The organism is Comamonas thiooxydans, assembly GCF_002157685.2.
GTDB lineage: Bacteria > Pseudomonadota > Gammaproteobacteria > Burkholderiales > Burkholderiaceae_C > Comamonas > Comamonas testosteroni_H.
In genome coordinates this window covers 2,571,186-2,627,243 of the sequence record NZ_AP026738.1, presented here as the reverse complement: position 1 = coordinate 2,627,243, position 56,058 = coordinate 2,571,186, and the positions used below count along the sequence as shown (strand labels likewise).

General features: G+C 59.2%; 54 protein-coding genes and 2 pseudogenes (2 of these 56 running past the window's edge). 17 read left to right on the top strand and 39 right to left on the bottom strand.

The annotated features are described in order from the left end of the window. Positions 1-492: the 3' portion of a histidine phosphatase family protein gene (locus CTR2_RS12100; protein ID WP_087083804.1), read on the top strand. It extends 126 nt beyond the left edge of the window; only the last 492 of its 618 coding nucleotides appear in the window; its start codon lies off the left edge, out of view; it ends in the stop codon at positions 490-492. A gap of 737 nt (positions 493-1,229) precedes the next feature. Here CTR2_RS12100 and CTR2_RS12095 read toward each other — a convergent pair. From CTR2_RS12095 to CTR2_RS12055, 9 genes are all read right to left on the bottom strand, one after another. Beyond that, entirely contained in the window at positions 1,230-2,180 is a 951-nt protein-coding gene (locus CTR2_RS12095; protein ID WP_087083806.1) for an ABC transporter substrate-binding protein, read from the bottom strand. 105 nt (positions 2,181-2,285) lie between these two features. Then, positions 2,286-3,287: a D-isomer specific 2-hydroxyacid dehydrogenase family protein gene (locus tag CTR2_RS12090; protein ID WP_254913369.1), complete on the bottom strand. Its 1,002-nt coding sequence runs from the start codon at positions 3,285-3,287 to the stop codon at positions 2,286-2,288. 2 nt (positions 3,288-3,289) lie between these two features. Beyond that, positions 3,290-4,435, bottom strand: coding sequence for an acyl-CoA dehydrogenase family protein (locus CTR2_RS12085; RefSeq protein ID WP_087083808.1), 1,146 nt, complete (start codon positions 4,433-4,435; stop codon positions 3,290-3,292). Further along, entirely contained in the window at positions 4,432-5,259 is an 828-nt protein-coding gene (locus CTR2_RS12080; protein ID WP_087083810.1) for a class II aldolase/adducin family protein, read from the bottom strand. The genes CTR2_RS12085 and CTR2_RS12080 overlap by 4 nt, the downstream gene beginning before the upstream one ends. A 28-nt stretch (positions 5,260-5,287) precedes the next feature. After that, positions 5,288-6,409 carry an LLM class flavin-dependent oxidoreductase gene (locus CTR2_RS12075; protein WP_087083812.1) on the bottom strand — a complete coding sequence of 374 codons (1,122 nt, stop codon included), beginning with the start codon at positions 6,407-6,409 and terminating at the stop codon, positions 5,288-5,290. Positions 6,410-6,525: 116 nt separating this feature from the next. Continuing rightward, entirely contained in the window at positions 6,526-7,653 is a 1,128-nt protein-coding gene (locus tag CTR2_RS12070) for a c-type cytochrome (RefSeq protein WP_087083814.1), read from the bottom strand. 43 nt (positions 7,654-7,696) lie between these two features. Beyond that, on the bottom strand, positions 7,697-8,503 hold the full coding sequence (locus tag CTR2_RS12065; RefSeq protein WP_087083816.1) for an ABC transporter ATP-binding protein: 807 nt from the start codon (positions 8,501-8,503) through the stop codon (positions 7,697-7,699). Beyond that, positions 8,497-9,540, bottom strand: a complete 1,044-nt coding sequence (locus CTR2_RS12060) for an ABC transporter permease (RefSeq protein ID WP_087083818.1) — start codon at positions 9,538-9,540, stop codon at positions 8,497-8,499. Before CTR2_RS12060 ends, CTR2_RS12065 begins: the two co-directional genes overlap by 7 nt. Before the next feature lie 10 nt (positions 9,541-9,550). Further along, the gene (locus CTR2_RS12055; protein WP_087083820.1) at positions 9,551-10,579 is read right to left on the bottom strand and encodes an ABC transporter substrate-binding protein; all 1,029 of its coding nucleotides are present in this window, start codon (positions 10,577-10,579) and stop codon (positions 9,551-9,553) included. Positions 10,580-10,735: 156 nt separating this feature from the next. On the opposite strand from CTR2_RS12055, the gene CTR2_RS12050 reads away from it, so the two are divergent. After that, positions 10,736-11,359 (top strand): cysteine dioxygenase family protein, encoded by a 624-nt coding sequence (locus CTR2_RS12050; RefSeq protein WP_087083822.1) that lies wholly within the window; start codon positions 10,736-10,738, stop codon positions 11,357-11,359. A gap of 28 nt (positions 11,360-11,387) precedes the next feature. Further along, on the top strand, positions 11,388-12,989 hold the full coding sequence (locus tag CTR2_RS12045; RefSeq protein ID WP_087083824.1) for a rhodanese homology domain-containing protein: 1,602 nt from the start codon (positions 11,388-11,390) through the stop codon (positions 12,987-12,989). 66 nt (positions 12,990-13,055) lie between these two features. On the opposite strand, the gene CTR2_RS12040 is transcribed toward CTR2_RS12045, so the two are convergent. Beyond that, the gene (locus CTR2_RS12040; protein ID WP_087083826.1) at positions 13,056-14,435 is read right to left on the bottom strand and encodes an LLM class flavin-dependent oxidoreductase; all 1,380 of its coding nucleotides are present in this window, start codon (positions 14,433-14,435) and stop codon (positions 13,056-13,058) included. 15 nt (positions 14,436-14,450) lie between these two features. After that, positions 14,451-15,410, bottom strand: a complete 960-nt coding sequence (locus CTR2_RS12035) for an ABC transporter substrate-binding protein (protein WP_087083828.1) — start codon at positions 15,408-15,410, stop codon at positions 14,451-14,453. Positions 15,411-16,061: 651 nt separating this feature from the next. Here CTR2_RS12035 and CTR2_RS12030 point away from each other — a divergent pair. Beyond that, positions 16,062-16,826: a hypothetical protein gene (locus CTR2_RS12030; RefSeq protein ID WP_176391663.1), complete on the top strand. Its 765-nt coding sequence runs from the start codon at positions 16,062-16,064 to the stop codon at positions 16,824-16,826. Between the two features lie 8 nt (positions 16,827-16,834). Here CTR2_RS12030 and CTR2_RS12025 read toward each other — a convergent pair whose 3' ends face one another. Both CTR2_RS12025 and CTR2_RS12020 read right to left on the bottom strand, forming a co-directional pair. Continuing rightward, entirely contained in the window at positions 16,835-17,569 is a 735-nt protein-coding gene (locus tag CTR2_RS12025; protein WP_087083830.1) for a CPBP family intramembrane glutamic endopeptidase, read from the bottom strand. 278 nt (positions 17,570-17,847) lie between these two features. After that, a pseudogene (locus CTR2_RS12020) lies at positions 17,848-18,080 on the bottom strand (IS30 family transposase); the annotation flags it as partial. Positions 18,081-18,493: 413 nt separating this feature from the next. Between CTR2_RS12020 and CTR2_RS12015 the strand changes: the two are divergent. The 6 genes from CTR2_RS12015 to CTR2_RS11990 are packed head-to-tail and all read left to right on the top strand — an operon-like array spanning position 18,494 to position 23,491. Further along, on the top strand, positions 18,494-19,375 hold the full coding sequence (locus CTR2_RS12015; protein WP_087083832.1) for a dioxygenase family protein: 882 nt from the start codon (positions 18,494-18,496) through the stop codon (positions 19,373-19,375). Between the two features lie 21 nt (positions 19,376-19,396). Further along, positions 19,397-20,161, top strand: coding sequence for an SDR family NAD(P)-dependent oxidoreductase (locus CTR2_RS12010; protein WP_087083834.1), 765 nt, complete (start codon positions 19,397-19,399; stop codon positions 20,159-20,161). 18 nt (positions 20,162-20,179) lie between these two features. Next, positions 20,180-21,079 (top strand): beta-keto acid cleavage family enzyme, encoded by a 900-nt coding sequence (locus CTR2_RS12005; RefSeq protein ID WP_087083836.1) that lies wholly within the window; start codon positions 20,180-20,182, stop codon positions 21,077-21,079. A 37-nt stretch (positions 21,080-21,116) separates the two neighbouring features. Continuing rightward, entirely contained in the window at positions 21,117-22,103 is a 987-nt protein-coding gene (locus tag CTR2_RS12000) for a quinone oxidoreductase family protein (protein WP_087083837.1), read from the top strand. Between the two features lie 13 nt (positions 22,104-22,116). Then, positions 22,117-22,467, top strand: a complete 351-nt coding sequence (locus CTR2_RS11995; protein ID WP_087083838.1) for a cupin domain-containing protein — start codon at positions 22,117-22,119, stop codon at positions 22,465-22,467. Between the two features lie 25 nt (positions 22,468-22,492). After that, positions 22,493-23,491, top strand: a complete 999-nt coding sequence (locus CTR2_RS11990; RefSeq protein ID WP_087083840.1) for a Bug family tripartite tricarboxylate transporter substrate binding protein — start codon at positions 22,493-22,495, stop codon at positions 23,489-23,491. A 46-nt stretch (positions 23,492-23,537) separates the two neighbouring features. Here CTR2_RS11990 and CTR2_RS11985 read toward each other — a convergent pair whose 3' ends face one another. From CTR2_RS11985 to CTR2_RS11940, 10 genes are all read right to left on the bottom strand, one after another. Continuing rightward, a complete protein-coding gene (locus CTR2_RS11985) occupies positions 23,538-24,554 on the bottom strand; it encodes a LacI family DNA-binding transcriptional regulator (RefSeq protein WP_087083842.1) in 1,017 nt (338 codons plus the stop codon). A 425-nt stretch (positions 24,555-24,979) separates the two neighbouring features. Continuing rightward, entirely contained in the window at positions 24,980-25,705 is a 726-nt protein-coding gene (locus tag CTR2_RS11980) for an LrgB family protein (RefSeq protein WP_087083844.1), read from the bottom strand. After that, positions 25,698-26,072, bottom strand: a complete 375-nt coding sequence (locus CTR2_RS11975; protein WP_087083846.1) for a CidA/LrgA family protein — start codon at positions 26,070-26,072, stop codon at positions 25,698-25,700. The genes CTR2_RS11980 and CTR2_RS11975 overlap by 8 nt, the downstream gene beginning before the upstream one ends. A gap of 111 nt (positions 26,073-26,183) precedes the next feature. Further along, a complete protein-coding gene (locus CTR2_RS11970) occupies positions 26,184-26,771 on the bottom strand; it encodes a TMEM175 family protein (RefSeq protein ID WP_254913370.1) in 588 nt (195 codons plus the stop codon). A 14-nt stretch (positions 26,772-26,785) separates the two neighbouring features. Beyond that, positions 26,786-27,499, bottom strand: a complete 714-nt coding sequence (locus tag CTR2_RS11965; protein WP_087083850.1) for a YoaK family protein — start codon at positions 27,497-27,499, stop codon at positions 26,786-26,788. After that, on the bottom strand, positions 27,496-27,906 hold the full coding sequence (locus CTR2_RS11960; protein WP_409021394.1) for a DoxX family protein: 411 nt from the start codon (positions 27,904-27,906) through the stop codon (positions 27,496-27,498). Before CTR2_RS11960 ends, CTR2_RS11965 begins: the two co-directional genes overlap by 4 nt. Positions 27,907-28,074: 168 nt before the next feature. After that, on the bottom strand, positions 28,075-29,973 hold the full coding sequence (locus CTR2_RS11955; protein WP_217896240.1) for an amidohydrolase: 1,899 nt from the start codon (positions 29,971-29,973) through the stop codon (positions 28,075-28,077). A 195-nt stretch (positions 29,974-30,168) separates the two neighbouring features. Then, on the bottom strand, positions 30,169-30,441 hold the full coding sequence (locus tag CTR2_RS11950) for a DUF1427 family protein (protein ID WP_087083856.1): 273 nt from the start codon (positions 30,439-30,441) through the stop codon (positions 30,169-30,171). A gap of 133 nt (positions 30,442-30,574) precedes the next feature. After that, a complete protein-coding gene (locus tag CTR2_RS11945) occupies positions 30,575-31,267 on the bottom strand; it encodes a hydrolase (protein WP_087083858.1) in 693 nt (230 codons plus the stop codon). Positions 31,268-31,417: 150 nt separating this feature from the next. Further along, on the bottom strand, positions 31,418-32,128 hold the full coding sequence (locus CTR2_RS11940; RefSeq protein ID WP_087084624.1) for a pirin family protein: 711 nt from the start codon (positions 32,126-32,128) through the stop codon (positions 31,418-31,420). A 253-nt stretch (positions 32,129-32,381) separates the two neighbouring features. On the opposite strand from CTR2_RS11940, the gene CTR2_RS11935 reads away from it, so the two are divergent. After that, positions 32,382-33,317, top strand: coding sequence for a LysR family transcriptional regulator (locus CTR2_RS11935; protein ID WP_087084625.1), 936 nt, complete (start codon positions 32,382-32,384; stop codon positions 33,315-33,317). Between the two features lie 224 nt (positions 33,318-33,541). Here the strand turns inward: CTR2_RS11935 and CTR2_RS11930 are convergent, their stop codons facing one another. Then, the gene (locus tag CTR2_RS11930) at positions 33,542-34,309 is read right to left on the bottom strand and encodes a GntR family transcriptional regulator (RefSeq protein ID WP_087083862.1); all 768 of its coding nucleotides are present in this window, start codon (positions 34,307-34,309) and stop codon (positions 33,542-33,544) included. Positions 34,310-34,653: 344 nt separating this feature from the next. On the opposite strand from CTR2_RS11930, the gene CTR2_RS11925 reads away from it, so the two are divergent. Both CTR2_RS11925 and CTR2_RS11920 read left to right on the top strand, forming a co-directional pair. Then, positions 34,654-35,634 (top strand): Bug family tripartite tricarboxylate transporter substrate binding protein, encoded by a 981-nt coding sequence (locus tag CTR2_RS11925; protein WP_087083864.1) that lies wholly within the window; start codon positions 34,654-34,656, stop codon positions 35,632-35,634. A 27-nt stretch (positions 35,635-35,661) separates the two neighbouring features. Further along, on the top strand, positions 35,662-36,864 hold the full coding sequence (locus CTR2_RS11920; protein WP_087083866.1) for an amidohydrolase family protein: 1,203 nt from the start codon (positions 35,662-35,664) through the stop codon (positions 36,862-36,864). Between the two features lie 93 nt (positions 36,865-36,957). On the opposite strand, the pseudogene CTR2_RS11915 reads toward CTR2_RS11920, so the two are convergent. The 6 genes and pseudogenes from CTR2_RS11915 to CTR2_RS11890 form a co-directional block, all read right to left on the bottom strand. Continuing rightward, positions 36,958-37,327: pseudogene (locus CTR2_RS11915) on the bottom strand (transposase); the annotation flags it as partial. Positions 37,328-37,661: 334 nt separating this feature from the next. Next, complete coding sequence (locus CTR2_RS11910; protein WP_087083868.1) at positions 37,662-38,657, bottom strand: tripartite tricarboxylate transporter substrate binding protein; 996 nt, start codon at positions 38,655-38,657, stop codon at positions 37,662-37,664. A 35-nt stretch (positions 38,658-38,692) separates the two neighbouring features. Next, a complete protein-coding gene (locus tag CTR2_RS11905) occupies positions 38,693-39,838 on the bottom strand; it encodes an alpha-hydroxy acid oxidase (RefSeq protein ID WP_087083870.1) in 1,146 nt (381 codons plus the stop codon). After that, positions 39,835-40,776 carry an NAD(P)-dependent oxidoreductase gene (locus tag CTR2_RS11900; protein WP_087083872.1) on the bottom strand — a complete coding sequence of 314 codons (942 nt, stop codon included), beginning with the start codon at positions 40,774-40,776 and terminating at the stop codon, positions 39,835-39,837. The genes CTR2_RS11905 and CTR2_RS11900 overlap by 4 nt, the downstream gene beginning before the upstream one ends. Positions 40,777-40,789: 13 nt before the next feature. Further along, positions 40,790-41,980, bottom strand: a complete 1,191-nt coding sequence (locus CTR2_RS11895) for a fumarylacetoacetate hydrolase family protein (protein WP_087084626.1) — start codon at positions 41,978-41,980, stop codon at positions 40,790-40,792. A gap of 11 nt (positions 41,981-41,991) precedes the next feature. Beyond that, positions 41,992-42,966: a Bug family tripartite tricarboxylate transporter substrate binding protein gene (locus CTR2_RS11890; protein ID WP_087083874.1), complete on the bottom strand. Its 975-nt coding sequence runs from the start codon at positions 42,964-42,966 to the stop codon at positions 41,992-41,994. Between the two features lie 272 nt (positions 42,967-43,238). Between CTR2_RS11890 and CTR2_RS11885 the strand changes: the two genes are divergently transcribed. Genes CTR2_RS11885 through CTR2_RS11875 form a run of 3 tightly spaced genes read left to right on the top strand, consistent with a single transcriptional unit; the run spans position 43,239 to position 46,253 of the window. Further along, positions 43,239-44,021, top strand: a complete 783-nt coding sequence (locus CTR2_RS11885) for an enoyl-CoA hydratase/isomerase family protein (RefSeq protein ID WP_087083876.1) — start codon at positions 43,239-43,241, stop codon at positions 44,019-44,021. 33 nt (positions 44,022-44,054) lie between these two features. Continuing rightward, complete coding sequence (locus tag CTR2_RS11880) at positions 44,055-45,275, top strand: CaiB/BaiF CoA transferase family protein (protein ID WP_087083878.1); 1,221 nt, start codon at positions 44,055-44,057, stop codon at positions 45,273-45,275. Between the two features lie 39 nt (positions 45,276-45,314). Then, the gene (locus CTR2_RS11875; RefSeq protein WP_087083880.1) at positions 45,315-46,253 is read left to right on the top strand and encodes an amidohydrolase family protein; all 939 of its coding nucleotides are present in this window, start codon (positions 45,315-45,317) and stop codon (positions 46,251-46,253) included. Here the strand turns inward: CTR2_RS11875 and CTR2_RS11870 are convergent. The 4 genes from CTR2_RS11870 to CTR2_RS11855 all read right to left on the bottom strand — a co-directional run bounded on the left by CTR2_RS11870 (position 46,250) and on the right by CTR2_RS11855 (position 51,460). After that, positions 46,250-47,167: a transcriptional regulator GcvA gene (locus CTR2_RS11870; RefSeq protein WP_217896241.1), complete on the bottom strand. Its 918-nt coding sequence runs from the start codon at positions 47,165-47,167 to the stop codon at positions 46,250-46,252. The two genes, CTR2_RS11875 and CTR2_RS11870, sit on opposite strands and share 4 nt — an antisense overlap. 99 nt (positions 47,168-47,266) lie before the next feature. Next, positions 47,267-48,853, bottom strand: coding sequence for an aldehyde dehydrogenase (NADP(+)) (locus CTR2_RS11865; RefSeq protein WP_087083884.1), 1,587 nt, complete (start codon positions 48,851-48,853; stop codon positions 47,267-47,269). A 47-nt stretch (positions 48,854-48,900) separates the two neighbouring features. Then, entirely contained in the window at positions 48,901-50,232 is a 1,332-nt protein-coding gene (locus CTR2_RS11860) for an MFS transporter (RefSeq protein WP_087083886.1), read from the bottom strand. 91 nt (positions 50,233-50,323) lie between these two features. Then, complete coding sequence (locus CTR2_RS11855; RefSeq protein WP_087083887.1) at positions 50,324-51,460, bottom strand: iron-containing alcohol dehydrogenase; 1,137 nt, start codon at positions 51,458-51,460, stop codon at positions 50,324-50,326. A gap of 131 nt (positions 51,461-51,591) precedes the next feature. Here CTR2_RS11855 and CTR2_RS11850 point away from each other — a divergent pair, with 131 nt between their 5' ends. Next, positions 51,592-51,900, top strand: coding sequence for a LysR family transcriptional regulator (locus tag CTR2_RS11850; RefSeq protein ID WP_087083889.1), 309 nt, complete (start codon positions 51,592-51,594; stop codon positions 51,898-51,900). Positions 51,901-52,303: 403 nt separating this feature from the next. On the opposite strand, the gene CTR2_RS11845 is transcribed toward CTR2_RS11850, so the two are convergent. From CTR2_RS11845 to CTR2_RS11825, 5 genes are all read right to left on the bottom strand, one after another. Then, on the bottom strand, positions 52,304-53,329 hold the full coding sequence (locus tag CTR2_RS11845; protein ID WP_087083891.1) for a TRAP transporter substrate-binding protein: 1,026 nt from the start codon (positions 53,327-53,329) through the stop codon (positions 52,304-52,306). 32 nt (positions 53,330-53,361) lie between these two features. Beyond that, positions 53,362-54,642 (bottom strand): TRAP transporter large permease subunit, encoded by a 1,281-nt coding sequence (locus tag CTR2_RS11840; RefSeq protein WP_012839031.1) that lies wholly within the window; start codon positions 54,640-54,642, stop codon positions 53,362-53,364. Between the two features lie 20 nt (positions 54,643-54,662). Continuing rightward, the gene (locus CTR2_RS11835) at positions 54,663-55,223 is read right to left on the bottom strand and encodes a TRAP transporter small permease (protein ID WP_087083893.1); all 561 of its coding nucleotides are present in this window, start codon (positions 55,221-55,223) and stop codon (positions 54,663-54,665) included. 102 nt (positions 55,224-55,325) lie between these two features. Beyond that, a complete protein-coding gene (locus CTR2_RS11830) occupies positions 55,326-55,640 on the bottom strand; it encodes an NIPSNAP family protein (protein WP_012839033.1) in 315 nt (104 codons plus the stop codon). A 25-nt stretch (positions 55,641-55,665) separates the two neighbouring features. After that, positions 55,666-56,058, bottom strand: the 3' end of a protein-coding gene (locus CTR2_RS11825; RefSeq protein ID WP_087083895.1) for an iron-containing alcohol dehydrogenase. Its footprint extends 771 nt past the window's final position; only the last 393 of its 1,164 coding nucleotides appear in the window; its start codon lies beyond the right edge, outside the window — the gene reads right to left on this strand; the stop codon is at positions 55,666-55,668.

Below are 56,058 nucleotides of genomic sequence, written 5' to 3'. Positions count from 1 at the left end.
CATATTGCATCTCGGTGGAAACCCACCGCCGTTTACACCAGCACGCTGTCACGTTGCGTGAACACTGGCGCTTTAGTGAGTGCAACGACTGGTGCACCGGCATTCAAGCTACCCGATTTGGTCGATACAGACTATGGGGCCTGGCAAGGCCTGACCCACGAAGAAGTCCATGGCCGCTGGCCGGAGCAGTTCTATGCTTGGTTCCGCACGCCAAGTATGGCAGCTATTCCTGGAGGCGAAACGCTCGCCCAGGTACTCGCTAGAAGCGTAAGCGCTCTGCAGCATGTCCTGGCCACGCATGCGAATGACACAATCGTGATGGTGGGCCATGACAGCATCAACCGTGTGATCTTGATGCATGCGTTGGGATTGCCGCTTTCGCGTTACTGGCGCATCAAGCAAGAGCCATGCTGTATCAACGAACTGGAGTTCGACGAGGGAGAAGCCACTCTTTTGAGGATCAACGAGACACAGCACCTGCTCGGAGCGTGAGTAAGTCACGCAATGTGATCTTGCCCCATTAAGGCATGTCATCCATTGATCCAGGCGACCATAGCGGCTGAACTATCCGCCCTTGGGCGTCATAGATTGTGTCGGACGAGCACCGTCCGGGCCGCTGTGTTCTTGCGCAGGACATTGACACCGTCCAAATCGGACCCATGCCCCAGTGTGAGGTAAAAGTCCGTCGGACTACCAAGCTGAACAGTATTTCTTCTTCAGACAGCCAATCCAGCAATAAGCGACAGAATTCAGGCAGGGCTTGGCAAGCATGTAACCCAGTCCTTTTGCTCGGCCAAAGCGCGCCAAGAAATGCCCGACCGCCACCCGATTCGCCCGAGTGGCCTGGAGTCGCTGGACTTCATGTTTACGATTTTAGAACTGCTGACCACTGCTCCGCCAACCTGCATGGATGCTAAGCCGTTGTCCGCTTATGGCCGATCTGCGACTGTCGCCGAACGACTGTGGATTCAACCCAGTGCAGACGCTGAGCAACATGGGCCGAGCGACGGCAATGCAGTGATTACGGCTGCTCACACTCACATCACGAATTTTCGCAAACCACCATATGGCAGTCATCCGAGCCATAAGGCAGGGAGCTTCTCAATGGCAGGTTTCTTTGAGTAGTCGGCTGCACCATTCGATAAAAGCTGGAAGTCCGTAGTCACCTTTCATGAAGGCGGTGCGATCCAGTTTCTGACATCAGATTTTTTGATAAATCCCAGCCCGATTCAAAGGAGCCTAAAGCTCTTGTCAAAGGTCGTCTCAACCTCCAGCTTTTGCTTGAGTAACCGTGCTTTCACATAAAAATCTGCGGTGCGCTGCTGGTCAGCAATGACTGCGGCATCAATATCTTGCCAACGCATGGCTCTACGCTCAAATTGCAGAGTTGCTGCAGCCACGGGAATGCCAATGATTTTGGCCAGCGATTGCCCATAAGCATCTGCATTTTTGTAAGACCAGATTTGTGCTCTGGCGACACGCTGTTTGAAGTCCTGCAGGGCTTCACGCTTTTCTTTTAGAGCTACATCGGTTGCAGCCAAAAAGCTCAGGCCACTCCACAACCCTCGTCCATTCACCAGTACGCGTGCATGCTGGCTAGTTTCCGCCAAAGCTGTATATGGCTCCCAAGTTGCCCACGCATCCACCGCGCCTTGTGTCAGCGCCAACTTGGCATCGGCTGGCGGAATGAATTTGAACTGCACGGAGTCCAGTGGCAGCCCTGCAGCATCCAAGGCTTTGAGCGCTACAAAATGTCCGATCGAGCCACGATTCGTGGCAATGCTTTTGCCCTTAAGGTCGTTGACGGATTTGAATGCCGAATCTGGGCGCACCAAAATGGCGGTGCCATAGGCATCAGAGCGCTGTGCGGCAAATGCCTTGGCAGCGCTGCCCGCCGCCAGACTGAACAACAAGGGTGCATCGCCAATAATGCCGAAATCAATGGCCCGGGCATTTAACGCCTCCGCCAAAGGTGCAGCTGCCGGGAACTCACTCCACTTGATGTCATAGGGCAAATCCTTGGTCTCACCTGCCGCATCCAGCAAGGCTTTCAACCCGCCTTTTTGATCGCCTGCGCGCAGTTGCACGCGATTGCCTTGCGCCCCCACACTTGAAGCGCCCAACAAGCTGGAACCCGCAAAAACAGCGCCCAGCACTTGATGGAATTGTCTTCTTTGCATAACCGTCCTCGTGATGTCTGAAATACAAGAACCATTGCAGCAGTCAAGTTGCTTTAGGTGAAGCGATTAATTCGCAGATGCTTATGCGAAAAACGGTGAGACAACTCAGTAGCCTTTGCTGAGATCCACCACATCAAACAGAGCTTGGGAGCTCCGATAACGCTGGAGATTCTCGGCAAACTTGTCCCGGGTCGCAGCTTGCACATCGCCTGCAGCCCAAGAAATATGCGGGGTGAGCCTGACCTTCTCGTGGCCGTAGAGCCAATGGTCTTCTGGCAGGGGTTCAGGCTCGGTCACATCCAGGCTGGCTGCGCCGAGCAGACCTGAATCCAGCGCAACCTTGAGTGCATCCTGGTCTACCAAGCCCCCACGAGCCACATTGATCAGATGCAGGCCCGGCTTGCAATACGCCAATGCATCGGCATTGATCAATCCCCTGCTCTGCGCTGTTAACGGCAAAGCCAACACCACATGGTCACTGCTAGCAAGCAATTGCGACAGGTCTTTGGCATAGGATGTTCCATCCTCAGTCAACTGCGCAGATCCTTTTCCATTGCGCAAAGCCTGCACCGTCATGCCAAATGCTTTTGCACGTTGGGCTACCGCCTTACCTATGGCACCGTAACCCACAATACCCAGTGTTTGCTCTGCAAGCAGCCTCATGGGTTGGGAGATCACCAAAGTCGATTGCCTTTCCCAATCCGCAGCGTTTTTCGCACGGCGCGCATTCAACGCCAAAGACTGCTCCAGCAGTACAGAAAACACGTAGTCGGCAATAGGCTCAGCCGCCACACCACGCGCACAACTGACTTGAACACCCTCAAACAACCAAGCGGGAAAATAATCGATGCCAACCGAAGCCAGATGCACCCAACGCAGGCGCCCAGGCCAGCCTGCCGGCTTTTCTTCAGGGGCATTGCGCCAGCCATTACGTGGAGCCGTCAGCAACACATCGGCCTCGTGACAACGCTCCCAGGCCAAATCTTGGCCCGCATCCAGAACCTGCACACCGGTAGATGCAGACAGAACCGCACTACCCAATTGATTAAGCACGGTGGCCTGGCGCAGCGAAGGTGCCAAGGCGGGTGCGTCTGTCATTGCGCCCATGATCAGATCCCCAGGGCCTTGCGCCCCGCAGCAATCCACACGCTATCGTCTTGTGGCGTGTGAATACGACCGCACAGCACGTCACGCCAATGGCGCTCCAAGGGGTTATGCCGTGTCAGCCCATGGTTGCTGGTCAGCGACTGGGCCAGCTCCACCGCCTGCACTGCATTATTGGTAGTCACGCTCTTGATCAGCCCTGCTTCGTTCGCGGATGGAAATACACCATCGTCCAGGCCTCTGGCCAGTCCAGCGATCAAGCGCTGATTTGTCAGCAACAGGCTTTCTATACGGCCAACGACTTCTTGGGCACGCGGCAAGGTCGCCAAAGAAGCCCCTAAAGAAGACGGTTTGCGTGCATGCAAGAAACCCAGCAACCAATCACGTGCGGCCTCGGCCACACCCGTATAAAGCGCAGAGATCAGCACGGCAATCTCTGCCTGCGCCTGGGGATCAGCACCAAGCCATTCGGCCGGAAGACGCAAATCCACTGCATTCTCGAAAGGCACCAGCACATCTTCAAACACGACATCATGACTACCACTGGCGCGCAATCCCAGGTGGTCCCAGGTCTCTTCAATACATGTACCGGCCAGCCCCGCTGGAACCAGCAAATAGCCTACTCTAGGCTCGGTCTCATCGGTGCGCACCCATAGTGCGTACCAGCTCAGAATCGGAGCACCTGTTGAGTACAGCTTGCGCCCCGAGACTCGCCACCCCTGCGGCGTCTGGCGTGCAATGGTGGCAGGCAGACCTCCACGCGCAGGAGACCCCAACTCAGGCTCCACACGCAAGGCGTTGATCAACGCACCTTTCTCAGCGGCCTCACGCACTACTTTTTGTGCCAAAGCCTTGGGCCAACGATTACCCACGCGCCCCAAACTGCGGTGCTGAGTGAACTGCATGATCAGCACCAGTGCCGTAGCAGGATCGCCCTTACCAATCGCTCCAATCACATCACTGAGCTGCGCCAGTGTGGCCCCCTGCCCACCAAGCGAGATGGGCGCAGCCAAGGTCAGCAAGCCCGCTTGATGCAGATCCGAGAAATTCTCAAAAGGAAAGCTCGCATCCCTATCATGCGCGGCCGCACGCTGCGCAAAATCAGCTGACAGACTGCGCACCAGCTCGGGTAATTTCAATGGCGCGTTCATTGCAGCACCTCCGGCTGCTCACGCACAATAACGGCTGCCAAATCGCGGAAGGTGTGATGAGCACCACCAGGGCCACCAACTTGCGAATGCGTCAATGCAGCAATCTCGTGCGGTATGGGTTGCGGTGTGCCTGCCGCTTCTGCAAGCAACTGTGTGTGGCAAACATTCTCTAGTGCGATATACCACCAAGCCGCAGCTTCGATCGATGGACCCGCTGTCAAGATACCGTGATTCTTGAGAATTACCGCCTTGCGCTCTCCCAGCACCTTGGCAATGCGTTCGCCCTCATCGGTCTCAAGCACCACCCCGGAATAATCGTCAAACAGCGCATGATCCTGGTAGAACGCGCATGAATCCTGCGTCAACGGGTCTAGCAAGCGCCCCAAGGTGGACCATGCCTTGCCATAGGTGGAATGGGTGTGCGCCGCAGCCACGATATTGGGGCGCGCCTCATGCAGGGCTGCATGAATCGCAAACGCTGCACGGTTCAGCGGCCCTTTGCCCACCACAATTTCTCCCGCAGAGTTGACTAACAATAAATCCGAAACACGGATTTGCGAGAAGTTGATGCCTAATGGATTGACCCAGAAATGGTCACTCCACTCAGGGTCACGGGCCGTAATATGGCCGGCCAGGCCTATATGCAAGCCGTGGCGTGCGAACAATCGAAAAGCAATTGCAAGTTGCTCACGACGATATTGACGTTCTTGCAGGATGCCGCGCTGCGGCGCAGGCTCTTCAAACCAGTCTTGTCGACGGGGGTGGGCGTTAATCTCCAGTCGCTGACTGAGCACTTGCTCGGACAAGGCAATAACAGTAGACATAGACAATTCGATTTCTTCAAAAAGAGTTTCAAGCCGCCAGGGCTTGCAAGGCTGGCGATGAATGGGTGACCGCAACGCTCACCCGTTTGCTGCTTGCAAGCTTGTCCTTCACCAGAGGCAGCAGCTCACGCCCATAGGCCAAGGTATCTGGCAAAGGATCAAAGCCTCGAATCAAGAAGGTGTGAATACCCAAGTCGTAGTACTTGATCAGCGCATCGGCCACTTGCTCGGCCGTGCCCACCAGCGATGTGGTGTTGGAGCGCCCACCTGTTTCACGGGCAATCGCCGTCCATAGGCGCTCATCCACACGGTCGCCGTTGGCGGCATCGGCCAACAAACGACGTGCGCCCTCGCTTTGCTGCGGGCCACCACGGGCATAGCTTTGTTCGGAACGCAAGTGCCTTGTAGTCTCAAGAATATGCTGTGCACGATCCCAGGCTTCGGCTTCCGTCGCGCCCAGAATAGGTCGGAACGAGATACTGAAATCGATCTCACGTTTGTGGAGCGCTGCAGCGGCTCTTACACGCTGCACCAGATCACCCGCCTGAGCCAAAGACTCGCCCCACAGTGCATAGAGATTGGCATGGCGACCTGCAACCTCCAGCGCAGGTGCTGAAGCTCCGCCAAAGTAGATCGGAATATGAGGTTGCTGCAAAGGCTTGACTTCAGACCACACACCCTTGGCGCGGTAGTAGCGCCCTTCGTGATCAAACGGTTTGTCTTCGCCCCAAACACGGCGCAGCAAACCCAGGTACTCATCGGTTCGCGCATAGCGCTCGTCATGACTCAAGAAGTCGCCATCACGCTGCTGGTCTTCATCGGAGCCGCCCGAGATGATGTGCACCGCAACCCGACCACCGGTGTAGTGGTCCAGAGTCGCCAACTGGCGAGCCGCCAACGTAGGTGCGACAAAGCCTGGGCGATGTGCCAGCAGAAAGTCAATATTTTTTGTTGCAGCTGCGGCATAGTTGACCGTCAGCAACGTATCTGGACTGCTGCCGCTGGCAGGCACCAGAATACGGTCAAAGCCCGCGTACTCGTGGGCCTGAGCAGATGCCCGAACATAAGCGGGATCTATGGCAGGACCGTGTCTGGCAATGATTTCCGATACTTCATGGGGCTGAATCATGCCGATGAACTGAGCGCTCATGTGTATTCCTTGTTAGTTGATCATTGACCTCCACCATAGGTCGAACGCCTAAATCAACCAACGAAGAAAAACGAGTTTTCACATTCGCTTTTCGCATGTGAAACCTGAGGCACAACTCAGTGAGAGAAGCCCGCAACCACCGCGCGAACGGGCTCGGCATCCATACGGCGTATCAGAGCCTGCAAGCCGTCAGCCTCGCTAGCAGGCTTGCTGATCTGGAGGGCATCCGCCGTGCGACACACCAGATCATCTTCACTCCAGCCGGAACTACCAGGCTTGGATTGCGCGCGCAGCCAACCTTGTCTATCCACCAGAATCTGATACCCGCCCAACTGGCCATCCTCCACACCCAGCAAGATGCTCAAAGCACGGCGCATCTCTGCACTATCGCTTGTGCAATCTATGCCTTGCGTCGCGCCCACCGACACCGTCACCATCCGCGGGTCTTCTCTGACCATGGTGTCCCCTGCAAAGACCAGGCGCACGGTCTGCCCGCGCAAGGCATCCAGGCGTTGACTGCTTGGACCACGCCCTGCACATCTCACGGCCTCATCTGGCAAAGCCACAGGAAACTCCCAAACGCCTTCACGCTTAAGAGACTGCCCCGCCGCTTGCACACGAACAAAGCCCAAGACCATCCAGATCTGCTCATCCGTCATTAATGCATCGGCAGCAGGCATGGTTGCAGCGCCATGCCTGTCTGTCATGCCATGGCGAACACTCCAGAACAGCTCACCCTCAAATCGTCGCCACAAGATGGATCGATTCAAAGTAGGTGGCCATATCGCTTGCTTATCGGCCTCCAATCCATCGCCGTCACCCAACGCACCATGGCAACGCAAGCAATGTGCTTGATAAAGCTGCCGCCCTTGCATCACTGCACTGGCGGTAAAAGGCACGGCGCTGGCGTGAAACGCGGTGGGGACGGTGGGCGTCAACAGCAAACGCCATATAGGCCATGGCGTGAGCAGAGCGATCAAGATCGCCAGAGCCCCAAGCACCAGCAGCCTGCGTGGCCTCTTTCGCCACCACAGTGCCACAGCCAGAATCAGCAGCAATGCAGCAATGACCAGTGCAGCCCACACCACGCGCGCAGCCTGACCGCGATCAAAAAGAAGCTGCTCTGCCGCCAACCTATGGCTGAATGGCCAAGAGCTGACCCCCAATATTTCCAGGAAAGCTGCCAGGCCAAGTTGGGCCTGGTGCAAGACCCATAAAAGGGTCTTGACTCCATCATCCGTCATACCAACCTATTCAAGCTCTGCTCGCCATTACCAAATTCTCAAGTTACCAGCTTGCATCCAGACCCAGCAGCTTGAGGGCTTCGTGACGCAGCTCCGTCAGTTTTGGATGGCTACGGTGGCGCGGATAGGGCAGATCGTTGTGCAAAACGGCTTTGACCCGTGCTGGTCGATCTGAAAGCACCACGATGCGCTGCGCAAGGAATAGCGCCTCTTCCACATCATGGGTTACCAGCAGCGCAGAGAAGCCTTTGCGCTGCCACAGCTGCACAATTTCCGTCTGCATACCGAGTCTCGTCAAGGAGTCAAGCTTGCCCAGCGGTTCATCGAGTATCAACAACTCAGGATCATTGACCAAGGCTCGTGCCAAAGCCGCACGCTGCGCCATACCGCCAGACAATTGATGCGGGAAAGCCTGCGCAAAATCCTGCAACCCCACCAAAGACAAAGCCTGATCAACCCTTGCGGCATGGGTCTTCTGCAACCTTCTGGCCTGCAAACCTAGCAATACGTTGTCACGCACAGTGCGCCAGGGGAACAACGTGGGATCTTGAAACACCAACAGGCGTGAAGGATCTGGATCTTCAATCTGCTGGCTGTTGTGACGTATCTCACCCGTCGTAGGCGTATCCAGGCCAGCCACCAAACGCAGCAGGCTCGATTTGCCGCAGCCGCTAGGGCCCAAGAGGGCCACAAACTCGCCAGGAGCAATATCTAAAGAAAAATCATCCAGCACCTGCAAGCGCTTGTCGCCGTCACCAAACCAGTGGTTGACCGCCTCGATTTGCACATGCGCGCCCGCTCGCACCGTGGATGCTTCGGCCTGCGTGACTTCTGCAACTCGCCCTACCATTTCACCACTCCTTTTTGCCAGCGCAGCACGCGGTCACGAACCAAAAATAGCAAGCTAATCAGGCCCGAGAACAGCAGTGCCATCACAATCAGCGCCCCATACATGTTGGGATAGGCTGCCCAGCCCTGCGCCCAGGTCAGATACCAACCCAAGCCCGACTTCACTCCCAGCATCTCAGCTGCAACCAAGGTGGAAAACGCTGCGCCCAACCCCATGAACAGGCCCACAAACACCTGAGGCAAGGCAGCAGGCACCGCCACACGCAAGATCAAAAACCACTGCGATGCCCCCATGGTTCGCGCCACGTCATAAAAATTCTTGTTCACACTGGCAATGCCAGACCATGTCAGCACAGCCACAGGGAAACCTGTTCCTAACGCGATCAAAAACACCGCAGTGGACCAACTGGATGGGAAGAAGAAAAACGAGACAGGAAGCAAAGCCGTGGTGGGGATGGGCCCCAGAACTCGCAGCACAGGGTGAATCCAGTAGCTGGCCTGACGCGACCAGCCAATCCATACCCCAACCAGAAAGCCCGTCCACGCACCGCACACAATTCCTGCGGACAACAGCACCAAAGAGTTGCCGGTACTGTCCAGCAGCTTGGCTGCGTCCGTTGTAAAAACTTCGATCAGGCTTTGAGGTGGTGCAAAAAATGGCGTTGGTAAGCTGGCCAATTTGGCGGTCACAATTTCCCACACAGTCAAACCTGCACCCAACGCCACCAACCAAGGCCCCAGTGCTTTAACCCGCTTTGTGACGGGAATACCAATCAAAGGGGTCATCGCTTGCAGCAACGCGACCAGCGCCACAACTGCAGCAGCACATCCAAACTCCGTGGTGTAGGCCCAATCGCTAAAGCCGACCTCTGCGTTGGACCAGAGCAAGGTCACTGCAGATAGAACTCCCCAGGACACCGCAGCCGACAACCCAACCAACCACAAAGCCTGGATTGATCTACGTGTTCGAGGCACTGACAACGGAGACTTAACCTCGAGAGAGTGCTCCAGCGTTGCAGAAATATTCACCGCACTCATAGCCTTCTCCTCAGGTCAGTACATCCACGTGAACATGGGTCGCAAAGCGAGCGGCATCCGTTGTGGGTTTCAGCACCCCAACGGTTTTGAAATCACGTGCGTAGAATTCAATTTCCTGGCGCAAAGCCTGGCCCTGCGGATGATGCTTGTGTGTCAATGTAGCCAGCACCGCACGCAAGTCAGCCTCTGACACCTTCGAATAGGCGCTGTAGATGCGAGCCGTTTCCGCAGGGTAATTGGCCACAAAATCAGATGCTTCGTTGATTGCTCTGACCAAAGAGGCGACCACCGGTTTTTCGTTTCGCACCAGCTTGCCTGTCACACCCACCACGCAGCAAGTCTTGGTCGCATATTCACCGCTCAAATTGGTCGCCAGCTCCACCAGGCCCTTGGTGCGACGCTCAATGATGGCGAGATTCGGGTCTCCGTCAGCAATTGCGTGGGCTTCACCTTTTTCCACCGCCACACCCAGCATGTCGCCGGGGAACTGACGCCAGTTCACATCCTTTTCAGGATCCAGCCCAGCCTTGAGAAGCAGAATCGAGAAGAAATTCTTACCGGGACTATTCAGGTCTGAAACAGCAATCGTCTTGCCCTTGAGCGCTTTGAGCGTGGTGACACCGGCAGGTTGAAATCCCACCAAGCGCACGCAGCCGCCATGGCTACTGCCGACCAGCTTGACATCAAAACCGGACTCCAAGGGCTTGAGCCAGCGATGAATCATGCCCAGGCCACCATCGGCCTTGCCTGTGGCAATGGATTCCAACAGCTGATCGGTAGATCCGCTGAAGTTAATCAGCTCAACATTCAGACCATGCTTTTCAAAAATACCGCGTTCTATGGCCACCGGCGCTGGCGAAAGACAAACCGCACCCATATTCCAGGCCAGTTTGAGGTTACGCGCGGGTGGAGCAGCCAAAACCTGGTTTGCCCCCAAGCCCACCAAGCCCAAAGCTCCCGCTGCAGACGCTGTGCGCAAAAATGCACGACGCCCCAAGCCATTACCCTCGCCCAGCTGTGCTGGATCCAATGCCACCATGACCAATCCCCTTATGTTGCCAAGCTTGCATTGAACCCAAGAGACCCCTGGTACGCCAACGAAGAAAAACGAAGATCCTTATGCGAAAGTATTCGGCCAGCAGGGCCACGCTTCTGCTGCAATCGGCTCAGACTTCACTTTTCGTAAACGAAAGCCATGACGACAAGCCACAACCCTGCAAGACTGCGCCGCTTTCTCGCGCAATTCACCCAGCTAGTCCACGAAGCTCCTGAAGAAACCTCGCTACTGAAGCGCGGCAAGGTGCTGCTGCACAACCTAGTGCAGCACGATGACTGGCTACCAGATGCCTATGCCCAGCCCTCACCAGAGCGTTACCAGCAGTACCTGCTGTATGCAGATCCGCTTGAGCGCTTTTCCGTTGTGAGCTTTGTATGGGGACCCGGTCAGAAAACGCCGGTGCACAACCATACGGTATGGGGTTTGATCGGCTTGCTGCGCGGCGGGGAGAAGTCCCAAGGCTTTGCGCAAAACACTGAAAGGCAATGGCAGCCTCAGGGTGCCGCTCATGTGCTTTCACAGGGCGACGTGGAAGCCGTTTCTCCCACCATCGGTGATGTGCACCAGGTCAGCAATCTCTTTGAAGACCAAACCTCCATCAGCATCCATGTCTATGGGGCCAATATCGGCGCAGTCCACCGTTCTGTCTTCACAGAAGATGGCAAGGAAAAAGCCTTTATCTCTGGCTACAGCAACACCACGCTGCCCAACATCTGGGACAGATCGCGCGAAACCGAATCGCACGCGGCCACCTCTCATTGATTTCACTGACTTTTCTTTCTCACGCTCCATGACTCAACCTATTTCCTACACCACGACCGCTCAAGTCCGTGAAGCTTTGCTTGCCAAGCGCGAAATCGCCTTGCTTGATGTGCGCGAAGAAGATCCGTTTGCGCAAGGCCACCCGCTGTTTGCCGCCAACCTTCCACTGGGCCGACTAGAGCTGGATGCGCGCTGGCGCATTCCCCGCCCCAATACCCAGATCGTGGTCTATGACAACGGTGAAGGGCTTGCTGAAATTGCTGCACAGCGTCTGCAAGCCCAAGGCTTTACCCAGGTCAGTCTGCTGCAAGGCGGATTGCAAGGTTGGCGCGATGCAGGCGGCGAAATCTTTATCGACGTCAACGTCCCCAGCAAGTCTTTTGGCGAACTGGTGGAGTCCGAGCGTCACACGCCCTCTTTGCCCGCCCCCGAAGTCAAGGCCTTGCTGGATCAAAAAGCCGATGTCGTGGTGCTGGATGCTCGCCGCTTTGACGAGTACCAAACCATGAACATCCCGGGCAGCAGCAGCGTGCCAGGTGCTGAACTGGTCTTGCGCGCCCGTGAACTGGCGCCCAACCCGACGACACGCATCATCGTGAACTGCGCGGGCCGCACGCGCAGCATTATTGGCACCCAGTCGCTCGTCAACGCAGGTCTGCCAAATCCTATTTCCGCTTTGCGCAATGGCACGATTGGCTGGACGCTGGCAGGCCAGACCCTGGAGCATGGTGCAGATCGCCGCGCACCAGCCACAGTCTCTGCAGAGCACAAAGCTGCTGCTGCCAAACAAGCCCGCGACGTGGCAGACAAAGCCGGCGTACAGCGCGCTGTGCCCAGCGATATTGCCAACTGGCAGAAAGAAGTGGATCGCACCACTTACCTGCTCGATGTCAGAAGCCCCGAGGAATTTACGGCAGGCCATCTCTCTGGCTTTCGCAGCGCGCCCGGTGGTCAACTGGTGCAAGAAACCGATGTCTCTGCACCGGTACGTGGCGCTCGCATCGTGCTGGCTGACGATGATGGCGTGCGTGCCAATATGACGGCCTCTTGGCTGGCCCAGATGGGCTGGAATGTGTATGTGCTTGACGGTCTGAGCAGTGCTGACTTTTCAGACAGCAGCCCGGTGGCGCATAATCTGCCAGCGCCCACGGCGCCCGTGACCTGGATCAAGCCCCAAGCATTGGCTGATGCAATTGCCAAAGCACCTAAAGACAGCATTGCTGTGGTGGACCTGACCACCAGCGCCAACCATGTGCGCCGCCATATCCCCGGTGCCTGGTTTGCGCTGCGAACCGACCTCCAACAAGCACTGAGCCGCATTCCCAAGGCTGATCGCTATGTGCTGACCTGCGGTAGCAGCTTGTTGGCCAAATACGCGGTGCAAGAGTTTGCCGAGGCCACCGGCGCAACCGTTGAGGTACTGGAGGGAGGCAACCAGGCTTGGGCCGATACAGGCCTGCCCGTTGAAGCCGGTGAGCAACGCCTTGCCAGCCCCCGCGTCGATCGCTATCGCCGGCCCTATGAAGGCACAGACAACGCCCATGAAGCCATGCAGGCCTATTTGGACTGGGAGTTTGGTCTAGTGGAACAACTGGGCCGCGATGGTACCCATGGTTTCAAAGTGATCTGAACTGTCTTACGCTCACCCACAAAAAAGGCAGCTCGCAAGCTGCCTTTTTTAATCTATACCGAACACTCAAACCACTGCTGTTTCTGGTTGACTCTGCGTTGTTTGAGTCTCTTTCACCTCTTGAGCCAAGCGCTTGACCGTATTGCGGTTCACGGGCACATCCAGCCCCAGGTTGCCGCGGAAGGTATCAGCCTCATAAGCTTCGCGCCAAATACCGCGCTGCTTGAGCAAAGGCACAACCAGCTCAACAAAGTCTTTCAGCGACGTATTAGGCAAAGCTTCAAAGAAGTTAAAGCCGTCTGCGCCTTCGTTGTTGAACCAGCGCTCAATTTCATTGGCCACATGCTCGGCCGTACCGACAAACACCGTCTTTGGCGTAGCGAACCACTGCGCCACCTCACGCAAAGTCCAGTCATTTTCACGGGCAATCTTTTTGATGTGATCGCTGGCGGCCTGCTGGCTGTTGCGTCCAATGTCACCCAAATCAGGGAAGGGTTCATCCAGCGGATAGACCGAGAAGTCATGGTCATTGAAAGGCCGGGCCAAAGCAGCCAAGGCATTCTCAATAGGCACGAGGCTCGCTGCAATGCGATACTTTTCTTGCGCTTCCTCCTCAGTGCGTCCTACGATGGGGCGAATGCCAGGCAAGAGCAACACCTTGCTCGGGTCACGCCCAAACTTTGCCACCTTGGCTTTTACGTCTCGGTAATAGGCTTGAGCCTGCTCCAGCGAGTCGGCGTGAAAAAAGATCGCATCAGAGCGTGAGGCGGCAAAGTTTTTACCGTCCTCAGAGGCTCCAGCCTGAAAAATCACCGGCTGGCCTTGCCGTGAACGTGCAATATTGAGCGGCCCTTCCACCGAGAAAAACTCACCCTTGTGATCCAAACGGTGTAGCTTCTTCCTGTCAAAGAATTGGCCCGTAGCCTTGTTGCGCACCAGTGCATCGTCTTCCCACGAGTCCCACAGACCTTGCACCACATCCAGATGTTCGCCCGCTAGGCGGTAGCGCACATCATGAGCGTAGTGCTCATTGCGACTGTAGTTGCGCGCACTGCCATCCAGCCAAGAAGTCACCACATTCCAGCCCGCACGGCCACCGCTGATATGGTCTAGCGAAGCCAATTGGCGCGCCACCGTAAACGGCTCGCTATAGCTGGCTGTAATGGTGGCAACCAACCCGATATGAGAGGTGGCCCCCGCCAGTGCAGAAAGAATCGTCAACGGTTCAAAGCGGTTGAGATAGTGTGGACTGGAGCGCTCAGTGATGTGCACGCTATCGGCCACAAACAGAAATTCGAAACCCGCTTTTTCTGCCAGCCGTGCCTGCTCTCGATAGAAGCCGAAATTCACGCTGCCATCGGTCAGTGCCGCCTCATGGCGCCAGTCTCCCCAACCCGCCCCCACACCATGCAGAACAAAACCGGCCTTAAGTTGTCGTTTGCTCATCTTGCTTCCCCTCCCTCAGGCTGTACCGCCTAAATATCGATTGAATGTTTTGTCCCACAGCGGCCGCACATCGGCCGAACCTTCCAGCACCCCCATGGACTGAAAGGCTTCGGCTACGCGCTGGTGACTTAAAACGGCCTTGTCGCTTACCGCCTGAACACTGCTGTTCTGGCTGCGGTTGTTATAGATTTCGACCAAGTCACCCACCGGCACGCGCGTTTGTGCAGACTGGGCCTTGGCGTAGTCCAGAAAGTTGGCATTGCTCCAGACATAGGCTTTTTGCAGGCGCTGCAGCAAATCAGCCAGGGCAGCTTGGCGTTGCAGGTCTTGCACCGCCTTTGGATTGGCATAAATCAGAAAATTGCCCGACAGATAACCCACCGCCGTTTTGAGAATGCGTGCACCATGACGTGTACGGGCCAGTTGGCCGTTGTAGCCATAGATGGCCCAGGCATCGATATCGCCGCGCGCAAAAGCCGACAGTCCATCTGCGGGCGAGAGATTGACGGGTTTGATATCGTCAAAACTCAGCCCGGCTTCCTTGAGCTGTTGATACAGATACAGATGCGAGGTGGTACCGCGCACATAACCCACGCGCTTGCCACGCAGATCTGCCACCTTGTAAATGGCCGAGTCTTTTTGCGCCAGCGTGGCCTGGTTGTTCAAGTCTTCGTGATAGACCGCAACCACTTTGACCGAGGCCTTGGCCTTCGCGGCAAACACAGCTGGTATCTCGCTGCCAGAGCCAAAATCCAGCGCATCGGCGTTGATGCCTTCAATGTGCTGCACGCCAGAGTTGAACTCTTTCCAGTCAATCTGATACGGCGTTTGCGCCAGGCCTGCGGCCTCCAGCAAAGTTTTGTGGCCGCCTTTATAGGTGGCCGCACGCAAAGTCACACCACGCAAATTGCTTTGCGCATTGCCGATGGATGGCAAAGCCGCAGCCAGCGATAAAGCTCCAGCGCTTTGCAGCATGCGCCTTCTTGAGGGCGAAAGCGAGGAAGGGGAATATGGTTCCATAAGGCAGTTCACGATGAGGAATCGGCGCTGCCTGAAGTTCAAGGCCAGCGAAATCGTGTCCTGACTCTAGAAGCTGTTTCGTGGTGCGTTAAGGAAGAAAAACAGATATGGATATACCTCGTGCAATACCTGCCTAGCATTTGGCCTCTTGAAAGAACATCCTCCTCGACAGCTTTGAGGTGTTGGACAGGCCTGCACTAAAGGCCCTGATGCAATGACGCTGGTGGGCTATTCAGCAGTCATTGGCATTTCCTAGTCGAACGGCTGTAACCAGCCTGAAGCTGTAGTTCGGAGGTGCACTATGGGTGTCTGCTCATAGCGGGCAGCAGCAGTTCCTGAACCTCGCTGACAGCTGACTTCTGCGGCTAAGCTCGCGTATCGGGGTGTCTGCTTCCTGGCGCATGCCTGCGCTCACACTATCGGCCAGGAGCGGTCATTCACAACTGAGATGATCTTTCCCGACGGAAATCACTTTGCAAAAATCATGCTTATAGCCGCATGACATGCCTGCTATGCAAAAATTCCCAAATCAGACTAAGCCCCTGCGCTTGAGAGATCCGGTTTGCCGTGAAGTTAAGCAATAACTGCTTATAAGGAAATGCCGCTATGAATGCCTCGAACAGAATTCTGGTTTCCGCTGGGCTCAGCGCCCTCTTGTTGATTGCCAATGGTGCCCATGCTCAAGTACCCTCCGCCCTAGCCGATCTTGTCGGTGCTCGCGGAAGCTCTGGAGAAACGCAGATGGAAGCCCGGGGATATCAGTTCATCAAGGCAAATACCGTGCGTGGTGAGAAGTGGGCTTTTTGGTGGAGTTCGCAGCAGCGCGAATGCGTGCAGATCGCGACATCAGATGGGCGCTACAGTGCAATTCAAACGGTCCCCTCAGCGAACTGTGGCCAGCCTGGCAATCAGGGCGCTACGGCATACAACCGTCAGGACGAACAGCGTGGAGAAGTTCCTAGCCTAACGCTTGTCTGCTATGGCGAAGGTCGTAAACCTTCCGTGGAGTCACATTCGGGATATCGCTGGAACTCCAGGCGTGACCGCTATGAGCCCATCAGTGAGGTCACCAACGGAACGCAGGATTTTGACTCTGAAGTTCAGGTAGAAATCGCTGGGCAGCGCGGACGCATTCACCTCTCTGGCAAGCTAATCGCCCCTATTCATTCCGGTGGTAGCAATAACTGGTGGGATTTGGAAGAACTACAGGTAAATCGCGACCGCATCACCGGAAGGTATGTGATGAATGGGCTCAATAAACCCAAGGTCGACATCGACCGACGCTCCGGACGAATTCACATTGACGGAATCGAGCACTATCGAGGCGATTGCGATGAAGGTGGCTGGGCTGACAGCCATCGCCGCTTCTAACCTGCCAATCAGTATTGGGCTGGAAGTGCAGCCAATAGCAACGCCAGCCCAAATAAAGCCCAGTCATTGAGAATATGGGCGCCTGCAGAGACCCAAAGATTCTTAGTCCATAGGTAGGCTACGCTCAAGACGAGGCGTGCTGTACCAATCACGACGAAGCTTTGAACGACGTTCCAGTTGTATGTTGGAAGATGGAGTGCCCCGAACATTAGGGCTGAAAGCAGCCAGGCAAGCACAATGGCTGTTCTGCGGCTCAAACCGAGGGCACTATGAAACAGCGTCAAGAGTGCCAGCAACGGCAACATTGTGAGCAGCTCCTCCCCAAGAAGTTGAGGAATTGTCTTCAGAAAGAAAAGCTCCTGATCGGCCACGCTCCGGGTTGCCATGGCCTTGAACACGGGATTCGAATCAGCACCATGGAGCTTCATCACGAGCACTCCCACGGCGAAACTGATGACGAGATTCAGTAAGGCGATGAGAACCATCACGCCGACATCTCGCCGACTGATGCGAAGGAAAAGAGCCTTCCAATGCTTGGGCGTAGCTACCGCAAGTGCCACCAACGGGATCAACACGAATAACGTCGCAGGAACGAATTGACCCCAACGATCCTGAAACCCGGGAACCGGAGCAATGAGCACCGCGAAGCCCAGCGCAGTGCCAGCCAGAACGAGGCACCATTGCCAGCCGGAAAGCCGCGCTGGTAAACCGTTGTAGTAAGGAAAATCGTTTGCTCTTCTCATGCAGGGATTCCTTGGCTACAGCACCGGCAGCCATATGCTGAGTAATTGTCTCAAATGAGGTTCAGGAGTCTGGTTAACCTTCTTGATGGACCTCGTCCGCCTTCAATGACTGTTCCAGGTCGAGAACGCCAATTCAACTCATGCAATAGCTGTCACTAGGAGCCCGTCGCAGTCCTGTGACCGCTTTGAGATGCAGAGCTGACATGCAAGGACCAATCAGTGCAATGACTGGTTTGGGCAGCAACAGTCATTGACCTTGCAACCTGGCTCTAGGCATCGCCGAACAACAGATCGCCTTCCCTGTGCCCCGGCACTGCCCGATCCTCGATGCACAGCCTGGACGCTCGCTGATGGGCACGGCATCAACGATCCGTCCATGAATGGGCGTTTTCTGGGTGTAGTGGCGTGAGCGACGCATCCCCCTTGTGCGCCGCAAATGCTCCAAACGTTCTTTCTTCAAAGCCCCGCGTGCTTGAACGAGGAGCGCGCGGTAGATGGCTTCGTGCGACACCTTCTCGATCTGACCCACGCACTAGCCCTAGCCTGCTGCTTTCTTGTGCAGCGGTGCCCATCGCACAAGCCCGCACGTCCACAAGAGCCATCGCAATGACAATTGCCGATGGCTCGTTGGCGTCCACGTAGAGCGCATCGCTTGTATCAGTCCTTGCTGACGCACCACATACCACCAGCATGGTTGTGGGCCATGCCAACACTCCATCCTCCCCTGCTCTGGCCGCTGTACGACAGCGCGTGCCATCAGGGCCAACCTAGCGCAGCAACCCAAATATCTTCCAGTGCCTCTAATCTTTACTGGAAAGGGCAATCGTTTTCCCTAAATTTATCAATCCTACTCAAAATTACGTTTGACTCCATGAGTTTTTTGTTTTTAAAGTAAAGGCAATCGATTGCCCAAATGAGGATCTTATGCTTACACAATCAGGTCTAGCCACCAACCCGCAAGCGCTGCTGACAGCAGTACTCAACGCCAACTCCCAAACAGCTAACCCGAGACTGAAGGAAATACTGGATAGGGGCATCCGCCATCTCCATGCCTTTGCTGTCGAAGCAGACCTCACCCCTGCCGAGCTGGAAGTGGGGCTGGACTTTTTGGTCGCCATTGGACAAGCCAGTGGTCCCAAGAAGCACGAAGGAATTCTGTTGGCCGACATCCTGGGACTGGCGACATTGGTGCAGCTCCATGACGCACGTCATGCTCTGGAAGCTGGCGGAACAGAGCCCGCACTGATCGGCCCTTTCTGGCGTGCCAACCAACCTGTACGCAAGAACGGTGAATGCATTTCCTGCAGTGATACACCGGGTCCGCGCCTGACGGTCAACGGCCGTGTGCTATCGCTGGATGGATCGCCTATCACTGGAGCACGGGTGGAGACCTGGCAAGCCTCGCCCAAGGGGCTTTATGAAAACCAAGATGAATCCCAGCCTCGCATGAACCTGCGCGGCTGCTTCGAGACCGATCAAGACGGTCGCTTCTCTTTTGAAAGCGTGCGCCCGGCAGGCTATCCCGTGCCCGTGGACGGCCCATGCGGAGAGCTGCTGGCAGCGCAAGGCCGGCACACCATGCGCCCCGCCCACCTGCACTTCTTGGTGGTAGCGCCTGGTCACAAGGTGCTAGCCACACAGTTTTTCGACGCCGAAGACCCGCATGCAGACGACGACGTCGTGTTCGGCGCTGTCGGATCCTTGCTCAGGCATTTCGAACCTGCGGGCCCCAATCACTACAGGCTGGATGTGGATCTACGGCTAGAGCCCGGTGAAACACGCATCCCCAAATGCCCCATTCCCTAATTCACACCCAAAAACCTCAACATGACTTCTAGCTTTACCCCTCTTGACCGGCTCGACGACCAAGTAGCCGTTATTACCGGAGGTACGGGCGCTATTGGCGCAGCAACCGCACGACGCCTCGCCGCGCTCGGCGCCCGCGTAGTAGTTCTGCATCGCGGAACCAGCGACAAAGCCCAGCCTCTGCTGCAAACCCTGACTGGCCACGGACATGGTGCCGTGACGGCCTCAGTCACCGACAGTACACAGCTTGAAAACGCCGCTCAGATTGTCAAGCGCAGCTTCGGGCCTGCTCGCATTCTCGTCAACTGTGCAGGCCACACCCAGCCTGTGCCAGCTGGCAATCTACAAGCCTTGAGCGACGAACTGATTGATGACATGTTCGCCTCCAACTGGCGCGGCACGTTTGCTGCGATCCGGGCCTTCGCCCCTCAGTTGCAGGCTGGCGACGACGGGTTGATTGTCAATGTCTCGTCGATTGCAGGCATGACCGGTCTAGGCAGCAATCTAGCCTATGCCGCAGCCAAAGCAGGCATTGATGCGCTGACCAAGGGTCTGGCCAAAACACTGGCTCCCAAGGTCCGTGTACTTGCTGTGTCACCTGGCGTGGTGGATAGCAGCTTTGTCGCAGGACGCGATGCCAACTTCAACGCCAAAGTCGGAGCCACTATTGCGTTGCAACGCGTAGGCACTCCGGACGATGTGGCCGCGGTCATCCAGGCCTGCTGCACTAGCTTGCGATATGCCACAGGCAGCATCTTCGTGGCCGACGGCGGCCGTCACCTTTAAGACTCTCCGGAGACTGCCATGAGCCAACCAACCATCCTGACCTGCGCGGTCACGGGCAACCTCACTACACCCGAGCAGACCGCCTATCTGCCCATCACCCCAGAGCAGATCTCCATCGCCTGCATCGAGGCCCACGATGCCGGCGCTGCAGCCGTGCACATCCACGTGCGCGACCCGAAAACCGGCAAGCCATCAATGGACCTGACGCACTATGCCGAGGTCGTGCAGACTTTGCGCCGGGAGCGCCCACTGCTCATCATCAATCTGACCACCGGCCCTGGCGGTCGCTACATTCCCTGCTCCGACGATCCCAAGATGTTTGCGCCCGGCACCTCGCTGTTGCCGCCGGAAAAGCGCGTGGAGCACATCACGGCCTTGCAGCCGGACATCTGCTCTCTGGACCTCAACACCATGAACTCCGGTGAGCAAGTGGTGATGAACACTCCAGCCAACGTCCGGCGTATGGCCAAAGTCATCCGCGACGCCGGCTGCGTGCCCGAACTGGAGTGCTTTGATACCGGCGACCTGGTCCTGGCACAGCACTTGATGACCGACGGCACCTTGCAAGGCCCTGGCCTGTTCAGCTTTGTGATGGGTGTGCGCTATTCGCTGCCGTTCACGACGCAAGCCTTGCAGCTCGGTCTATCTCTGATTCCACCGCAGGCGCAATGGACCGCCTTCGCAGTCGGCCGCCATGCATTTCAGTGCGTAGCTCAAGCCTGCCTGTTGGGTGGAAATGTACGTATCGGTCTCGAAGACACGATCTACATCGACAAGGGCCAGCTGGCCAAGAGCAACGCCGAGCTTGTGGCCAAGGCCCGACGCATTGTCGAAGACCTCGGCGGCAGCTTGGCCACCAGCGAACAAGCGCGCCAACGCTGGGGTCTGCGCCCCACGAACCAGCACCTCATCCGCTAAATCGACATCTCCCCCATTTCATACAGAGGACCTCACCATGACTACTTTCCAAGCCCTGCGCCTGTCCGCCAAAGCGGAAACTGCAGCAGATATAGCCCCAGACCTTGTCCCGCAGAACAAGCCTCAGCCACAAGCTGACGAGGCCGTGATCGAAGTGTTCGCTGCAGCAGTCAATCCCAGCGACGTCAAAGCCGCACTCGGCTCCATGCCTCAGGCAATCTGGCCGCGCACACCAGGGCGTGATTTTGCTGGCCGTGTGGTGGCTGGACCCGCCGAATGGATGGGTCAAGACGTCTGGGGGACGGGTGGAGATCTGGGCGTAACCCGCGATGGAACCCATGCCCGTTATCTGGTGCTCCCGCAAAGCGCCCTTAGCCGTAAACCCAAAAATGTCAGTGTGGCTGCCGCAGCCACCGTGGGCGTTCCCTTTATCACTGCCAACGAAGGGCTACGTCGCGCGGGCCTCAAAGGTCAGGGACAGACCGTCATTGTGTTTGGTGTCAACGGCAAGGTAGGCCAGGCTGCGGCACAACTTGCTTCGCGTGCTGGTGCCAAGGTCATCGGCGTGGAGCGCGGTTCTGACCAATACCGTGGTCACGCCTCATCTCACGTAGCAAGCTTTGACAGCCACAGCCCTACCTTGGTACAGGACCTGTTGACTGCAACTGATGGACGTGGCGCCGACATTGCCTATAACACCGTCGGCTCCCCTTACTTCGATACGGCTCTGCAAACCCTTGCCATTGGCGGCACGCAGGTTCTGATCTCAACCATAGAGCGCAACGTCTCCTTCGACATCCTTGCTTTCTATCGCCGAAACCTCCAGATGCTAGGTGTTGACAGTCTCAAGCTCACCGTCAGCCAGTGTGCCCAGGTACTCAACAGCCTGCTGCCCGGCTTCGATGACGGCTCGCTCATGGCCTTCGATGTTGATGAGACCACACTGATTCCTCTGTCCAGCGCAGGAGATGCCTATCGCAAGGTCCTCAGCGGCTCCATGGATCGCGTCGTACTCGCGCCCTAAGAAAAGGCCAGCCATGCATGTCGTTGCCTTTCCCCAGGCGCCTTTCTACAGCGCCCCCGGCCATGCACAGATGACCATGCAGCGCCTGCAGGGCATGGAGGCGGGCCCTTCAGACTCTGTCTGGATCGGCTGCTCCCTGATCGAGCCCGGCGGGGGAACCACCTCCAGCGCCTCGGATATGGAGAAGTTCTACATCTGCCTGGAAGGAGAGGTGCAAGTCACCGCCATCCATGGCGACCAAAGCCAGGTGACCATGCTTGGCCCCATGGACAGCTGCCGCATCGCGCCACAAGAAGCGCGACAGCTGTTCAACGCAGGACCGTCACCCGCACGTGTGCTGCTGGTGATGCCCAACAGGATCTAAGACCACCTTTCAAGGAGACAAGTCCATGAGCCCGTTCAACCCATCTCATCCGTTACGCAAGCTGATGACCGTCTTGGTCAGCACCGCCGCTTTAGGGGCAGTTGCACCCAACGTCCTGGCGCAGGATGCCTATCCGTCCAAGCCGATCAAGATGGTCGTCCCCTTCACTGCGGGGTCAGCCACCGACATCATCGCGCGAGCTGTCGGCGAAGGCATGCGCAAAGAACTAGGCCAACCCATCATCGTGGAGAACAAGCCTGGTGCAGGCGGCACACTGGGTGCGGCTCAGGTATCGTCTGCCCCCGCCGACGGGTATACCCTTCTTGTTCACTCAGCTGGGCATGTCGCCAATGCATACCTCTATCCCGCATTGCGCTATGACCCCGTGAAGGACTTCAAGGCGCTCGCCATGTTGGCCTCGGTACCCAATGTACTTGTGGTCAATCCGCAAAGCGGACTCAAAGACGTCAAGGCCGTGGTTCAGAAGGCAAAAACCGAGCCGACCAAGCTACTGTATGCCTCAGCTGGCAATGGCAGCGCCACTCACATGAATGCGGAAAAGTTCCGAGTGGCTACGGGCATCGAAGCGGTACATGTCCCTTATCGAGGTACGCCCGAGGCCATAACCGATGTCATATCAGGCCAAGTGCAATGGTTCTTCGCCCCCATCACCAGCGCCCTACCCATGATCAAGGACAAGAAACTGCTAGCTTTGGCAGTCGGTTCTCCACATCGGGCGACAGCCTTACCCGACGTTCCCACCACAGTTGAAACTGGCTTCCCAGGCTCGGACTATGATTTCTGGATTGGTCTTTTCGCGCCGTCCAAGCTGCCAGACTCCATTGCAGAGCGGATCAGGCAAGCCACGGCTAGCGCACTGAAATCCGACGCCGTCAAAACTCGGCTGGTTGCCCTGGGTGCAGACTACCCATCTGTAGTCCCCGAACAATTCGATGCCTTCGTCCGCAAAGAATCCACCGAGGTCGGCAAACTCGTCTCCGCAGCCAAGATCACACAAAACTGAAAAGGCACATCTGTCCGTCCTGCAGTCACCAGACTGCAGGGCATCGCTAGCGACTGCTAGGCGCCTGTGCTGTGGACTTGCGGATCACCAATGTGGTTTGCAGAATGCGCGTGGTCGCGGGCATCGCACCTTCGCGCACATGTTCCAAAAACATCTGTGCGGCTTGCCTGCTCATCTCAGCGATCGGCATATGCACCGTGGTCAAAGGCGGTTGGACGATGTCGACAAAGGGCATGTCGTTATGTCCAACGACCGACAACTCCTGCGGCACTGATACCCCGCGCTCACGCGCTGCATCCAGCATTCCCAAAGCCAGAAGATCGTTACTGGCAAAAACTGCCGTAAAAGCTCCAGGACCCAAATCTAGCAGTTGCCGTCCAGTCCGCAGTCCCTCTTCACGCGTAAATGCCTTAGCTTCGACAATCGGCAATGTACCCTCGCACAAAGGCTGAACGAGCTCCTCGAATGCTTTGCGCCTTGCCAGACCAGTAGACAAAAAGGCTGGCCCCGCAATATGTGCTATTCGCCGATGCCCCAGGCTATGCAGATGCTCAATCACCTGACGTACGCTTTCGTGGTCATCGTTGACCACACTGGAGAAGCGACGATCCCCCGAACCACGGTTCAAGAGCACCGTCGGAATCCGCTGCTGGATAGCCGCATCCAACATGGCATCGTCTTGCTCTGCTGCCAAAATCAGCAAGCCGCTAACTTGGTGCATTGCCAGAGCTCGAATCAATTCAGCTCGCTCATTCCTCCCATCAGGAGGTTGTGTGATCAGAGCCAGCATATCGTGCTTACGCAACTCCTGTTCCAGCCCCTTGACCAAGGGCGCAAACATTGGATTGGCCAAATCCGGAACAACAATCGCTGCAATGTTGGTGCGTTTAGTTCGCAGTGAGGCGGCAACCACATTGGGTGTGTATCCCAATTTGCGCGCAACGGCTTCAATCTCCGCTCGTTTTTCTGCAGACACCTTGCCCGGAACACCGCGCAATGCACGAGACACGGTTGCGGGGTTTACCCCCACAGCCGCAGCTACGTCATGGATGGTTACAGGCATTTTCTGGCTCAACCTAAGTTACCGATGAAGCCATTGATTCTAGAGCAGCCTGTAGTGATGCTCGCTACCCGTTGCGGCGCTCTGAAGCCAGTTATCGAGCGCAACGCTGGAGAGTTAACTGCAAAAACTTTTGCACAGCGGCCGTCATCAGACGCGTGGAGGTCCGCAAATGACGATGCTTCGTTGTGCGGTCAGGCAATGGTTCTGTCAAAGCATTGAGCCACTTAGAGTCAAGGCGCAGATAATCACCCATGGAATGCGACGTGCATCCTCTCTACTTCAGTTCGCCCAACTGCCTATCTCCAAGCCCGGCGGTGATAAGCCCTAGCCAATTTCGACGAGTCGTTCAAGGAACAAGTTGACAGCTAGTGCCAACGAATATCAAGCAATCAAAAATACGCTTGGGCAGCCCTTATTCGTTGCGCCTAGAGCCACCGCGCAACTAGTGGCATCAGCAGCGCGGCGAGCAGCACTTGCAAGCTCAATGCCAAGCCCGCGTATGCACCGGCGTCTGCGTTCACCTGAAGTGCTCGTGCTGCACCGATACCATGCGACACCGTACCCAATCCAAAGCCACGAGCGACCCAATCCACATTGCTAGTTCCAACGCCCAGGATTCGGAATAGAGCTCGGGCAGACAAAGCTCCGACCAAACCCGTCAAAACTGCGAACACGGCCGCCAGAGCAGGAACGCCACCAATCTTTTCCGCCACGCCCATAGCTACCGGAGCCGTGACGGACTTTGGTGCCAAAGAAAGCAGAACCTCACTCGGCAGACCCACTGCCCAACCCAAGCACACCGCAACCAGGGCCGCCGTAGTTCCTCCTGCCAGTGCTGCGATCAGAAAGCGCCCCCAGTTGCGCAACAAGTCTTCACGTCGCTCCCACAAAGGGAATCCCAATGCCACGACTGCAGGCCCCAGCAGAAAGTGAATGAACTGCGCGCCCGCAAAGTAAGTGGGATACGGCACCTGCGTGAGCATCAGCGCCGAGCCCAGCACCACGACAGACCACAGCACTGGATTGGCCCAGGGTGATTGACCAGAGTGTACGTACAGTCCGTGCGCCATCACATAGACGGCTAGTGTCGCAGTCAGCCCAAACAGCGGTGCCGACGAGAGATAGACCCAGAGCTGGACAAAATCAGGCATCGGTAGAGTCCTCCTTCTTGGTCTCGAGCTGGTCGCGCATCAAGGCCCGTACCAGCAGCACTGTGACGGCCATTCCTGCCCAGGTGGACAAGGCAATGACCAGCATCAGCTTGAGTCCATAGTCACGGAGCAGATCTAGATGGGTAATGACGCCTACGCCCACGGGTACAAACAGCAGCGACAGATGCGATAGCAAATAGCTGGCCGCCGCATGCACCGGTTCACGCACTACCTGAAAGCGTAGCGATATCACTAGAAGCAGCATGCCTACCACCGGGCCAGGGAATGGCAGGTTGAATAGATGGGCCAGAGCTTCGCCGGTAAGCTGCAATACAAGCAGCCAAGTCACACCTTGCAATGCTTGCATCGGATGAAGAGCTTTCCAATTTTGAAATTTGATGAATCCGGTGCACTTCCGCCTTGTCGGCAGCACAAGCTGCCTAGAGACGGCGTCAGTACGGAAGGGGTATCCCCTGGGCTACTTGCCATCATTCTGCGTCAGGTATTTTTCAATGCGCGAGTCGGGCAGGAACCAGAGTACGGCCATAGCCGTGAAAATTGAAAAGGCGGCCACGGTGCTGTAGAAACTGACGACGATGGCCAGGGCGTATATGGGAAGGGAAATCTTCCCCTTCAAGTCCCGGCCGAGGGTGCTCGCGAGCACAGAGTCCTTGCCCTCCGAGATGATGATGACCCTCTCCAGCATCCAGTATGAGAGCGCGCACATGAATAGCACCCCTGCGTAAAGCGCAGTGGGCAACGCCAACAGCCCGGACTTACCGGCCCAAGTAGTGGTGATGGGGATCATCGTCAGCCAGAACAGCAGGTGAAGGTTGGCCCACATGATCCTGCCGTTGATGCCGCGCACCATCTGGAACAGGTGATGGTGATTGTTCCAGTAGATGCCGACATAGATGAAGCTGAGCACATAGCCGAAGAAGTTGTGCGCCTCCTTCCACAGCCCGCTCCAGGTGAACTCAGCCGGCAGCTGGATCTGGTAGAGCATCAGCGTCAGGCTTACCGATATGACCCCGTCGCTAAAGGATTCCAGGCGGCTCTTGTTCATGACCATACCCTGCGTCAGATAAATTGCCGGCGAAAGGACAAGCTGGACAGATACAGCACAGCCAGCATGAAGGGCAGCACGCTCCAAAACCCGATGTACATATAGAGCACTGCCCCCAGGAAGGCGCCCGTGACAAAGCCGACGATGATGCTGCCGCTCTTGAAGACTGCCTGCCGGTTTTCGCTGCTGGGCTGGCGCACGTAGTTGGACAGGTCGATGCCGAATTGCGTGGTATTGCCCGTCATCATGGTGCTGGGACTGATGTGCTTGGTCAGCGTCTTGCTGGCCGTATTGCGTATGGCAAGCGCCATCAGGCCCAGGCCACCGGTCAAAGCGAGCGTGCTGGCACCAGGATCGCGGAACGGATCAAAATGCAAGCCAGCGCTCATGAAGCCGGTAAGGAACACGGCCTCGGCCACGAACAGCCAACCCAGCGTCACATGGGACTGCCGGCAATGGTCGATCCAAGTCTTGGTGACCATGACCGTCGCGATGAACAGCGGGATCGCACCCAGCTTGATCCACAGGCCCGCACCGCCCTTGACGAATGCCGCACCGGCCAGCACCAGGTTGCCGGTCACATGGGCCGTGAAGAAACCCAGCAGCGCAATGAAGCCAATCGTATCTATGGCGCCGCCCACGATGGTGAGCAGCACGGGCGCGCGGCACTGCGCCCAAAGCCCCGGGGCAGGCCCGGCAACCGGAGATGCGTTGTTGGCAGCCGTCATAAAGCCTCCTTCTCCTTGCCCTGCAGATCCAGCCAGGCTACCAGCAGAAAACCACCGACCAGGCCCAGATGCTCGAAAAAGGAATTGGCCGCCATGAAGCGCTCCTGGCCCGCAGGCAGCTCCCAGAAGCGCAGCGCCAGCAGCGTGGCCAGCAAGGTGAAGCCGCCCAGGGCCAGTGCACCCAGCCAGCGCAGCCGCCCGATGAGGATCAGCACCGAAGCCCCCAGCTCCAGCGCTATCACCAGCACCGCGAACAAGGGCGCCGGCGCCAGGCCGAAATGCTCCATCTCGCCGATGGCGCCCGGGAAGTCGGTGAGCTTGACCAGCCCGCCCTGCAGATAGGCTGCGCACAGGCCCAGGCAGGCAATCCAGCGCATGGCAGCGCCGCCGAAGACGGGGCGCGCCATGGCAGCCAGGCGATCCGAGAAACTGGATGTTGAAGTATTCATGGAACATCTCCAATCAAGCCATCTAGCCAATCCCTCCGTGCCAGAAAACCGGCACGGCCCAATGCGCGGACACCGAGCATGCCACTTTCCGGGGAAGCCGCGTAGCGGCTCAGGGAGAGCATCATGTCAAGCCATCCAGCAAGAGCAGCCCAGCGCGCCGAAGAAGCTCTTCGGGTCGGAGGCCGGCACGCTCGACGCCCAGGCATCGGCATGTTGGTGTCCGTGCATGCCGCAGCTCGTACCGCAGCCGCAGGCTGCAGCCATGCTCCGGTAGCGGGCCGGGTTGAGTGAATTTTTGCCCGCACCTTCAGGATCCCCCCAGCCTGCATAACCGCCGAACAGTCGCGTGGGCGACCAGTCCGGCATGGCAGGTGGCAGCGGGTTGCCGTCATGTTTTGCAAACTCCCCCTCACCATAGACCACGCGGCCTCCTACCACTGTGAGGTGCGAGGTCAGGAAAGAGATTTCGTCCTCGGGCACCTTGAAGAAGTCCTTGCTCGGTACGATGAAGTCGGCCAGTTGCCCCACGGAAATGCGGCCGCGCCTACCTTCCTCATTACTGAACCAGGCCACGTTTTCCGTCCACATGCGCAGGGCCGTCTCGCGATCCAGCAGATTGCGCTGGGGGTACATCTGCGTGCCACCCACTGTCTTGCCGGTGATCATCCACGACAGCGACACCCAGGGGTTGTAGGAGGCGACACGCGTGGCGTCGGTACCGGCCGAAACCTTGACGCCTTTTTCCAGAATGCGCTTGACGGGCGGCGTAGCTTCGGCAGCTCTGGCACCGTAGCGTTCGATGAAGTACTCACCCTGGTAGGCCATGCGGTGCTGCACGGCAATGCCGCCGCCCAGCGCGGCGATGCGGTCTATGGACTTGTCGGAGATGGTCTCGGCATGATCGAAGAACCAGTTGATTCCCGTCAGCGGCGTGTCGCGGTTGACCTTCTCGAACACATCAAGTGCACGCGAGATGGTCTCGTCATAGGTCGCGTGCAGGCGCCAGGGCCACTTGTTCTGCACCAGCACCCGAACCACCTCTTCGAGCTCGCCTTCCATTTCGGGAGGCATGTCGGGGCGTTCCACGCGGAAGTCCTCGAAGTCGGCTGCCGAGTACACCAGCATCTCACCTGCACCATTGTGGCGGAAGTAGTCGTCGCCTTGCTTGTATTTGACCGATCGGGTCCAGTTCAGGAAGTCCTCTTTCTCCTGCTTGGGCTTCTGGGTGAACAGGTTGTAGGCCAGGCGCACGGTGATCTGGTTGGCATCGGCCAGCTTCTGGATCACCTCGTAGTCCTCGGGATAGTTCTGGAAGCCCCCGCCCGCATCGATCACGCCGGTCACGCCCAGGCGATTGAGCTCACGCATGAAGTGGCGCGTGGAGTTGACCTGGTAGTCCAGCGGCAGCTTGGGCCCCTTGGCTAGGGTCGCATAGAGAATAGTGGCGTTGGGCTTGGCCAGCAGCAGACCAGTGGGGTTTCCGCCTGCATCGCGCACGATCTCGCCTCCGGGAGGCGACTGTGTGTCCTTGGTATAGCCCACGGCGCGCAACGCAGCACCATTGAGCAGTGCGCGGTCGTACAGGTGCAGCAGGAACACCGGCGTATCGGGCGCAATCGCATTGATCTCTGCCAACGTAGGCAGACGCTTCTCGACGAACTGGTGCTCGGTGAAGCCCCCCACCACGCGCACCCATTGCGGCGCCGGGGTAATGGCTACCTGGCGCTTGAGCATGTCCAGAGCATCGGCCAGCGAGCGCACGCCGTCCCAGCGCAGCTCCATGTTGTAGTTCAGGCCGCCACGCACCACGTGGGTGTGATTGTCGAACAGACCGGGCAGTACGCTTTTGCGCTGGAGGTCGATGCGCCGGGTCTTGTCGCCCGCCAGCGCCAGGACTTCCTGATCGTCACCGACGGCGACGAAGCGACCGGCTTTGACGGCCACGGCGCTGGCCACGGGCTTGCTACGGTCCAGTGTGGTGATCTGGCCGTTAAAAAAAATGGCGTCAGGATGGGGATCGGACATGGTAGATGCTCCTTGGTGATCGGCTGCAGAGGCGTTGCGCCCCAATAAGCTACCCAGTGCCAGCGTTGTCGCGGCACCCAGGATATCTCGACGGGATGTCATGCGTTTTCTTTCATGGGATGCCTGTGCCTGCGGCACTACTGAAAGGACTTTCACATCAGCAGTACGCAGAAGGCATCACGGGATTAAGTGCTGCTACGCTTGCGGGCCTGCAGCCGATTTGTCGGCGGCCTGCCGGCCAGGCAATTGCCCAAGTACGGATGCCGTGGCCTGGGTTTCGTTGCAGGCAGTGCTAAAGGCGCTACCACTCAGTAGTTTTTTGCCTACTGGAATAAGCTGTTCGCCCACCAGCATTCCGAGCAGTCCCAACAAAGCGATGAGTGGCGGAGCCGGCGAGCGCACGTTCAACAGGCTATAGATGATGCCGACCAGCAGGCCCGTGCCAAGAGATAGGATATAGAGCTTCATAGGTGGATCGCCTCGGTATGGTAGTTAGGCAAGCAAGAGGGAAACGCAGCCGCACACAAGGTGCTGGCTGCGCCGATGCAAGTACGGGAAGCCAAGCAGTCCATCGTGAAGCCCGCCTGGCAAGCACTTGAACTTACTTAGCTGGGTTGGGGCCGATGCGTTGGCCGTGTTGCACGCGTTCAGGAGCCTTGTGCACCATGGTGTAGGCGTAGTCCACGCCCATACCGTAGGCGCCCGAGTGCTCGCGCACGATGTTCATCACCGCGTCGTAAGTGCCCTTGCGCGCCCAGTCGCGCTGCCATTCCAGCAACACCTGTTGCCAAGTCACGGGCACCACGCCGGCCTGCACCATGCGATCCATGGCGCGCTCGTGAGCTTCAAGCGATGTGCCGCCCGAGGCGTCAGACACCATGTAGATTTCGTAGTCGGTGTCATGCATGCACGACAGGGCGAAGCCCAGGTTGCAGACCTCCGTCCACAGACCCGAGACCACGATCTTCTTGCGACCCTGCGCAGCGCCGGCAGCCAGAGCATCACGCACGTTCTGGTCGTCCCAGGAGTTCATCGACGTGCGTTCCAGAATCTTGTTTTCGGGGAACACGCTCAGCAGTTCGGGATAGGTATGGCCTGAGAAGCCTTCTGTTTCCACCGTGGTGATGGTTGTCGGAATGTTGAAGACCTTGGCTGCCTTGGCCAGGCCCGCGACGTTGTTCTTCAACACCTGGCGGTCGATGGACTGAACGCCGAAGGCCATTTGCGGCTGCTGGTCAATGAAGATGAGTTGGCTGTTTTGGGGAGTCAGAACTTCGGTGTACTTGCTGGACATGGTCTCTTCCTTCAGGTGTAGATGGAAAGCGGCGGCATTTGCCCGGTGTGGAGCCCGAATGGGCACGCGCCGGCTAGACTGGCAGGGACAGCCGCACAAGGCCCCCGTCAATAATGAAATAGAGCGACTAAGTCGGCAGCAATAAGCCACTCAGACCAATTCGATTGCATCAACCAGCACCAACTCAGTGTCCTCGCTGGCGACAACAGCTATGGTGTGTTCGCCATGGATGGCAGCGCCGTCGCGGTTATCCAGCATCACGCCATTGACATCGGCACGGCCTTTGGACAGCACCAAGTAGCCGTAACGGTCACCGTCGGCGAACTGGTATTCGGCTCTCTGTCCCGCCTTGAGCGTGACCCCCAGCACACGAGCATCGGCGCGGATAGGTAGCGCGTCTTCATCGCCCTTTTCACCGCTGGCCAGCGTCACAAAGTGCCCTGCACGGTTGTGCTTGGGAAAGGACTTGGTGCCCCAAGCAGGACGCTCACCGCGCTGGCTGGGAAGGACCCAGATCTGGAAAATACGCGTGACGCCGGGCTCAAGGTTGTACTCGGAGTGGCGCACCCCCGTGCCGGCACTTATCACCTGTACGTCGCCTGCTACCGTACGGCCAAGGTTGCCCAAGTTGTCGCGATGGGTGATTGCACCCTCGCGCACATAAGTAATGATTTCCATGTCAGCATGCGAGTGAGGTGGGAAGCCCGAGCCCGGCGCGATGGTGTCGTCATTCCACACCCGCAGCGCCCCCCAGTGCATGCGCTTGGGGTCGCGATACTCAGCAAACGAGAAATGATGCTTTGACTCAAGCCAGCCATGGTCAGCACCACCAAGGCTGTCATAAGGACGGCGTTCGATCATGACGAGATTCTTCAAAGATGGACTATGGGTGGCAGTGTAGGCACCCTTCCACCCCCTGCAGAAGAGAAGAATTGGAATTCCTGCTTTTCCAATTACAGGGTGATGCAAATGTACTTCTCGGGTCTTTTTTAAAGGATGATTCAATGCTTGAAGAGGTCGCCAGTATTCCCTGGCATGAAGAAATTGAGTACTGCATCAATTTCATGACGTACAAAAAATCAATCTACTTTCCTAGATTGAATTCATGAGTAATATGAAAAAACTGCCAGATTTGGAGGCTTGGGCCATCTTTGCAAAAATCGCTGAGACGGGATCTTTTGCTCGTGCTGCCTCAGATTTTTCACTTTCACAGGCAACCGTTTCCAAGGCAGTTAACCGCCTAGAAAAGCGGATGAAAACTACGCTTTTTCACCGGACCTCGCGCCGTATATCACTCACCGAAAGTGGATTAGCCGCATTGGAGTATGCGACCCGCATACTCGAAGAAGGAGAGACTGTCGAAGCAGTCCTCGCTGAACAAGCAACAAAGCTGTGTGGTACCGTGCGAATCTCCGCACCAATGTCCTTTGGGCTCTCTTACTTAGCGCCCTTGCTTCCCGCTTTCATGCAAGCCAATCCAGAGGTAAGTCTAGACATTGACTTTAGCGACGAAATCATCAATCTCGTTGCCAATCGCTTCGACCTTGCACTGCGTATCTCCACTCTTGCAGACTCCAGCATGTTGGCCCGTCGTTTGTGCACCGTCCCCATTCATTTGGTTGGGACCCCTGCATACTTTGAGCAGCATGGACAGCCACATCATCCTCGGGATCTAGTGACACATCGCGCACTGCAATATGCTTATTCTCATCAAGGACCAAATTGGCAGTTTAATCACAAGCTACACGGAGATTTTTCTCAATCAATGGTGAGGCCTCTGCGCGTAAATAATGCAGAGGCCTTAACTCCTGCGCTGCTGGCAGGGATAGGACTGGCATTACAGCCCGAGTTTCTTATATGGAAGGAACTTCAAGAGGGCCGACTAGTTAAAGTCATGGAAGATTGGCAAATCAATCCCATTGCATTGCACATAGTAACACCTCCAGGACGTAGGCGCCCTGCTCGAGTTCAGGCAATGATCGATTATCTATCACAGTGTTTTAGCGAAGCCCCATGGGGAAAAAATGATCAGAATTTATCCTCAATATGAATATCTCACAATTTAGCATTAGCGCCGTGGTTGGAATTTTTACGTCCTCTCTTGCCCATTAGTTCCAACAAGCTAAAAAGCACCGGCTTTTTATTCAGGGCTCGACATCCTGTGCGAGCCTTTTCTTTTTGAGCTTGAGCTGTTGCTCCTCGTACTGAAGCACTCCTCAAAATTTCCGCACCTTGGCGACCTCACCGCCGGTCTCGACGCCATTGCGTGGACTACTATGCGTTCATATTGGCGCAGAGAGCCGCCCCGCCTTCTTTAGTCAGCAAGGTCACCAGATCAACTTCGCGCTCGACCACCGCGCCAGCGATCACCCGCTGCTCCAGCTCATCCAGGTGAGTCATGGCCACGGCCAACGCTTTATCGAGTGCACCACCCAGCAAGGCGTTGATGATCTCCTGGTGCTCACGGGGGGCACATGCGGTCGCGGCCACGCTGTCGAATAAGGCTTTGTACAACTCGGTAGTGGCCACCAAACGTTGTATGTATGACAGCAACTCATCGCTGCCCGCCATTTGCGCCAGCACCAGATGGAACTCACCGGCCAGCCGGATAGAGTCTGCTCGGCGCCCTTCCTCCAGCGCCTGTTGTTCCGCCTGCACATGGCGCTGCAGCACCTCTATCTGCGTGCTGCTCAACCGGCCGCACAGGCTGGTGACCAGACCTGCCTCGACAATGCGCCGTGCACGGTAGATGCTGCGCATTTCCTCGACCGTCGGGTTGGGCACAAAGGCGCCACGGTTGTGCTCCAGGATCAGTCGCTTTTCAGTCCCTAAGCGGGCGAGCACCTTGCGTACGGCACCACGGGTGCAGTCCAGCGCCTCGGCAAGCGCCCGCTCACGCAAAGGCGTGCCGGGCCGTAGCTTGCCGCTCAGCAGCGCCCGCGAGATTGCCTCATAGACGCGCTCGTCCACGCTGCCTGTGCCGTCGGCTACAGGCTCTTCGCTGGGGACATTGGGGGCAAGGCGGCGGGAGGAAGCGGACATGGACAACACAAAGACAACAAGCGTGAAATCTTAGCGGCACGGGGACACCCTGCATTCAAGTTAGACGGTCAGTCACCACTAGATATCAGGGTTTACGCGCAATACCTGCATAAATATTTGCCAGATCTGAAATTTTGGTTAACCAAAATATAGAATTTGGTTAACCATTTTATGACCAGCCCTGGAAGTAAGAGAGACGAGCCATGAAACCTGTTTATTGCAGTGTTGCCCAGGCCTTTGACACCCTGGCCTTCATCGTCGTCGCTCTCATCAGTGGATGTTCTTCGTCGCCTGCCAGGCACATGCCGGCCTGAGGCATTTTTCTGTTCCCTAGAAAGTTATCCATGGGGCAATTTCCCGCTTTTCCTCTCAAAGCCCTGGCGGCCCTGTCGCTAGCTGGTACATCTGTCTTAGCCCACGCCGCATGGCCTGACCGCCCCATCTCCCTGGTGGTGGGTTTCACCGCCGGTGGATCCGCCGACACTCTGGCGCGCACGATCGCCGAGCCGCTGTCCCGCCGCCTGGGCGTGCCGGTGATCGTGGACAACGTGGCCGGCGCTGGCGGCACCATCGCCACCCAGCGTGTGGTGCGTGCCAAACCAAACGGCAACACCATCATCCTGGCATCCAACAGCGAAATCGTGCTGGCCCGCCACTTCAACAACGCCATTGCCTACGATGGCACCAAGGACCTGCGCCCGGTCACGCTGGTAGGTGTCATGCCCATGGTGCTGGTCGCCGGTCCCAAGGTGCCAGTCACCTCGGTCGAGGCCATGCTCGCGCGCGCCAAGACCCAGGCTGGTGCTGACACCTTCGCGTCCTCCGGCATTGGCACGGCCTTGCACATTGCCGGTGAAATGCTGAACCAGCAGGCCAAGGTGTCGATACAGCACGTCCCCTACAAGGGCGCCGTACCCATGCTGACCGACATCATCGGCGGCAATGTGGATTACGGCTACTTCATGGTGCCTTCGGTGCTGGGTTTCCTCAAAGAGGGCAAGGTCAAGCCATTGGGCACCACCTCGAAGACCAACTGCGAAGTCCTGAATGGCATCCCCGCCATGTCGGCGAGCAAGGCCCTGCCCAACTATGACTTCGGCGTATGGACCGGCATCTTCGCCCCCAAGGGGGTGGCGGACACTGTGGTGACACGTCTGAGCACCGAGATCAATGCAGTGATGCGCGAACCCCAAGTCATCAAAATGCTCGACCAAGCATGCATTGGCCAATCGGGCGGTACGCCCGCTGATTTCGCCAAGCTGATCCTGACAGACGCCCAGAAGATGCGCCAGATCGCAACGCCCGAAATCGGCGCGGTGCGATAGGTTCCATCGCTACAGGAAACATTCAACGTGAGCACTTCCAGCCTTTTACTGCAGAACGTTCGCCCCATGGGCCAGCCAGCCTGCGACCTGTTAATCGAGCACGGCCGTATTGCGGCCATCGGCACCTCTCTGAATACACCCGAGGGTACTGAGCGCATCGATGGCCTGGGTCAGTTGCTACTGCCCGGCCTTATCGAATCCCACACCCACCTGGACAAGACGCTCTGGGGCCAGGACTGGTACGTCAACGAGGTGGGCAACCAGTTGGTCGACAAGATCAACAACGAGCGTGCCTACCGTGCCCAGGCCCAGCACGACAGTGCGAGCCAGTCGCTGCGCATGGCTCGCGAGTTTCTCGCGTTGGGCACCACGCGCATCCGCAGCCACGCCGACGTGGATACGGAAATTGGCACCCGGCATGTGGCGGGCCTGCTGCAGACCCGCGCGGACATGGCGCCCTGGCAAGACATTCAGGTGGTGGCGTTCCCGCAATCGGGCCTGCTGCAGCGCAAAGGCACGGCACAGTTGCTGGATGAATCCCTGGCCATGGGGGCTGACGTGCTGGGCGGTCTGGACCCCTGTGCCATCGACCTGGACCCGGCTCAGTCGCTGAACGTGCTGTTCGAGATCGCCGAGCGCCACAACAAGCCGCTCGACATCCACCTGCACGAGCCCGGTGACATGGGAGCCTTCTCGCTCAAGCTGATTCTGGACCGTACCGAAGCCCACGGCCTGCAAAACAAGGTGGTTATCAGCCACGGTTTCTGCCTGGGCGATGTGAACGATGCCCAGTGCAGCGCGCTGCTGGCACGCATGGCCAGGCTGGGAGTCTCGCTGGTCACCAGTGCGCCGCCTTCGCGCATCGTGCCGCCACTGGGCGCTTGCCAGCGCGCCGGCGTGCTGATGGCTGGTGGCAACGACGGTATCCGCGATACCTGGTCGCCCTATGGCCGCCCAGACATGCTGGAACGCGCCATGTTCATCGGCATGCGCTACAACTTGCGCCGCGACGATGAAGTGGAACAAGCTCTGCACTGTGTCACCCACACGGGTGCTGAGGTCTGCGGCTTCGCCGACTATGGCCTCGCACCCGGAAACCGAGCCGATCTGGTGCTGGTGCCCGCTCAAACTCCCGCCCACGCCGTAGCCGCTCGCCCCGTCCGCTCACTGGTCATCGCCAACGGCCAGATCGTGGCCCGCGACGGCAAATTGCTGTTGGAGCAACCGTAATAAGGCTGGCATGCCTGCTGGCCCTGATGGCATTCGCTGGTGAGGCTCCGATCCAACACTCGAGCAGCACGCTCCTGGCTCTTATCGGTGTGGGTCCGACACGATGTGTCGCTTGGAGCCGGGCTGGCCCCTGTCCGTCGGGTTGGGCCCGTTTCCTGACCCCTGGGGCTTTGCACCGAGGAGCCATCAATGCTGGCCCGGCACCCATCAATCTGCTCGTGTTCACGCAAGCGGGTCAACATGGACTGATGCAACTGCGGCCAGACACCAGCAGCGTTCCAGTCGAGCAAGCGCCGCCAGCAAGTCATGCCGCTTCGCTATCTAAAGGATTGAGGAAGGTCTTCCCATGGAACAACTGCTTGCAGCACGAACAGGAGGCCATTGAGGGCAGCGTCATCGCTGACGTACCGCCTCTATCAAAAGGCACGGAGGCCAGGATCAGGGGCTGCAGCTGTCGCCACAGGGTCGTCGTGTCACGAGGGCTGCGAACACAACTGCTTTGCTGAGGCCTCCGACCAAGTCGGTGCTAGCCAGTCTAAGAAGCTCAGTACCCACTACCAAGCTCCTGTGGTCTCGACATTCAAACAGCAAGCTGTGAAGCGTAGCGAGCGCTCGAGTTCGCAAGCACTCGATGGATAGGCGCTCGAATTGTTGCGGCGACTCGTTTGCCTAGCTTAATGAAAAGCGCCACCGCCCGGACTCGGTCTTCGTAGGAATACATGAACCACCTCTCAATAGTCCAAGATTTCATCCGCCCTCTTTTTCTACCTTGCATTTCGGAGTGAACCTCCATGTACTCAAGGACGCAGGGAGATACCGTTGGCAACCACTTTGAGCTCCGCGCTTTCCTTGTCCATGCTTACGGCAAATGTGGGTGCATCCTCATAGGTATCGGTGGTGAAGAACTGCTTTTCCATCACCTGGCGCAGCTCTGGATCGCGCATGGATTTTTGCGCAGCCTCCCTCAACGCGTTGACTACGGACTCTGGTGTGTCCTTGGGAACGGCCAGCCCGCGCCAGGTTCCCAGCACCAGATCCATGTTCCGCTCACGCATTGTGGGCGTGTTCCCCAGCCCTTTGATCCGCTTTTCAGACATGACTCCCAGTGCCTTGAGTTTGCCCGCATTCACATAGGGAATGACCTCGGGGGCGCTCGCGATCACGGCATCGATGTGTCCGCCCAGCAGCGCCAGCAGTGCCGGCGATCCGCCCTGGTACGGAATGTAGTTGAACCTGGCCTTGCCCTTCTCGGCCAGTGCGGCCGAGGCCATGTGCCACATCGAACCCTGGCCAGCGTTGCCTATCTGCACATTGGAATCGGGTTTGCGCGCCAGTGCCAGGAAGTCTTCGATGCTGGAATATGGCGCATCGCTGCGCACCACGACCACGGCGGGGTCCGCATTCAGCTTGGCAATGGGCCGCAGCGCATGCTGGTCGAACTTGGCCAGGCCCAGGTAGTGCAGAAAGGTCACCTCCACCGTGGTCAGCGCCAGCTTGTAGCCGTCCGGCTTGGCGCGGATGACTTCCTGCCAGCCGATCACGCCAGCCGCACCGGGCTTGTTGACGACGACGATGCCCTGGGGCATCACCTTGGCAGCGGCCTTGGAGAAGGCCCTGGCCATTACATCGGCGCCGCCACCGGCCTGGTAGGGCACGACCAGCTCTATCGGGTGCTGCGGGTATGCCGCTGTCTGGGCAAACGTGGGCGCGGCGGCCAACGCCAGCAGGCCGATGCCGGCAAGCAGTTGCTTGCGGCGAGCCGCCGACATGATTTTTACGGGGGAATGGTTCATGAGTGTCTCCGGTTAAGTATTTTGAAAAATCGTTCTCAAGAGGAAAGCAGAATGGATGCGTCCACCTCCCTGATATCCGTTTTTCCGCAGAACGCCATCGTCAGATCAAGCTCCTTGCGGATGATTTCCAGCGTCCTGGCCACGCCTTGCTCGCCCATGGCACCCAGGCCGTAGAGCATGGCCCGCCCGATGTAGACGCCCTTGGCGCCCAGGGCAATGGCCTTGAGCACGTCCTGGCCCGAGCGCACGCCGCCGTCCATGTGGACCTCGATGTGCCGGCCCACCGCCTCGGCAATCGCCGGCAGTGCGCGGATGGAAGAAGGTGCTCCGTCCAGTTGCCGCCCGCCATGGTTTGAGACGATGAGCGCGTCGGCGCCGCTGGCCACAGCCAGGCGCGCATCTTCCACGTCCTGTATGCCCTTGAGGATCAGCTTTCCCTTCCACAGGCGGCGGATCCAGGCGATGTCCTCCCAGCTCAGCGCCGGGTCGTACTGCTGCGAGCTCCATTCGGCCATTGAGGTCATGTTGTCCACGCCGTCGACGTGGCCGATGATGTTGCCGAAGCTGTGCCGCCGGGTGCCCAGCATGCCCAGGCACCAGCGCGGCTTGCCGGCCATGTTCAGCAGATTGAGCAAACTGAGCTTCGGGGGCGCGGAAAGCCCGTTCTTCAGGTCCTTGTGGCGCTGGCCGCTGATCTGCAGGTCCAGCGTCACCACCAGGGCCGAACACTGCGCGACCTCGGCCCGCTGTATCAGCCGCTGCACGAACTTGCGGTCGCGCATCACATACAGTTGGAACCAGAAGGGATGGCCTCCCGTTCCCTCGGCCACATCCTCGATGGAACAGATGCTGACCGTGGACAGCGTGAACGGCACGCCGAAGGCCTTGGCAGCGCGGGCGGCCAGGATCTCGCCATCGGCGTGCTGCATGCCGGTCAGGCCCGTGGGCGCGATCGCCACCGGCATCGCCACGTCCTGGCCCGCCATGGTCGAGCGCACCGAGCGCCGCGACAGGTCGAGCGCCACGCGCTGGCGCAGCAGAATGCTCTGGAAGTCCGCTGCATTGGCCCGGTAGGTGCTCTCGGTCCAGGAGCCCACGTCCACATAGTCGTAGAACATGCGCGGCACGCGCTTTTTCGCCAGCACACGCAGGTCTTCGACGCAGGTGATGGTCTGCTTCATGCGCCCTCTCCCTCGTCACCGGCCTGGCGATCCTGGTTTTGGGCCTGCCCGGTTTCGTACAGACGGATGATGGAGGCCGAATCGGCCATCGCGGCACCGCCCTCCACATAGCGTGCGAAGAGCCGCGCCGCCTGCTCCACCATGGGCAGATCGCAATCGGCCTCGCGGGCGAAGGCCTGCACCGCATCCATGTCCTTGGCCAGCTGGCGTGCATAGCCTATGGGCGGATCGAAGCGGCGCTCGTGGATGCGCGGATAGACCTTCTGCAGCAGCACGCTGTCCGCAAACCCGCCCTTGAGGCAGGCCGGCAGCCGCGCCGCGTCGATGCCCGAGGCCTCGGCCAGCAAGGCGGCCTCGCTCATGAGCACAAAGCCCACGCCGACAATGGCCTGGTTGATGATCTTAGCCGTCTGGCCGGCGCCGACCGGCCCCATCAGCGTCACCTGGCTGCCCAGCGCATCCAGCACCGGACGCGCCCGCTCGAAATCCTCCGCGCTGCCGCCCGCCATGATGGTGAGCAGGCCATCGCGCGCTGCCTGCGGCCCGCCAGACACCGGCGCATCCATCCAGCCCATGCCGGCATGCTGGAGCGCGTGGGCTGCCAGCTCCCGCGTGGTGCGGGGCGCAATGGTCGAGAAATCGATGACCAGCTTGCCCGCAGCAGTGCCTGCCTGGGCTATGCCCTGCGGCCCCCGCGTGCAGAAGTCGACCGCGGCATCGTCGAGCACGCACATCAGCAATACGTCACACTGCCGGGCCACCTCGGCCGGCGATGCCAGCGGCGTGGCACCCGCAGCCGCCACCGCGGCCAGGCGCTCGGGCTCGCGGTTCCAGACAAAGACCGGGTAGCCGAGGTCGCGCAGGCGCAGCGTCATAGCTTCGCCCATCAGGCCTATGCCGATGAAACCAATACTCGGTAGATTCGGCGGCAGATTCATTGGCAAGCTCATGTCAGATCAGCTTTCTCGCGGTCAGGTTGCGCATCAGCGCGCCGATGCCGAAGGTCCAGGCTGGCAGCTGGTCGCTGAGCCCGACGGGGTTGAACAATCCGCCCAGCCTGGCGCTGTAGATGCAGACCTGGTCATCCACCTGGTGGGTAAAGCCGGCTCCCGGCGCACCACGGTCTTCGGTCGGGGCAAACATGGTTCCACAGAACAGGAAGATGCCGTCGGGGTACTGGTGGTGCCGGCCCATCGCATGCCCCACCAGACTCTCGGGCGAGCGGCTGATGTACCGCATGGAGCTGCTGCCGTGCAGAACGAAACCGTCGGTGCCGGAGACCGTCAGCTGCACCTCGGCGGACGCTACGTCCTCGAGCGTGAAGTGCTGGTCCAGCAGGCGCACGAACGGCCCGATGGCGCAGGAGGCATTGTTGTCCTTGGCCTTACCGAGCAGCAGCGCGCTGCGGCCCTCGAAGTCGCGCAGGTTCACGTCGTTGCCCAGGGTGGCTCCCACGATCTCGCCGCGCGAGTTCACCGCCAGCACGATTTCCGGCTCCGGGTTGTTCCAGTGCGAGGCCGGGTGCAGGCCGACTGCCGTGCAATGCCCTACCGACGACAGCGGCGCCGCCTTGGTGAACACCTCGGCATCGGGCCCTATGCCCACCTCGAGGTACTGCGACCACAGCCCCTGGGCTGACAGCACCTCCTTGAGCCTGCGGGCTTCCTTCGAACCCGGCTGGATCGTCGAAAGGTCTTCTCCGACCACGGCCGTCATCGAAGCCCGTATGGCATGGGCCTTCTCCGGCTCACCCCGCGCCTGCTCCTCGATCACGCGCTCCAGCATGCTGGCCGCAAAGGTTACGCCCGCCGCCTTGACGACCTGCAGGTCGCAGGGCGCCAGCAGATGCGGATATTGCGGATCGCCCCCATGCGCCAGGCTGCTTCTGAGCCACTCCTCCACGGGACCCAGGTCGGTGCCCGCTGCGCCAGTAGCCAGCGCCAGGCGGTCCTCACGCTCCAGCAGTGCCGAGAACGTGGCCACCTGTTCGCTCAGATCTATCAGTCGGCCATTGCGCGCAGCCACGACGCGGGGCCCCGCAATGCTTTTCTCACTGTCCGTCCCGGCCAGCCAGACGCGCCCCACGAGTGCAGCCTGGGCGTGATCCTGTGGAAGGGTCTGGTTCAATACGAATTTTTCCATGCTCATGCTCATCAAGCCGTTACCTTTGCATCGCGAATCACCTGCGTCCATTTCTTCTTTTCACTGGCGATGAAGGCAGTGAATTGCGCGGCCGATCCACCCCCATCTTCTGCGCCGAATGACACCAGTTTTTCTGCCACCGCGGGTACCAGAAGCGCCTCGTTGACATCCTTGTTCATGGCTTGCACCAGCGCATCCGGCAGGCCGCGCGGGCCGGCCAGCCCATACCAGACCTTGGCGTCAAAGCCAGGGAACCCGCTCTCGGCCACCGTGGCGACGTCCGGCTGCGCCTTGGCGCGTGCCAGCCCCGTCTGGGCAATTGCCACCACCTTGCCGCTCTTCACATGGGGAGCGGCCGAAGTCATGGTTTCAAAGCTGTAGTCGATCTGCCCCCCCATCAGATCCGAAATCATGGGTGCGGAGCCTCGATATGGCGTGTGCAGCGCCTTCACGCCAGCGCGCAGCTGGAACATCTCCAGCGCCAGATGCTGGATGGAGCCAGGCCCCGACGATCCGAAGCTCACCGTGCCCGGGTTTTCCTTGCAGCGCTGGATGACGGCGGCCAGGGTCTGCGCCTGCTGCTCCTTGCGGCAGATGAGCAGGCAGGGCGTGGTGCCCACCAGCACGATGGGCGTGAAGTCGCGCTCCGCGACATAGCCGATCTTGGGATACAGGCTGGGAGCAATCGTGTGATTGCTGAAATTGGTCATCAGCAGGGTAGCGCCGTCCGGCGGCTGCTTCGCAACATACTCCGCTGCAATGACGCCCGCAGCACCGGCCTTGTTTTCAACGATCACGGTGCGGTTCCAGCGCAGGCTCAACTGCTGCGAGAGCACGCGGCTCATGACGTCGGTTCCGCCACCTGGCGGAAATCCCACAATGATTCGGATCGGGGTCTTGGGCAACCGCGCTTCGGTCTCGCTTGCCGGCGAGATCCCGTGCATGGCCGTCAAGCCTGCCGCGGCCAGAAAGTGGCGTCGTTGCATATCGTGTCTCCTTGGTTTCCTGCATTGCGCCTGCTTGTTTTGATGAGGTCCGGATGGACTGCAGCAGGCTTTGTTTGCAGAAAGTCTAGGAGCCGTGATCACGCCGAACAACGTGGAATATTTCAAGCGCTCCCCAAGTTTTTCTCATGCATTAGAGCCCGAGTTTTTCTTGTGCAGACGCCCAATTTTTCTCGGTTGAGGCTATGGGCTGCGCTTCCTACACTTTTTCCATGCGATGACGACTTCGCAGCAAGCAACAAAGGTAGCAATCCATGGAAAACACCATCCTCCTCTCCCGCGACGAACAGCAGATCGTCACCCTTACGCTGAACAACCCGCACAAGATGAACGCCATGAACCTGGAAATGTGGCAACGCCTGGGCGACCTGATGCAGGAGCTGGAGGCCGACGACTCGGTGCGCTGCATCGTGGTGCGGGGCTCGGGAGAGCGAGCCTTTTCGGCGGGCGCCGACATCGAGGAGTTTCCCCGCACCCGGCTGAACAAGGCCCAGGCCATGGCCTATGGAAAGGTGACGAACCGGGCCATGAAGGCGGTGTCCGAGAGCCGGCACCCAACCCTGGCCGTCATCCAGGGGGCCTGCGTAGGCGGCGGACTGGAGCTGGCCTCGGTCTGCGACATACGTATCTGCGGCGAGTCCAGCCGCTTCGGCGCTCCGATCAACCGCCTGGGTCTGGTGATGTCCTACGGCGAGCTGGGTGCCCTCGTCGCGCTGGCCGGCCGCGCCGTGGCGCTGGAGATCGTGCTCGAAGGCCGTGTGTTCGACGCAGCGGAAGCCTTGCAAAAAGGCTTGATCAATCGCGTAGTGCCGGACACCGCCGTGCTGGAGGAAGGCTATGCCGCGGCCCGCCGCATCGCTGTGGGCGCACCGCTGGTGGCCCGCTGGCACAAGGGCTTCGTCCACCGCCTGGCCCAGCCCCAGCCGCTGACCGAGGCCGAACAGGAAGTCGCCTACGACTGCTTCGAGACCGAGGACTTCCAGATCGGCTACCGGGCCTTCCTGGCCAAGCAGCGCCCCGGCTTCGTCGGCCGCTGAATCCTTCTTCCCCACCTTTTTCTTCCGACTGCAATGACTCTTCCACTTTCCAGAATCCGCGTCCTCGATGTCAGCCAGATCATGGCCGGCCCCTATTGCTGCATGCTGCTGGGCGACATGGGCGCCGACGTGATCAAGGTCGAAACGCCCGGCGTTGGCGACCAGACCCGCCGCGCCATGGGCTTCAAGCTCAAGGGCGAGGACAGCGGCGGCTTCATCGCGCTCAACCGCAACAAGCGCAGCGTCGAGATCGACCTGAAGAACCCGCAGGGCCTCGAAGCCTTCTACGAACTGGTGCGCAGCGCCGACGTGCTCGTCGAGAACAATCGCCCCGGCGTGGCCGCGCGGCTGAAGATCGACTACCCCACGCTGCAGGCCATCAACCCGCGCCTGGTCTATGCCAGCATCTCGGGCTTCGGCCAGACCGGCCCCTGGGCCATGCGCCCCGGCCTGGACCTGATCGCCCAGGCCAGTTGCGGCCCCATGAGCGTGATGGGCGAGCCCGGCGGCGCGCCCATGAAATCCAGCGTTCCCTTTGCCGACCTGGGCGCCGCCCTGTTTGCCGCCTACGCCATCCTGAGCGCCGTTATCGGCCGCGGGGAGACGGGCCAGGGCCAGTACATCGACGCCTCGCTGTTCGAGACCGCGCTGGGACTGTCGATCTGGGAAAGCGCCGAATTTTGGGGCACGGGCCGCGTGCCCACGCCGCTGGGCAGCGCCAACCGCATGAGCGCGCCCTACCAGGCCGTCAAGGCCGCGGACCGCCACTTCGTCATCGGCGCCGCCAACCCCAAGCTGTGGGCGGCCCTGTGCCAGGTGATAGAGCGCCAGGACCTGCTCGCCGACCCGCGCTTCACCGACAACGTGGAACGCATCAAAAACCGGGCCGTGCTGCTTCCCATTCTGGAAGCTGAATTCGCGCGCCGCCCCGCAGCCGAATGGGTGGACCTGCTGCTCGCTGCCGGCGTGCCTGCCGCGCCCATCCACAACTATGAGGAAGCCCTGGCCTGCGAGCAGTCCGTGGCGCGCGACATGGTGATGGAGATGGAGCACCCCGTCGAAGGCAAGGTCAAGGTGCTGGGCTTTCCGGTCAAGCTGCGGGGCACACCGCAGCAGATCCGCCGTGCGGCCCCCCTTCTCGGCGCGCACACCGAAGAGGTCTTTGCCGAGCTCGGTCTTTCCTCGGAGCGCATCGAGCAGCTGCAAAATGCTGGAGCATTCGGCGCGCAAGGCCAGACCGTCCTGCCCGCATAAGCAGTCAGTTTCCATCGCTCATCCGTGGCCCTTTTCACCATGACCACTGCAAACGCCGAGATTCCGGCATTCATAGACGCTCACCACCATTTCTGGGACTTGGACCACAACCCCTACCCCTGGCTGCAGGGCGAGAACGTCCATGACTTCCGCTACGGCAGCTACGAGGCGCTGCAGCGCAACTACCTGCCGGGCGACTTCGCGGCCGACACCCGGGGCTGCGCGCCGGTGGCCACGGTCCACATCGAAGCGGAGTGGGATCGCGGCACGCCGGTGGATGAAACCCGCTGGCTGGCCACGCTGGCGCGGCGCTACCAGCGGCCCTCGGTCGTGGTGGCTCACACGGATCTGGGTGCCGCAGACGCGAGGCAGGTGCTGGCGGCGCAGGCCGCCTTCGACATGGTGCGCGGCATACGCCACAAACCCGTGGTGGCGGCGCGGATCGGCGACTTCTGCCGCGGCGAACCGGGCTCGATGGACGATATGCGCTGGCGCGACGGATATGCACTGCTGCAGCAGTTCGGCCTGTCGTTCGACCTCCAGGCGCCGTGGTGGCATCTGGAGCAGGCCCAGGAACTGGCGCGCGATTTTCCGGCCACCACGCTGGTTCTCAACCACACCGGCCTGCCCACGGACCGCAGCGTACAAGGATTGGCAGGCTGGAGGAAGGCATTGGAAGCCCTGGCCCAGGCCCCCAATGCCGCCCTGAAGGTTTCTGGCCTGGGCCAGCGCAACACCCCCTGGTCCGCAGAAGCCAATATCCCGGTCATCCGCGAAGCCATCGCCATTTTCGGCGCAGACCGCTGCATGTTCGCCAGCAACTTCCCGGTCGACAGCCTGGTCACCAGCTACCCAGCCATCGTCTCGGCCTTTGCCCAAGCCATTGCGCCTCTGGCGTCTGCACAGCAGCAGGCTCTGTGGGCCGGCAACGCCGCACGCATCTACCGGATCAAGGCCGATAGCCCGGCCTGCGATTAAGACTTCTGGTCCCGGGCCAGCTCCGCCCGCATCCAGTCGACAAAAGACGTGATGCGCGGATCGCCCAGGCGACTTTGCGGAAACACCAGGTAATACGCAAACTCGATGGGCAGGCTGTATTCCGGGAACAGGCGTACCAGCTTTCCGGATGCCAGGTCCTGCTGCACCCAGCTTTTTTTGACCAGCGCCACGCCTTGCCCGTCGATCGCGGCATCGATCACCAGATGGCTGGGCCAGAACGATGGGCCTCGTGTGGCATTGATGTCGTGCACGCCCATGTGTGCCAGCCAGGTGGCCCAGTTCGGATTGCTGACATCGTCGTAGGTGCTGTCATCATGTAACAGCACATGGCGCCTCAGATCCGCAAAATCATGGATGGGATGCGGCCCCTGCTGCAGCGCCGGGCTGCAGACGGCGAACACTTCGACGGGCAGCACCATTTCCGAATACAGGCCGGCATATACGCCACGTCCATAGCGGATCTCCATGTCCACGTCGTCGCGGGAAAAATCCGCCATGAGCTTGGAGGTGGACACCTTCAGGTCCAGATCCGGATGCTCGCTGGCAAACCGGCTCAGACGCGGTATCAGCCACTTGACGGCGAACGTCGGTGGCAGATTGATCTTGAGCAGCGCAGTGCTTTTCTCGCGGTGCAACTGGTAGGTCGCAACTTCCAGCTGCCGGAATGCCTCCTGCACTCCGGGCAGATATGCCTTGCCCGCCGGGGTGAGCGTGAGCGTCTTGGAATCCCGGACAAACAAGGCAATGCCCAGGTTTTCTTCCAGCGACTTGACCTGGTGGCTGACGGCCGAGGGCGTGACGAACAACTCCTCCGCCGCCTTGGTAAAGCTCATATGCCGCGCCGAGACTTCAAAGGCGCGGAGCGGGTTCAATGGGGGAATTTTTCTGGCCATACGCAAAGCGCCATCCATGCAATTAAAAAAGTCGCCATGGACAGCCATGTGCGACTTTGAACTTTAACCGGCGCGGAGGCCGGCTACATGCTTGCGGGCTCAGGCCTGAGCCATCACGCCATTCGTCAGCCGCCAGGTACCCAGCGGGTTGGCGCTTTGCAGCGCCGTGGGCAGCAGTGCATCGGGAATGTCCTGGTAGCACACCGGCCGCAGGAAGCGGTCTATCGCGCTGGCCCCCACCGAGGTGTACATGGCGTTGGAGGTGGCCGGGAACGGGCCGCCGTGCACCATCGCATGGCAGACCTCGACGCCGGTCGGGAAGCCGTTGGCCAGAATGCGGCCGCATTTGCGCTCCAGCACCGGCAACAGCTGGCGTGCGGCGTCATGGTCGCCCCCATCCAGCAGCAGGGTCGCGGTGAGCTGGCCCTCCAGCAGATCGGCCACCTGCAGCAGCTCATCGAGGCTGCGCGCCTTCACGACCACCGACGCCGGTCCGAACATCTCGGCCTGCAGTGCCGGGTTGCTCAGCAGGTGCCGGGCATCGGTTACGTAGAGCGCGGCCTGGGCTGCATTGGGCTGGCCGGCTGCATCCGCGCCGCAGGCCACGCGTTCGACCCCTTCCACGGCTTCCACCTGGGCCCTGCCCTCCTGGTAGGCGGCGTGGATGCCCGACGTCAGCATGGTTTGTGCGGCCTTGGCGCCGAGCGCCTTGCCAGCCGCAGCCACGAAGCGCTGCAGGTCGGGCCCATCGACGGCCACTACCAGGCCGGGGTTGGTGCAGAACTGGCCTGCGCCCATGGTCAGCGAATCGGCAAAGCCCTGGGCCAGGGCCTCGCCGCGTGCGGCCAGCGCCTGGGGCAGCAGGAACACGGGGTTGATGCTGCTCATCTCGGCATAGACGGGAATCGGCTCGTGGCGGTTGTTGGCGATGCGCAGCAGGGCCAGGCCGCCCTGGCGCGAGCCCGTGAAGCCCACGGCCTTGATACCTGGGTGGGCCACGAGCGCCTCGCCGATCTCGCGGCCGGCGCCGATCAGCAGCGAGAACACGCCTTCGGGCATGCCCTGGCTCTGCGCCGCCTTCTGCACGGCCCGGCCGACCAGCTCCGAAGTGCCCAGGTGGGCGCTGTGCGCCTTCACGACCACGGGTGCGCCTGCAGCGAGCGCCGAGGCGGTGTCGCCGCCGGCCACCGAAAAGGCCAGCGGGAAGTTGCTGGCCCCGAATACGGCCACCGGGCCCAGCGGGATCTTGGCCAGCCGCAGGTCAGCCCTCGGCAATGGCTGGCGCCCGGGCTGGGCAGTGTCGATGGTGGCGCGCAGGAAATGCCCATCGCGCACGACCTGGGCAAACAGCCGCAGCTGCCCCACGGTGCGGCCACGCTCGCCGGTCAGGCGGGCCAGCGGCAGACCGCTCTCGGCATGGGCGCGCTCGATGAGTACATCGCCCAGCGCCATGATCTCGTCGGCAATGGCTTCGAGGAAGGCGGCTCGGCGCTCCAGAGGCAGGTTGCGATAGCTGTCGAAGGCACGGGTGGCCAGGCTCACGGCGCGGTCCACGTCCTCGCGGGTGCCCAGGCCGAACTCGGGCTCGGCAATGGCAGCGTTGGCTGCGGGATTGAAGGCGCGCAGGCCTCCGGCCTGGCCGCGCACGGCGGCGTGGCCGATCAGCATTTCTCCGGTGAGTTGCATGGGGGTTGCTCCTGTTGGATTGTCGGGATGGAAGAAAACAGCGAAATTCACTCGTCCAGCGGCTGGCCGCTGCGGTCGCGGGCCATGGCCACTGCCGCAATGGAAACCAGCGCACAGGCGGCGAGGAAAAGAACCACGGGTATATAGCTGCCGCTGAAATAGGCAATCAAAGCGGTCGCGATCAGCGGCATGGGCCCGCCCACCAGCGCTGCCCCGATCTGGTAGCCCAGCGACATGCCGGTGTAGCGGATCGCGGCCGGGAAGGCCTCAGCCAGCAGCGTGCCGATCATGGAGCCGTAACTGGCCCAGATGATGCCCAGGCCCACGCCGATGGCCAGCGCCGCGGCAGGCACGGATTTCTGGTCCAGCAGCCAGAAGTACGGAAAGATCCAGGCCAGGAAGGCCAGGCTGCCGAAGATGAAGACCCTCTTGCGGCCGATCCTGTCCGACAGGTGGCCGAAGAACAGCATGAAGGGGAACGCGATCAATGCGCAGACCAGCACGATGTTGAGGATGGTGGCGCGCGCAAAGCCGTGGTCCATCATGTACGAGATGGTGAAGGTCGCATACAGGAAGAAGGTCGAGGTCTCGATGACCTTGGCCCCGATGGCGATCAGCACTTCGCGCCAATGGTGCTGCAGCGTCTCCTTGAGCGGAATGCGCGGGGCGCTGCGGCTGGCCTGGATCTTCTTGAACGAAGGCGTCTCGCCCACGGCATTGCGGATCCACATGCCGATCAGCACCAGCACGATGGAGCCCACGAAGGGAATGCGCCAGCCCCAGGCCAGGAAGGCATCCTCGCTCATGCTGGCGCTCAGCATCGACGTGATGATGTTGCCCAGGGCCAGGCCCAGCACCGCGCCGGTCTGCGGCACCGCGCCATAGAAGCCCCGCTTGGCGCGCGGCGAGTACTCCACCGCCAGCAGCACGCCGCCGCCCCACTCGCCGCCCAGGGCCAGCCCCTGCAGCAGGCGCAGCAGCGTCAGCAATATGGGCGCGGCCATGCCGATCTGTGCATAGTTGGGCAGCAGGCCCATGAGCACGGTGGACAGGCCCATCATGGACAGCGTCATCGCCAGCGTCTTCTTGCGGCCGACACGGTCGCCGATGTGCGAGAAGATCACGCCTCCCAGCGGCCGTATCAGAAAGGCCAGCGCGAAGGTCGCCAGCGCCAGCATCTGGCTCACCAGCGCGTTGTCGCTGGGGAAGAACTGCTTGGCAAAGATGATGGACGACATGGTTCCGTAGAGGAAGTAGTCGTACCACTCGATGGTGCTGCCGACGGCGCTGCCGAAGAGCGCCCTGCGGCGCTCGGCATCGGGAACCAAGGTTTCCTTGGCGGCCATGGAATCCTGTGCATTGAAAGAGGTGCTGCTCATGTCTCCACCTGCATTTTTCTGTGTTGGGCTATTGGGTCATGCATGCCCCGCAGCGGCCTCATATCGGCGCCCGGGCATGTACGCATGAAGCTCACATCGATTGCCACAGCATCTCGACATAGTCCGCGGCCGAAGCCTCGCGCGGATTGGTGCGATGGCTGTGGTCGGCCAACGCGCCCTGCACGATGCGCTCGAACAGGTCCTCGGTCACACCCAACTCGCCCAGGCCCGTGGGCAACTGCAGGGCGCGGGACTTGGCTACCAGCGCCTCCTCGACCGACACCTCGGCCGGCAGGCCCATGGCCTGCGCCAGGCGGGCGATCTTGTCTTCGCGCACCACGGTTTCCGCGCCGCGGTTGAAGCGGATCACGGCCGGCAGCAGGATGGCATTGAGCGTGCCGTGGTGCAGCCTGGGGTTGATGCCGCCCAGCGAATGGCTGAGGCTGTGCACACAGCCCAGCCCCTTCTGGAAGGCCAGCGCGCCCTGCAGCGAGGCACTCATCATGTTGGTTCGCGCCTCGACATTGGCAGGCTCATGGAAAGCCGTGTCGATGTGGCGCCAGCCGCGCCACAGGCCGTCGAGCGCGATGCCGTCGGCCGGCGGGTTGAAGGCCGGGGCCAGGAAGGTCTCGATGCAGTGCGCGATGGCGTCCATTCCGGTGGCGGCCGTCAGGCCGGCCGGCAGGCCCAGCGTCAGCTCGGGATCGCAGATCGCCACCTTGGGAATCACATACGGGGAGATGATGCCGACCTTGCGGCCGTCATCCAGGATGATGATGGCGCCGCGCCCTACTTCGCTGCCCGTGCCCGCCGTGGTGGGAATGGCGATGATGGGCAGCGTGGCGGCGGTGATGCGCTGCAGCCCACCCTCGATCAGCGCGAACTGGCGCAGCGGCCCTTCATGGCGCGCAGCCACGGCCACCGCCTTGGCCAGGTCGATGGATGAACCTCCGCCCACGGCGACGATGCCGTCGCAATCGCCGGCCTTCAGCGCCTGGACGCCGGCACGCACAGCCGATTCGGACGGATTGGGCGGCGTTTCGTTGAAAACGGCCGCTGGCTGCTGGCCAAGCACGGACTGGACCTTGTCGACGATGCCAACAGCCTCCACGCCTTTGTCCGTCACGATCAAAGGTTTTGTAATACCCAGCTTGCCGCAGACTTCTTTCAATTCAGCCAGGGTACCGGCGCCGAAACGTACTTCGGTCACATAGTTGATCAATGCCATATAGCCTCTTGTCTCAAACAATTCACAGGAGACGGAGTCTATGAAGACAGCCCACTTCAGAACACTGACAATTTTCGATAGTGATATAACTTTTCATCATCCCAAGCATCAGACTCAGCCTGAACTTCGTGATGGCGAGACTGCCTGCCAAGCCGTTGCGGCCGCTCATTGCCATCGAGGAAAGTGGCGCCCCGCTTGCCGCATCAGACAAGGCAGAACTCGCCCAACCCGGCACCAGCAAGGCCTGGTGCGAGCTGGGGCAGACGTTTCAGCGGGAGCTCTTTGAGCGGACAAACCGAGGGTTAACCCCTAATGAAGCCGGCCAGTGCGTGCTGCGATTTGCACGTCTGATTCAGGCTGATATCAATAACCTGCGGTTTGAGCTGGATGCGATTGCCTGCGGCGCGGGCCGGCGATTGGCCATCGGGCGAAAGCGCTGAAGTGGAACGCGCTGGCCGTGACAGGGTTCTGGTGCTCTATGAACTGGTGCTGCGCAAGGGCGTGTCGAAAAGCCCGGCGCTCACCCTGCTGGCAGGCAGCAGCAACTCGCTTCGACAGCTCCGTCAGCGGCCCTTGCAGTCGCTGTCGAGGCACTGCGGGCCAAGCCCACGGCACGATCCCAGGAGCCGAAGCCCAAGCGCGACGCTGCGACCTCGGCGCGGGTTGAGGGATTGAAGGCGTACAGCCCCGGCCTGGCCGCGCAGCTCGTGGTGAGCGATCGGCATTTCTCCGGAAGCCACATTGGAAAAATCCGGTCTTCCACATGGAAGACCGGAGGCAGGAAAAACCTGGGGCAGCCAGATCGCCACCGCATGGCAGGCAACCTCGCCAGGCCGGCAGGGCTTATTTGGCGGCTCTGACCTTGGCGATTTCAGCCTGCAGTTCACTCACGACGGTGCCGCCGATCTGCGTGGAGTGCTTGGCGATGATGGGCTTGGTCCGCTCCGCCATGCGAGTGCGCTCGGCATCCGAGAAATCATTCGCCTGCATGCCACGCTTCTTCAGCTCGGCCAAGGCCTTCGCGTCGTTCTCACGGCTCAGGCGGCGCTCAAACAGCTTGGCCTCGGTCGCCGCATCGCCGAGCAGCCTCTTTTCGTCCGCGCTCAACTTGTCCCAGCTTTTCTTGCTCATCAACAAGATAAATGGGTTGTATACATGACGCGTCAGGCTGATGTATTTTTGAACATCGTCAAATTTGGAGGATTCAATCAGCGCATTGGGATTTTCCTGCGCATCCACGGCGCGAGTCTCCAGTGCGGAATAGACCTCGGAAAACGCCAGAGGCACGGCATTGGCATTGAAATTATTGAAAACATCCAGCAATACCGAGCTTTGCATGGTACGGATTTTCAGGCCACCCAGGTCTTCCCATTTGACAATCGGGTGTTTGCTGTTGGTCACGTTACGGTAGCCATTTTCCCAATAGCCAAGAGAAACCAGCCCTTTTTCGGGAAGCTTTGCCTCCAGCTTTTTGCCAAATGGTCCGTCAAGCACTGCATCTGCTTCTTCTGGCTTGTTGAAAAGGAAGGGGAAATCGTAAACCCCAAAGTCCTTCACGATTCCGCCCAGTGTTGTGGTCGCGCCCAGAAAGAAATCAAGCGTGCCGCCTTGCAATGCCGATTGGGCCTGCAAGTCATTTCCCAACTGGGCATTCGGATAAACACGAATCTTGATTTTTCCGCCGCTGTTCTTGTTGACGATATCCGAGAATTTCTTGAGGCCGACCACTATCGGGTGATCCGCCGGAACGCTTGCTGCCGCCTTGAGCGTTCGCTCCGAAACCTGGGCCTGTGCCGCAGGCATCAATACCGCCGTGCTCAAAGTGCAGGCAGCAACGATTTTTACAGCCCTGGAAATGGAATACTGCATTTTTGTCTCCTTGAATATCCGATTTATTTGAATCAACCGTAGAACCAGCGTGCAGGACCAGTTACCAGCACCGGGAAGAAAACCATCATGAACATGACTGTCAGCTGAGCCCCCATGAATGGCAGAACCCCGCGGGTGACTTGGTCCATTTTCATTTTTCCCACGCCTGCCACCACATTCAGAACCGTGCCAACGGGCGGAGTGATCAGGCCAATGGAGTTGTTGATGATGAACAGCACCCCGAAGTAAATGGGATCGATGCCGGCCGCTTTCACCACGGGCATCAGCACCGGAGTCAGAATCAGAATCGTAGGCGTCATATCCATGGCCGTGCCCACCACCATGACCAGCATCATGATGGCGATCAGCAGCAAGGTCTTGTTGCCCATGAAGGGCTCAAGCAGCGCGATCATCTGGTCAGGGATTTCGGCCACGGTGATCAGCCACGCGCTGACCATGGCGGCAGCCACCAGCAGCATGATGACGGCCGTGGTTTTGGCCGAGCTCAGAAATGCCTCACACAACTGGCCCCAGCTCATCTCCTTGTAGACCAGCATGGACACCACGAGTGCGTAGACCGCGGCCACCACGGCGGCTTCTGTCGGTGTGAACACGCCCATCTTGAGGCCGACGATCACGATCACCGGCAAAAAGAGTGCCCAGGTCGACTCCCTGAGTGCCGCCAGACGCTCTTCCCAGCTGGCCTTGGGCGGCGTGGAAATGGCCTCCTTCTTGGCAACAAACCACCAGGCGATGGCAATGCTCAGGCCCATCAGCAGCCCGGGAACAATGCCGGCCATGAACAGCTTGCTGATGGAGAGATTGGCCGCAACTCCGAAGATCACAAAGCCAATGGAAGGAGGGATCACCGGTGCGATGATCCCCGCCGAGGCGATCAATCCCCCGGCGCGTGCCGGGTCGTGACCGGCGCGCTTCATCATCGGCAGCAGCAGCGAAGCCAGCGCAGCCGTATCGGCAACCGCCGAGCCCGAAAGCGCCGCCAGCATGCATGCGGCGACGATGGCCACGAAACCCAGACCTCCACGCTTGTGCCCCACCAAGGTCAAGGCCAAATGAACGATGCGGCGCGACAAGCCGCCCACGTTCATGATTTCGCCAGCCAGCATGAAAAATGGAACAGCCAGCAAGGGAAAGCTATCCGCTCCATTGATGACGTTCTGCGCAAGAATCTGCGCATCGAACAAATCCAGATGCCACATCAAGGCAACACCCGAAGCCAGAAGTGCATAGGCGATCGGCAGCCCTATGGCCATGGCAGCCAGCAAAGAGCCAAGGAAAATAAATACCGTCATGGCAGTACCTTCTCAATCTGTCATCGATTGGCGCTGCATGGCGCCTGTTTTTTCTCGTCGAGCTTGGCCTCGTACTGGGTCAGCTCTTCGCTTTCCTGGCTTAGCGAGAAGGAGGCCTCGTCGCCCCTGAGCGCAGCCCAAAGCTGCTTGAGCAAAATGACCATGCTGGCCAGACCAAAGACAAAGCCGGAGCCGTAAAAGATAGCCATGGAAGCACCGGAAACCGGTGCCAGGACATCCATATTGATCAGTATTTGCGACCAGCTGCCCGACATCAAAAGCCAGCTGATATAGAGCATCAACAGTCTGGCAATCACGGCGCAGACACGCCTTCCCATCAAGGGCAGCCTTGAGGTCAGCACATCGGTTCCGAGATGGGCGTTTTCCCGCAGCGCAATAATGGCGCCCAGAAACGTCATCCACAGAAACAACCAGCGCGACATTTCCTCACTGATGCTGATGCCCGAATTGAAGGCATAGCGCAAAACCACGTTGCCAAACACCAGAACCACCATGATTGCCAGACAGATGCCAATCACGATTCCCAGCAAGCGACTCAATCCATTCGTCAAAATCTTCATGGCTTGTCTCCTGTTTTTTAATTACCCGATATATCCCGGGCTTTTTTGCTTTCATTCAATCAATGCCTCAGGCATTGATTGAATGAATGAGGCGACTGCCCTTTATTTGATCGGAGAGAAATCCGCAGGACGCAGCAGCACCGATTCCTGCTTGACGATCATGGGGAAGGCGGTAGGTACAAATTTTTCCAGCCAATCTTGGTCGCGGTACAGTGCAGCGCGGCGCTCGGTTCTATCATCTAGGCTTTCGTAGGCCCAGATATGGATGATCTGATTCAGCTCACCAATCTCCGTATACCACCAGCCGACCAGCTTTGCATATTTGGAGATAACCGGAAGGCCGACTTCTTCAAAATGCTTTAGATATTCTTTGACCGTACCCACTTTCAGGGTGTATGTACGCATTTCGTAATACATCTTTGACTCCTATGGAAAATAAAAATCAGAACGTGCCGTGATAGGCGTTCTCGATGATCTGCTTCACGTCATGGGCGCGGGTGATTCGCGGATTCACCAACACATTGCCGCTGCGCATGGAGTCTTCGATCATTTTCGGCAAGGCATCCAGATTCACGCCCAAATCCTTGGTATTGCTGGGAATGCTGAGCTTGGCATTCAGCTCAATCACGGCCTTGACCACGGTACGCGCGGCATCGATGGCGGAAAGGCCGGAAACGTCCTGACCCATGGCAATGGCAATATCCCGGAACTTCTCGGGGCAGGCTGGGATATTGAAGTCGATGACATAAGGCAGCAGCGCCGCGTTGGCAATGCCGTGGGGAATATTGAAAACGCCGCCAAAGGTGTGCGAGATCGCATGCACATTGCCCAGTTT

Excerpts from the sequence above, each read along its gene's own strand:
- CTR2_RS12095 (WP_087083806.1), bottom strand. The coding sequence starts at position 2,180 with ATGCAAAGAAGACAATTCCATCAAGTGCTGGGCGCTGTTTTTGCGGGT.
- CTR2_RS12090 (WP_254913369.1), bottom strand. The coding sequence starts at position 3,287 with ATGGGCGCAATGACAGACGCACCCGCCTTGGCACCTTCGCTGCGCCAG.
- CTR2_RS12085 (WP_087083808.1), bottom strand. The coding sequence starts at position 4,435 with ATGAACGCGCCATTGAAATTACCCGAGCTGGTGCGCAGTCTGTCAGCT.
- CTR2_RS12080 (WP_087083810.1), bottom strand. The coding sequence starts at position 5,259 with ATGTCTACTGTTATTGCCTTGTCCGAGCAAGTGCTCAGTCAGCGACTG.
- CTR2_RS12075 (WP_087083812.1), bottom strand. The coding sequence starts at position 6,409 with ATGAGCGCTCAGTTCATCGGCATGATTCAGCCCCATGAAGTATCGGAA.
- CTR2_RS12070 (WP_087083814.1), bottom strand. The coding sequence starts at position 7,653 with ATGACGGATGATGGAGTCAAGACCCTTTTATGGGTCTTGCACCAGGCC.
- CTR2_RS12065 (WP_087083816.1), bottom strand. The coding sequence starts at position 8,503 with ATGGTAGGGCGAGTTGCAGAAGTCACGCAGGCCGAAGCATCCACGGTG.
- CTR2_RS12060 (WP_087083818.1), bottom strand. The coding sequence starts at position 9,540 with ATGAGTGCGGTGAATATTTCTGCAACGCTGGAGCACTCTCTCGAGGTT.
- CTR2_RS12055 (WP_087083820.1), bottom strand. The coding sequence starts at position 10,579 with ATGGTGGCATTGGATCCAGCACAGCTGGGCGAGGGTAATGGCTTGGGG.
- CTR2_RS12050 (WP_087083822.1), top strand. The coding sequence starts at position 10,736 with ATGACGACAAGCCACAACCCTGCAAGACTGCGCCGCTTTCTCGCGCAA.
- CTR2_RS12045 (WP_087083824.1), top strand. The coding sequence starts at position 11,388 with ATGACTCAACCTATTTCCTACACCACGACCGCTCAAGTCCGTGAAGCT.
- CTR2_RS12040 (WP_087083826.1), bottom strand. The coding sequence starts at position 14,435 with ATGAGCAAACGACAACTTAAGGCCGGTTTTGTTCTGCATGGTGTGGGG.
- CTR2_RS12035 (WP_087083828.1), bottom strand. The coding sequence starts at position 15,410 with ATGCTGCAAAGCGCTGGAGCTTTATCGCTGGCTGCGGCTTTGCCATCC.
- CTR2_RS12030 (WP_176391663.1), top strand. The coding sequence starts at position 16,062 with ATGAATGCCTCGAACAGAATTCTGGTTTCCGCTGGGCTCAGCGCCCTC.
- CTR2_RS12025 (WP_087083830.1), bottom strand. The coding sequence starts at position 17,569 with ATGAGAAGAGCAAACGATTTTCCTTACTACAACGGTTTACCAGCGCGG.
- CTR2_RS12015 (WP_087083832.1), top strand. The coding sequence starts at position 18,494 with ATGCTTACACAATCAGGTCTAGCCACCAACCCGCAAGCGCTGCTGACA.
- CTR2_RS12010 (WP_087083834.1), top strand. The coding sequence starts at position 19,397 with ATGACTTCTAGCTTTACCCCTCTTGACCGGCTCGACGACCAAGTAGCC.
- CTR2_RS12005 (WP_087083836.1), top strand. The coding sequence starts at position 20,180 with ATGAGCCAACCAACCATCCTGACCTGCGCGGTCACGGGCAACCTCACT.
- CTR2_RS12000 (WP_087083837.1), top strand. The coding sequence starts at position 21,117 with ATGACTACTTTCCAAGCCCTGCGCCTGTCCGCCAAAGCGGAAACTGCA.
- CTR2_RS11995 (WP_087083838.1), top strand. The coding sequence starts at position 22,117 with ATGCATGTCGTTGCCTTTCCCCAGGCGCCTTTCTACAGCGCCCCCGGC.
- CTR2_RS11990 (WP_087083840.1), top strand. The coding sequence starts at position 22,493 with ATGAGCCCGTTCAACCCATCTCATCCGTTACGCAAGCTGATGACCGTC.
- CTR2_RS11985 (WP_087083842.1), bottom strand. The coding sequence starts at position 24,554 with ATGCCTGTAACCATCCATGACGTAGCTGCGGCTGTGGGGGTAAACCCC.
- CTR2_RS11980 (WP_087083844.1), bottom strand. The coding sequence starts at position 25,705 with ATGCCTGATTTTGTCCAGCTCTGGGTCTATCTCTCGTCGGCACCGCTG.
- CTR2_RS11975 (WP_087083846.1), bottom strand. The coding sequence starts at position 26,072 with ATGCAAGCATTGCAAGGTGTGACTTGGCTGCTTGTATTGCAGCTTACC.
- CTR2_RS11970 (WP_254913370.1), bottom strand. The coding sequence starts at position 26,771 with ATGAACAAGAGCCGCCTGGAATCCTTTAGCGACGGGGTCATATCGGTA.
- CTR2_RS11965 (WP_087083850.1), bottom strand. The coding sequence starts at position 27,499 with ATGACGGCTGCCAACAACGCATCTCCGGTTGCCGGGCCTGCCCCGGGG.
- CTR2_RS11960 (WP_409021394.1), bottom strand. The coding sequence starts at position 27,906 with ATGGCGCGCCCCGTCTTCGGCGGCGCTGCCATGCGCTGGATTGCCTGC.
- CTR2_RS11955 (WP_217896240.1), bottom strand. The coding sequence starts at position 29,973 with ATGTCCGATCCCCATCCTGACGCCATTTTTTTTAACGGCCAGATCACC.
- CTR2_RS11950 (WP_087083856.1), bottom strand. The coding sequence starts at position 30,441 with ATGAAGCTCTATATCCTATCTCTTGGCACGGGCCTGCTGGTCGGCATC.
- CTR2_RS11945 (WP_087083858.1), bottom strand. The coding sequence starts at position 31,267 with ATGTCCAGCAAGTACACCGAAGTTCTGACTCCCCAAAACAGCCAACTC.
- CTR2_RS11940 (WP_087084624.1), bottom strand. The coding sequence starts at position 32,128 with ATGATCGAACGCCGTCCTTATGACAGCCTTGGTGGTGCTGACCATGGC.
- CTR2_RS11935 (WP_087084625.1), top strand. The coding sequence starts at position 32,382 with ATGAAAAAACTGCCAGATTTGGAGGCTTGGGCCATCTTTGCAAAAATC.
- CTR2_RS11930 (WP_087083862.1), bottom strand. The coding sequence starts at position 34,309 with ATGTCCGCTTCCTCCCGCCGCCTTGCCCCCAATGTCCCCAGCGAAGAG.
- CTR2_RS11925 (WP_087083864.1), top strand. The coding sequence starts at position 34,654 with ATGGGGCAATTTCCCGCTTTTCCTCTCAAAGCCCTGGCGGCCCTGTCG.
- CTR2_RS11910 (WP_087083868.1), bottom strand. The coding sequence starts at position 38,657 with ATGAACCATTCCCCCGTAAAAATCATGTCGGCGGCTCGCCGCAAGCAA.
- CTR2_RS11905 (WP_087083870.1), bottom strand. The coding sequence starts at position 39,838 with ATGAAGCAGACCATCACCTGCGTCGAAGACCTGCGTGTGCTGGCGAAA.
- CTR2_RS11900 (WP_087083872.1), bottom strand. The coding sequence starts at position 40,776 with ATGAATCTGCCGCCGAATCTACCGAGTATTGGTTTCATCGGCATAGGC.
- CTR2_RS11895 (WP_087084626.1), bottom strand. The coding sequence starts at position 41,980 with ATGGAAAAATTCGTATTGAACCAGACCCTTCCACAGGATCACGCCCAG.
- CTR2_RS11890 (WP_087083874.1), bottom strand. The coding sequence starts at position 42,966 with ATGCAACGACGCCACTTTCTGGCCGCGGCAGGCTTGACGGCCATGCAC.
- CTR2_RS11885 (WP_087083876.1), top strand. The coding sequence starts at position 43,239 with ATGGAAAACACCATCCTCCTCTCCCGCGACGAACAGCAGATCGTCACC.
- CTR2_RS11880 (WP_087083878.1), top strand. The coding sequence starts at position 44,055 with ATGACTCTTCCACTTTCCAGAATCCGCGTCCTCGATGTCAGCCAGATC.
- CTR2_RS11875 (WP_087083880.1), top strand. The coding sequence starts at position 45,315 with ATGACCACTGCAAACGCCGAGATTCCGGCATTCATAGACGCTCACCAC.
- CTR2_RS11870 (WP_217896241.1), bottom strand. The coding sequence starts at position 47,167 with ATGGCCAGAAAAATTCCCCCATTGAACCCGCTCCGCGCCTTTGAAGTC.
- CTR2_RS11865 (WP_087083884.1), bottom strand. The coding sequence starts at position 48,853 with ATGCAACTCACCGGAGAAATGCTGATCGGCCACGCCGCCGTGCGCGGC.
- CTR2_RS11860 (WP_087083886.1), bottom strand. The coding sequence starts at position 50,232 with ATGAGCAGCACCTCTTTCAATGCACAGGATTCCATGGCCGCCAAGGAA.
- CTR2_RS11855 (WP_087083887.1), bottom strand. The coding sequence starts at position 51,460 with ATGGCATTGATCAACTATGTGACCGAAGTACGTTTCGGCGCCGGTACC.
- CTR2_RS11850 (WP_087083889.1), top strand. The coding sequence starts at position 51,592 with ATGGCGAGACTGCCTGCCAAGCCGTTGCGGCCGCTCATTGCCATCGAG.
- CTR2_RS11845 (WP_087083891.1), bottom strand. The coding sequence starts at position 53,329 with ATGCAGTATTCCATTTCCAGGGCTGTAAAAATCGTTGCTGCCTGCACT.
- CTR2_RS11840 (WP_012839031.1), bottom strand. The coding sequence starts at position 54,642 with ATGACGGTATTTATTTTCCTTGGCTCTTTGCTGGCTGCCATGGCCATA.
- CTR2_RS11835 (WP_087083893.1), bottom strand. The coding sequence starts at position 55,223 with ATGAAGATTTTGACGAATGGATTGAGTCGCTTGCTGGGAATCGTGATT.
- CTR2_RS11830 (WP_012839033.1), bottom strand. The coding sequence starts at position 55,640 with ATGTATTACGAAATGCGTACATACACCCTGAAAGTGGGTACGGTCAAA.